Source organism: Kitasatospora nipponensis, from assembly GCF_039528135.1.
GTDB classification, from domain to species: Bacteria; Actinomycetota; Actinomycetes; order Streptomycetales; family Streptomycetaceae; genus Kitasatospora; species Kitasatospora nipponensis.
On record NZ_BAAALF010000007.1, the window covers coordinates 1 to 57,671 of the forward strand.

At 72.9% G+C, this 57,671-nt stretch carries 50 protein-coding genes (1 of these 50 running past the window's edge); 12 read left to right on the top strand and 38 right to left on the bottom strand.

Going from position 1 to position 57,671, the window contains the following annotated elements; all coding sequences use genetic code 11:
• Positions 1-70 precede the first annotated feature (70 nt).
• Positions 71-2,743: a bifunctional FO biosynthesis protein CofGH gene (locus ABD323_RS03655; protein ID WP_344439030.1), complete on the bottom strand. Its 2,673-nt coding sequence runs from the start codon at positions 2,741-2,743 to the stop codon at positions 71-73.
• Between the two features lie 177 nt (positions 2,744-2,920).
• On the opposite strand from ABD323_RS03655, the gene ABD323_RS03660 reads away from it, so the two are divergent.
• Genes ABD323_RS03660 through ABD323_RS03670 form a run of 3 tightly spaced genes read left to right on the top strand, consistent with a single transcriptional unit; the run spans position 2,921 to position 6,187 of the window.
• A complete protein-coding gene (locus ABD323_RS03660; RefSeq protein ID WP_344439033.1) occupies positions 2,921-4,201 on the top strand; it encodes a LolA family protein in 1,281 nt (426 codons plus the stop codon).
• Positions 4,202-4,215: 14 nt separating this feature from the next.
• A complete protein-coding gene (locus ABD323_RS03665; protein WP_425555852.1) occupies positions 4,216-5,262 on the top strand; it encodes an ABC transporter ATP-binding protein in 1,047 nt (348 codons plus the stop codon).
• On the top strand, positions 5,249-6,187 hold the full coding sequence (locus ABD323_RS03670; protein ID WP_344439035.1) for an ABC transporter permease: 939 nt from the start codon (positions 5,249-5,251) through the stop codon (positions 6,185-6,187). Before ABD323_RS03665 ends, ABD323_RS03670 begins: the two co-directional genes overlap by 14 nt.
• Before the next feature lie 40 nt (positions 6,188-6,227).
• Here ABD323_RS03670 and ABD323_RS03675 read toward each other — a convergent pair whose 3' ends face one another.
• The 21 genes from ABD323_RS03675 to ABD323_RS03775 form a co-directional block, all read right to left on the bottom strand.
• On the bottom strand, positions 6,228-7,460 hold the full coding sequence (locus tag ABD323_RS03675) for a hypothetical protein (protein ID WP_344439037.1): 1,233 nt from the start codon (positions 7,458-7,460) through the stop codon (positions 6,228-6,230).
• Between the two features lie 125 nt (positions 7,461-7,585).
• Entirely contained in the window at positions 7,586-8,599 is a 1,014-nt protein-coding gene (gene rarD, locus ABD323_RS03680; protein ID WP_344439040.1) for an EamA family transporter RarD, read from the bottom strand.
• A gap of 86 nt (positions 8,600-8,685) precedes the next feature.
• On the bottom strand, positions 8,686-9,582 hold the full coding sequence (locus ABD323_RS03685; protein WP_344439043.1) for an RNA polymerase sigma-70 factor: 897 nt from the start codon (positions 9,580-9,582) through the stop codon (positions 8,686-8,688).
• A 133-nt stretch (positions 9,583-9,715) separates the two neighbouring features.
• On the bottom strand, positions 9,716-10,762 hold the full coding sequence (locus tag ABD323_RS03690; protein ID WP_344439046.1) for a 2-oxoacid:ferredoxin oxidoreductase subunit beta: 1,047 nt from the start codon (positions 10,760-10,762) through the stop codon (positions 9,716-9,718).
• Positions 10,759-12,708, bottom strand: coding sequence for a 2-oxoacid:acceptor oxidoreductase subunit alpha (locus tag ABD323_RS03695; RefSeq protein ID WP_425555848.1), 1,950 nt, complete (start codon positions 12,706-12,708; stop codon positions 10,759-10,761). Before ABD323_RS03695 ends, ABD323_RS03690 begins: the two co-directional genes overlap by 4 nt.
• 246 nt (positions 12,709-12,954) lie before the next feature.
• Positions 12,955-13,614 carry a response regulator gene (locus ABD323_RS03700; RefSeq protein ID WP_344439241.1) on the bottom strand — a complete coding sequence of 220 codons (660 nt, stop codon included), beginning with the start codon at positions 13,612-13,614 and terminating at the stop codon, positions 12,955-12,957.
• Positions 13,615-13,662: 48 nt separating this feature from the next.
• On the bottom strand, positions 13,663-14,673 hold the full coding sequence (locus ABD323_RS03705; protein ID WP_344439049.1) for a polyprenyl synthetase family protein: 1,011 nt from the start codon (positions 14,671-14,673) through the stop codon (positions 13,663-13,665).
• A 184-nt stretch (positions 14,674-14,857) separates the two neighbouring features.
• Positions 14,858-16,477 carry an NADH-quinone oxidoreductase subunit NuoN gene (gene nuoN / locus ABD323_RS03710; RefSeq protein WP_344439242.1) on the bottom strand — a complete coding sequence of 540 codons (1,620 nt, stop codon included), beginning with the start codon at positions 16,475-16,477 and terminating at the stop codon, positions 14,858-14,860.
• 20 nt (positions 16,478-16,497) lie between these two features.
• Entirely contained in the window at positions 16,498-18,135 is a 1,638-nt protein-coding gene (locus ABD323_RS03715; protein WP_344439052.1) for an NADH-quinone oxidoreductase subunit M, read from the bottom strand.
• A gap of 31 nt (positions 18,136-18,166) precedes the next feature.
• Complete coding sequence (gene nuoL / locus ABD323_RS03720) at positions 18,167-20,062, bottom strand: NADH-quinone oxidoreductase subunit L (RefSeq protein ID WP_344439055.1); 1,896 nt, start codon at positions 20,060-20,062, stop codon at positions 18,167-18,169.
• A 9-nt stretch (positions 20,063-20,071) separates the two neighbouring features.
• The gene (gene nuoK, locus ABD323_RS03725; RefSeq protein WP_043915678.1) at positions 20,072-20,371 is read right to left on the bottom strand and encodes an NADH-quinone oxidoreductase subunit NuoK; all 300 of its coding nucleotides are present in this window, start codon (positions 20,369-20,371) and stop codon (positions 20,072-20,074) included.
• Complete coding sequence (locus ABD323_RS03730; RefSeq protein ID WP_344439060.1) at positions 20,368-21,222, bottom strand: NADH-quinone oxidoreductase subunit J; 855 nt, start codon at positions 21,220-21,222, stop codon at positions 20,368-20,370. The genes nuoK and ABD323_RS03730 overlap by 4 nt, the downstream gene beginning before the upstream one ends.
• Positions 21,219-21,806, bottom strand: coding sequence for an NADH-quinone oxidoreductase subunit NuoI (gene nuoI, locus ABD323_RS03735; RefSeq protein WP_344439063.1), 588 nt, complete (start codon positions 21,804-21,806; stop codon positions 21,219-21,221). The genes ABD323_RS03730 and nuoI overlap by 4 nt, the downstream gene beginning before the upstream one ends.
• Positions 21,807-21,812: 6 nt before the next feature.
• Positions 21,813-23,192, bottom strand: a complete 1,380-nt coding sequence (gene nuoH, locus ABD323_RS03740) for an NADH-quinone oxidoreductase subunit NuoH (protein WP_344439066.1) — start codon at positions 23,190-23,192, stop codon at positions 21,813-21,815.
• 5 nt (positions 23,193-23,197) lie between these two features.
• A complete protein-coding gene (locus ABD323_RS03745; RefSeq protein ID WP_344439068.1) occupies positions 23,198-25,660 on the bottom strand; it encodes an NADH-quinone oxidoreductase subunit G in 2,463 nt (820 codons plus the stop codon).
• A complete protein-coding gene (gene nuoF, locus ABD323_RS03750; RefSeq protein WP_344439070.1) occupies positions 25,657-27,021 on the bottom strand; it encodes an NADH-quinone oxidoreductase subunit NuoF in 1,365 nt (454 codons plus the stop codon). The genes ABD323_RS03745 and nuoF overlap by 4 nt, the downstream gene beginning before the upstream one ends.
• Positions 27,021-27,776 (bottom strand): NADH-quinone oxidoreductase subunit NuoE, encoded by a 756-nt coding sequence (gene nuoE / locus ABD323_RS03755; RefSeq protein WP_344439073.1) that lies wholly within the window; start codon positions 27,774-27,776, stop codon positions 27,021-27,023. Before nuoE ends, nuoF begins: the two co-directional genes overlap by 1 nt.
• Complete coding sequence (locus ABD323_RS03760) at positions 27,773-29,101, bottom strand: NADH-quinone oxidoreductase subunit D (protein WP_344439077.1); 1,329 nt, start codon at positions 29,099-29,101, stop codon at positions 27,773-27,775. The genes nuoE and ABD323_RS03760 overlap by 4 nt, the downstream gene beginning before the upstream one ends.
• Complete coding sequence (locus ABD323_RS03765) at positions 29,101-29,805, bottom strand: NADH-quinone oxidoreductase subunit C (protein ID WP_344439080.1); 705 nt, start codon at positions 29,803-29,805, stop codon at positions 29,101-29,103. Before ABD323_RS03765 ends, ABD323_RS03760 begins: the two co-directional genes overlap by 1 nt.
• Entirely contained in the window at positions 29,802-30,356 is a 555-nt protein-coding gene (locus tag ABD323_RS03770) for a NuoB/complex I 20 kDa subunit family protein (RefSeq protein ID WP_344439082.1), read from the bottom strand. The genes ABD323_RS03765 and ABD323_RS03770 overlap by 4 nt, the downstream gene beginning before the upstream one ends.
• Positions 30,357-30,427: 71 nt before the next feature.
• On the bottom strand, positions 30,428-30,787 hold the full coding sequence (locus ABD323_RS03775; protein ID WP_014137597.1) for an NADH-quinone oxidoreductase subunit A: 360 nt from the start codon (positions 30,785-30,787) through the stop codon (positions 30,428-30,430).
• A 500-nt stretch (positions 30,788-31,287) separates the two neighbouring features.
• Here ABD323_RS03775 and ABD323_RS03780 point away from each other — a divergent pair, with 500 nt between their 5' ends.
• A complete protein-coding gene (locus ABD323_RS03780) occupies positions 31,288-31,521 on the top strand; it encodes a type II toxin-antitoxin system VapB family antitoxin (RefSeq protein WP_344439084.1) in 234 nt (77 codons plus the stop codon).
• Complete coding sequence (locus tag ABD323_RS03785) at positions 31,518-31,925, top strand: PIN domain-containing protein (RefSeq protein WP_344439086.1); 408 nt, start codon at positions 31,518-31,520, stop codon at positions 31,923-31,925. The genes ABD323_RS03780 and ABD323_RS03785 overlap by 4 nt, the downstream gene beginning before the upstream one ends.
• Here the strand turns inward: ABD323_RS03785 and ABD323_RS03790 are convergent.
• Together ABD323_RS03790 and ABD323_RS03795 are read right to left on the bottom strand one after the other, a co-directional pair.
• The gene (locus tag ABD323_RS03790; RefSeq protein WP_344439090.1) at positions 31,891-32,919 is read right to left on the bottom strand and encodes a DMT family transporter; all 1,029 of its coding nucleotides are present in this window, start codon (positions 32,917-32,919) and stop codon (positions 31,891-31,893) included. The two genes, ABD323_RS03785 and ABD323_RS03790, sit on opposite strands and share 35 nt — an antisense overlap.
• A 110-nt stretch (positions 32,920-33,029) precedes the next feature.
• On the bottom strand, positions 33,030-34,352 hold the full coding sequence (locus ABD323_RS03795; protein WP_344439093.1) for an MFS transporter: 1,323 nt from the start codon (positions 34,350-34,352) through the stop codon (positions 33,030-33,032).
• Between the two features lie 125 nt (positions 34,353-34,477).
• Between ABD323_RS03795 and ABD323_RS03800 the strand changes: the two genes are divergently transcribed.
• The gene (locus tag ABD323_RS03800; protein ID WP_344439095.1) at positions 34,478-35,173 is read left to right on the top strand and encodes a peptidylprolyl isomerase; all 696 of its coding nucleotides are present in this window, start codon (positions 34,478-34,480) and stop codon (positions 35,171-35,173) included.
• A gap of 169 nt (positions 35,174-35,342) precedes the next feature.
• Here ABD323_RS03800 and ABD323_RS03805 read toward each other — a convergent pair whose 3' ends face one another.
• Positions 35,343-35,717 carry an aggregation-promoting factor C-terminal-like domain-containing protein gene (locus tag ABD323_RS03805; RefSeq protein WP_344439098.1) on the bottom strand — a complete coding sequence of 125 codons (375 nt, stop codon included), beginning with the start codon at positions 35,715-35,717 and terminating at the stop codon, positions 35,343-35,345.
• A 550-nt stretch (positions 35,718-36,267) separates the two neighbouring features.
• Here ABD323_RS03805 and ABD323_RS03810 point away from each other — a divergent pair.
• The gene (locus tag ABD323_RS03810) at positions 36,268-37,092 is read left to right on the top strand and encodes an SAM-dependent methyltransferase (protein WP_425555853.1); all 825 of its coding nucleotides are present in this window, start codon (positions 36,268-36,270) and stop codon (positions 37,090-37,092) included.
• A 43-nt stretch (positions 37,093-37,135) separates the two neighbouring features.
• Here the strand turns inward: ABD323_RS03810 and ABD323_RS03815 are convergent, their stop codons facing one another.
• From ABD323_RS03815 to ABD323_RS03840, 6 genes are all read right to left on the bottom strand, one after another.
• Entirely contained in the window at positions 37,136-38,419 is a 1,284-nt protein-coding gene (locus ABD323_RS03815) for a geranylgeranyl reductase family protein (protein ID WP_344439103.1), read from the bottom strand.
• Between the two features lie 103 nt (positions 38,420-38,522).
• Positions 38,523-39,248 carry a demethylmenaquinone methyltransferase gene (locus tag ABD323_RS03820; RefSeq protein WP_344439106.1) on the bottom strand — a complete coding sequence of 242 codons (726 nt, stop codon included), beginning with the start codon at positions 39,246-39,248 and terminating at the stop codon, positions 38,523-38,525.
• 81 nt (positions 39,249-39,329) lie between these two features.
• Positions 39,330-39,902 (bottom strand): hypothetical protein, encoded by a 573-nt coding sequence (locus ABD323_RS03825; protein ID WP_344439109.1) that lies wholly within the window; start codon positions 39,900-39,902, stop codon positions 39,330-39,332.
• Between the two features lie 214 nt (positions 39,903-40,116).
• Positions 40,117-40,710, bottom strand: coding sequence for an imidazolonepropionase-like domain-containing protein (locus ABD323_RS03830; protein ID WP_344439112.1), 594 nt, complete (start codon positions 40,708-40,710; stop codon positions 40,117-40,119).
• A 34-nt stretch (positions 40,711-40,744) separates the two neighbouring features.
• On the bottom strand, positions 40,745-41,965 hold the full coding sequence (gene mqnC / locus ABD323_RS03835; protein WP_344439115.1) for a cyclic dehypoxanthinyl futalosine synthase: 1,221 nt from the start codon (positions 41,963-41,965) through the stop codon (positions 40,745-40,747).
• 239 nt (positions 41,966-42,204) lie between these two features.
• The gene (locus ABD323_RS03840; protein ID WP_344439243.1) at positions 42,205-43,065 is read right to left on the bottom strand and encodes a menaquinone biosynthetic enzyme MqnA/MqnD family protein; all 861 of its coding nucleotides are present in this window, start codon (positions 43,063-43,065) and stop codon (positions 42,205-42,207) included.
• A gap of 425 nt (positions 43,066-43,490) precedes the next feature.
• Here ABD323_RS03840 and ABD323_RS03845 point away from each other — a divergent pair, with 425 nt between their 5' ends.
• Complete coding sequence (locus tag ABD323_RS03845; protein ID WP_030235313.1) at positions 43,491-43,694, top strand: cold-shock protein; 204 nt, start codon at positions 43,491-43,493, stop codon at positions 43,692-43,694.
• A gap of 471 nt (positions 43,695-44,165) precedes the next feature.
• Positions 44,166-45,383: an MFS transporter gene (locus tag ABD323_RS03850; RefSeq protein WP_344439120.1), complete on the top strand. Its 1,218-nt coding sequence runs from the start codon at positions 44,166-44,168 to the stop codon at positions 45,381-45,383.
• Positions 45,384-45,471: 88 nt separating this feature from the next.
• Here the strand turns inward: ABD323_RS03850 and ABD323_RS03855 are convergent, their stop codons facing one another.
• The 6 genes from ABD323_RS03855 to ABD323_RS03880 all read right to left on the bottom strand — a co-directional run bounded on the left by ABD323_RS03855 (position 45,472) and on the right by ABD323_RS03880 (position 53,720).
• Positions 45,472-48,897 (bottom strand): SdrD B-like domain-containing protein, encoded by a 3,426-nt coding sequence (locus tag ABD323_RS03855; RefSeq protein WP_344439122.1) that lies wholly within the window; start codon positions 48,895-48,897, stop codon positions 45,472-45,474.
• A 150-nt stretch (positions 48,898-49,047) separates the two neighbouring features.
• A complete protein-coding gene (locus ABD323_RS03860) occupies positions 49,048-50,076 on the bottom strand; it encodes a LacI family DNA-binding transcriptional regulator (RefSeq protein ID WP_344439125.1) in 1,029 nt (342 codons plus the stop codon).
• A gap of 23 nt (positions 50,077-50,099) precedes the next feature.
• Positions 50,100-50,420 (bottom strand): DUF4229 domain-containing protein, encoded by a 321-nt coding sequence (locus ABD323_RS03865; protein WP_344439128.1) that lies wholly within the window; start codon positions 50,418-50,420, stop codon positions 50,100-50,102.
• Between the two features lie 99 nt (positions 50,421-50,519).
• Complete coding sequence (locus ABD323_RS03870; RefSeq protein WP_344439131.1) at positions 50,520-51,053, bottom strand: GNAT family N-acetyltransferase; 534 nt, start codon at positions 51,051-51,053, stop codon at positions 50,520-50,522.
• Positions 51,054-51,063: 10 nt separating this feature from the next.
• Complete coding sequence (locus tag ABD323_RS03875) at positions 51,064-52,383, bottom strand: MFS transporter (RefSeq protein ID WP_425555849.1); 1,320 nt, start codon at positions 52,381-52,383, stop codon at positions 51,064-51,066.
• Positions 52,380-53,720 (bottom strand): MFS transporter, encoded by a 1,341-nt coding sequence (locus ABD323_RS03880; RefSeq protein ID WP_344439134.1) that lies wholly within the window; start codon positions 53,718-53,720, stop codon positions 52,380-52,382. The genes ABD323_RS03875 and ABD323_RS03880 overlap by 4 nt, the downstream gene beginning before the upstream one ends.
• Positions 53,721-53,781: 61 nt before the next feature.
• On the opposite strand from ABD323_RS03880, the gene ABD323_RS03885 reads away from it, so the two are divergent.
• A complete protein-coding gene (locus ABD323_RS03885) occupies positions 53,782-54,828 on the top strand; it encodes a GlxA family transcriptional regulator (RefSeq protein WP_344439137.1) in 1,047 nt (348 codons plus the stop codon).
• A gap of 319 nt (positions 54,829-55,147) precedes the next feature.
• Here ABD323_RS03885 and ABD323_RS03890 read toward each other — a convergent pair whose 3' ends face one another.
• Entirely contained in the window at positions 55,148-55,582 is a 435-nt protein-coding gene (locus tag ABD323_RS03890) for an ATP-binding protein (RefSeq protein WP_344439140.1), read from the bottom strand.
• 356 nt (positions 55,583-55,938) lie between these two features.
• Here ABD323_RS03890 and ABD323_RS03895 point away from each other — a divergent pair, with 356 nt between their 5' ends.
• Together ABD323_RS03895 and ABD323_RS03900 are read left to right on the top strand one after the other, a co-directional pair.
• Complete coding sequence (locus tag ABD323_RS03895) at positions 55,939-56,454, top strand: sigma-70 family RNA polymerase sigma factor (RefSeq protein ID WP_344439143.1); 516 nt, start codon at positions 55,939-55,941, stop codon at positions 56,452-56,454.
• Positions 56,451-57,671: the 5' portion of a zf-HC2 domain-containing protein gene (locus ABD323_RS03900; RefSeq protein ID WP_344439146.1), read on the top strand. It continues 69 nt past the right edge of the window; only the first 1,221 of its 1,290 coding nucleotides appear in the window; it begins with the start codon at positions 56,451-56,453; the stop codon falls past the right edge of the window. Before ABD323_RS03895 ends, ABD323_RS03900 begins: the two co-directional genes overlap by 4 nt.

The window sequence follows — 57,671 nt, forward strand, 5'->3', positions numbered from 1 at the left end:
GCGTAGTTGGCAGGGCTTTGAACGGAACGGGAGTATTTCTTTAACAGCGGAGGCGTGAACGCGGAGCGGGCTACTCCAACACCGGGAGCAGTTCCGGGAGGTGGCCGTCGGAGGCCAGTGCCGCGGCGCGGCGTTCCTCGCTGACCTCGCCGTAGGTCGTGGTGCGCTGGCGGGCGGGGCGGCCCACCGACTCGGCGATGGCCTCCAGGTCCTTCACCGACTTGTAGCTGCCGTACGCCGAGCCCGCCATCCGGGAGATGGTCTCCTCCATCAGCGTGCCGCCCAGGTCGTTCGCGCCGCTGCGCAGCATCCGGGCCGCGCCCTCGGCGCCCAGCTTCACCCAACTGGTCTGGATGTTGGGGATGTGGGTGTGCAGCAGCAGTCGGGCCATCGCGATCACCGCGCGGTTGTCGCGGGCCGTGGGGCCCGGGCGGGCGATCCCGGCCAGGTAGACCGGCGCGTTGGTGTGGATGAACGGCAGCGTGACGAACTCCGTGAAGCCGCCGGTGCGTTGCTGGATCTCGGCGAGCAGGCGCAGGTGCGCCAGCCAGTGCGCCGGGTTGTCCACGTGGCCGTACATCATGGTGGACGAGGAGCGGATGCCCAGCTCGTGGGCCGTGCTGACCACCTCGACCCAGGTGTCGGCCGGCAGCTTGCCCTTGGTGAGCACCCAGCGGACCTCGTCGTCCAGGATCTCGGCGGCCGTGCCGGGGATGGTGTCCAGGCCCGCCTCCTTGGCCGCCGTCAGCCACTCGCGGATCGACAGGCCGGTGCGGGTGGCGCCGTTGACCACCTCCATCGGCGAGAAGGCGTGCACGTGGATGCCCGGGACCCGTTCCTTCACCGCTCGCGCGATGTCGAAGTAGGCGGTGCCGGGCAGGTCGGGGTGGATGCCGCCCTGCATGCAGACCTCGGTGGCGCCGACATCCCAGGCCTGGGCGGCCCGGTCGGCGACCTGGCCGAGCGAGAGGGTGTAGGCGTCGGCGTCGGTGCGGCGCTGGGCGAAGGCGCAGAAGCGGCAGCCGGTGTAGCAGACGTTGGTGAAGTTGATGTTCCGGGTGACGCAGTAGGTGACGGTGTCCCCCACCGCGTCGCGGCGGACGTCGTCGGCGATGGCGCAGAGCGCGTCCAGGGCCGGGCCGTCCGCGTGGAAGAGGGCGAGGGCCTGCTCGTCCGTCAGTCGGGTGGGGTCGTTCGCGGCGACCGACAGTGCTTGACGGATATCAGATGACAGAATCTGAAATCTGTCATCTGACAGCGCGCTGACCGACATCGCCCCCGCCTGCTCCCGCAGCGCCTCCCAGTCCCCGTACACCTCCTCGAAGTCCGCCCGCCGGTCCCCCGTGCGCCCCTCGGTGTCGATGGTGCGGTGCAGATCGGTGCGGCCCCCCGCCGCCGGCAGGTCCTCCGGCTCCTGCCAGGGCCGGCCCACCAGCGGCGCGTCCTCGCGGGCCATCCCCGTCACCGGATCAGCCAGCGCGTTGACGTGCGGCAGCAGCCGCGGGTCCAGCCACGGCTCGCCGCGCAGCAGGAACTCCGGATAGACCGTCAGCCGCTCCCGCAGCTCGAACCCGGCCGCCGCACTCTGCGCCGCCAGCTCCTCGATCTGCGGCCACGGCCGCTCCGGGTTGACGTGGTCGGCGGTCAGCGGGGAGACCCCGCCCCAGTCGTCGATCCCCGCCTCGATCATCATCCGGTACTGCCGGTCCACCAGGTTCGGCGGCGCCTGCAGCCGCGCGGCGGGCCCGAACACCACCCGCGCCACGGCGATGGTGGCCGCCAGGTCCGCGAGCTCCGCGTCCGGCCGCGACTGCATCACGGTGTCCGGCTTGGCCCGGAAGTTCTGGATGATCACTTCCTGGATGCCCTGGTAGCGCCGGGCCACCGCGCGGATCGCGAAGAGCGACTCGGCCCGCTCCTCGAAGGTCTCGCCGATGCCGATCAGCAGCCCGGTGGTGAACGGGACGGCGCTGCGCCCGGCGTCCTCCAGCGCCCGCAGCCGCACCGCCGGGTCCTTGTCGGGCGAGCCGTGGTGCGGGCCGCCGGGCTCGGACCACAGGCGGGTGGCGGTGGTCTCCAGCATCATCCCCATGGAGGGGGAGACCGGCTTCATCCGCTGGAACTCGGTCCAGGTCATCACCCCCGGGTTCACGTGCGGCAGCAGCCCGGTCTCCTCCAGCACCCGGATCGACATCGCCCGCAGGTAGGCGATGGTGTCGTCGTAGCCGTGCGCGTCCAGCCACTCGCGGGCCTCGGGCCAGCGGTCCTCGGGCCGGTCGCCGAGCGTGAAGAGCACCTCCTTGCAGCCCATCGCCGCGCCCTGGCGGGCGATCGCCAGCACCTGGTCGGGCGTCATGAACATCTCGTGCCCGGCCCGCCGGAGCTTGCCGGGGACGGTGACGAAGGTGCAGTAGTGGCAGCGGTCGCGGCAGAGCCGGGTGAGCGGCACGAACACCTTGCGGGAGTACGTGACGACCCCGGTGCGCCCGACCGCGGCGAGCCCGGCGTCGCGGATCCGGGCCGCCGTCGCGCACAGGTCCCGCAGGTCCTCGCCACGCGCCTGGAGCAGCACGGCGGCCTCGGCGGTGTCCAACGCCACGCCCTCGCGGGCCCGGTGCAGGGCACGACGCATGGCGTTGGCGGTCGGCGGTTGGTCCGCACGGGCGGGGGGCACGACGGCGGCGGGCGCGGCGGCGGCCGGCGCGGGGGCGGCGGTCGGCGCTGGGGGTCGCGTGGCGTCCATGCGCCGACCCTACGCCAGCAGGACGACCGGTCGCCCCGGGAACCCTGAGGCCGTATCAGGGTCGTCTGCATCGAGAGATGTACGAGGTTTTGGCCCTGCCGGGCGATGCCCCACCAGGGCACGCGGGGCTCTAATGGATGCCACGAGCCGGTAATCCACGGAGGGGCTGAGCGGGCGATGACACAGTACGCAGGGTTCGACGACGAGCAGGACGGCCAGGTCTACCGAGCGGGGCGCCGCACGGCCGCACGGGTGCTGGTTCCGGTGGCGATCGCCGCCGTCGCCGCGCTGGGCGTGGGCCTGGTGCCGGCGCTGGCCAACGACGGCACGGCGCCCGAGCTGCCGCAGCTGACGGCCCAGCAGCTGGTCGCCAAGGCGCTCGGCACCACCACCCAGACGCTCAGCGGCACCGTCCAGGTCTCCACCGACCTCGGCGTCCCCGCGCAGCTGCTGGACCTGGCGGGGCGCGGCGGCGGGGCCGCCGGGGTGGCGGGCAGCGCGGGCCAGGCCGGCGGCAGCGGGCAGGCCAGGCAGCAGGGCTCGGCCTCGGCCGACCCGCAGGCCAAGCTCGCCCAGCTGCTGGCCGGCGACCACACCCTGCGCGTCTCGGCGGACGGGCCGGAGCACCAGCGGATCGCGCTGGTCGAGCCGTTGGCCGAGTACGACCTCATCCACAACGGCGACCAGCTCTGGGCCTGGGACAGCGCCAGCAACCAGGCCGTGCACCTGACGGCCCCGCAGGGCGGCTCCCGCGCCCAGCAGCCGAAGCACCCGCTGACCGACCTGCCGACCACCCCCGAGGAGGCCGCGCAGCGGTTCCTGACCGCCAGTGCGGGCACCTCGCAGGTCACGGTGGCCGGCACCACCACGGTCGCCGGACGCAGCGCCTACCAGCTGAGCGTCAAGCCCGCCCGGTCCGGCTCGACGATCGGCGAGGTGCGGATCGCGATCGACTCCGCCACCGGCACCCCGCTGGCCGTGGTGGCCACCGCGACCGGCGGCTCGACCGTGCTGGACGTCCACTTCAGCTCCGTCTCGTTCGCCAAGCCGGACGCCAAGACCTTCGACTTCACCGCGCCCAAGGGCGCGAAGGTGGTCGAGCAGAGCGCCAAGGACCAGCCGGGCGACGCGGAGAAGCAGCAGGGGCAGCAGGGCCAGCAGCACCCGCAGGGGCAGGACGCCCCGCAGGTCATCGGCTCGGACTGGAACACCGTGCTCTCCTTCCGGTTGCCCGCCGACTCCGGCGCCACCGCGTCGGGGAACACCGCCCAGGGCCAGAAGGGCCGCCACCAGGGCATGCCCAGCGCCTCGGCCCTGGTCAAGTCGCTCGGCAAGCCGGTGGCCGGCGGCACGCTGATCAGCACCAAGGTGCTGAACGTGCTGGTCACCGACGACGGCCGGGTCTTCGCCGGCGCGGTCACCCTGCCGGTGCTGCAGAGTGCGGCCGGGGTGAAGTAGTGGCTCAGTCTCCCCTGCTGGAGACCGTCGCGGGGGGTCGGGACGCCACGGCGGACCCGGCCCCCGTCGGCGCCCCTCCGGTGATCCGCACCAAGGGCCTGACCAAGCGCTTCGCCGGCGGCCAGCTGGCCGTGGACGGGCTGGACCTGACCGTCCCGCGCGGCAGCGTCTTCGGCTTCCTGGGCCCCAACGGCTCCGGCAAGACCACCACCATCCGGATGCTGATGGGCCTGATCGCCCCCACCTCGGGGGTGGCCACCGTGCTGGGCGCCCCGATGCCGCAGTCGGTGGGCAGCGTGCTGCCCCGGGTCGGCGCGCTGATCGAGGGCCCGGCGCTGTACGGGTTCCTCTCCGGACGCGACAACCTGGTCCGCTACGACGCGGCCGACCCCACCTCCGACCCCCGCACCCGGGCGAGCCGGGTGGCGCAGGCGCTGGACCGGGTCGGGCTGAGCGCGGCGGCCGGCAAGAAGGCGCGGGCGTACTCGCTGGGCATGAAGCAGCGCCTGGGCCTGGCCTCGGCCCTGCTCCAGCCGCGCGAGCTGCTCGTGCTGGACGAGCCCACCAACGGGCTGGACCCGCAGGGCATGCGGGAGATCCGGGCGCTGGTGCGCGCGGTGGCCGCCGAGGGCACCACCGTCTTCCTCTCCTCCCACCTGCTGGACGAGATCGAGCAGGTCTGCACGCACGCGGCCGTGATGTCCAAGGGCCGGCTGGTGGTGCAGGGCACGGTCGCCGAGCTGGCCGCCCGGGCCCAGGGCCGGCTGGTGGTCCGCACGCCGGACACCGCCGAGGCGGCCGCCGTGCTGGCCGGGCACCGGGTGACGGACCTGCGGATCGCCGAGGGCCGGGTGGACGGCGAGCTCGCCGCCGCCGACGGTGCCCCCGAGGGATCCGCGGCGGCCGGTGCGGCCGGCGGCTGGGACGAGGAACGGCTGCCCCGGCTCTGCGCCGCGCTGGTCGAGGCGGGCGTGCGGGTGCGCGGGTTCGGCGTGGAGCGCGGCACATTGGAGGACGCCTTCGTGGCGCTGACCGGGGAGGGATTCGATGTCGCAGGTTGAGGCCCCCGCGGCCGCGGTGGGGGGCGTGGGCACACCGGGCTCGGCCGCCTCGGCGGTACCGGTGCCGGTGCCGGTCTCCGGACCGCGGCAGGCCGGCGTCGCCGGGTACCTGGCGCTGTTCGTCAGCGAGCTGGTGCTGACCTTCCGCCGGATGCGCACGCTGGCGCTGCTGGGCGTGCTGGCCGCCGTGCCGGTGCTGATCGGCGTGGTGGTGAAGATCGAGACCGGCGGCCTGCACGGCGGCGGGGACGGCGGCCCGGCGTTCCTCGCGCAGGTGACCCAGAACGGCGTCTTCCTGACCTTCACCGCGTTGGCCGCCTCGCTGCCGGTCTTCCTGCCGATGACGGTGGGCGTGGTGGCCGGTGACTCGGTGGCCGGCGAGGCCGCCACCGGGACGCTGCGCTACCTGCTGGTCGCCCCGGCCGGACGCAGCCGGCTGCTGGCCGCCAAGTTCGCGGCGGCGATGGCCTTCTGCCTGGCCGCGACGCTGGCGGTGTCGCTGTCGGCGCTGATCGCCGGGTCGATCCTCTTCCCGGTGGGCGACGTGACGCTGCTCTCCGGCGACACCATCGGCCTGGGCTCGGCGCTGCTGCGCGTGCTGCTGATCTCCGGGGTGGTGGCGCTCTCGCTCTCCGGGCTGGTCGCGATCGGCCTGTTCATCTCCACCCTGACCGGCAGCGGCATCGCCGCGATGGCGAGCACGGTCGGCCTGGTGATCATCGTCCAGGTGCTGGACAGCTTCCCGCAGCTGCACAGCATCCAGCCCTACCTCTTCACCCACCACTGGCTGACCTTCGCCGACCTGCTGCGCCAGCCGATGTACTGGGACGGGGTCTGGCAGAACCTGGGCCTGCAGGCGCTCTACGTGGCGATCTTCGGCTCGGCCGCCTGGGCCCGGTTCACCAGCCGGGACATCACCGCCTAGGGGCCCTGAGGCCGGCCGCGTCGCTCAGTCGTCGGCCGGCTCAGTCGTCGGCCGGCCGCAGCCGCAGGGTCCACGGCTCGTCCATCTCCAGGCCCTCCAGGACCAGCAGGCCCGGGCGCGGGACCGCGAGCACCTCCAGGGCCTCGCCGTACCCGTGGACCGACCTCGCCACCCACGGCGCGCCCGGGCCGGCGCAGGCGCAGTCCTCGGCCTGCCAGCAGCCGCAGACGAAGTGGAGGCTCCAGGAGCCGCCGCTGGCGTGCACGGCCACCTCCCGGGGGCCCGCGGGCCGGACGGCCAGGACGATGCCCCCCAGACCGTCGCGCTCGTCCAGCAACTCGTCGAGGTCCGAGGGACCGAGCAGCCGCACCGACCACCGGCTGTCGCCGCCGTGCGCCTCCACCTTGAGGTGGGTCATGTCCCGGGTCAGCACGCCCAGCCCGCGGACGACCTGGTCGCCGGACCAGACGGACAGCAGCCGCGCGTGGGTCTGGACCCGGCTGCGGGTGCGGGTCATCGGGATGATGGTCAGATGGGAGTCCGACGTCTGGGCCATGGCCAGGGCCACCGCGACCGCGCCCGGCTCGGGCCACTCGATCGGGAACTCCTCGGTCTGTTCGCCCTGGTAGGCGGCCGCGAAGTGGAAGCGCTCGTCGGGGCCCGGGACCGGCACCGCACCGACCGCGTCGTTCGGGCCGGTGGGCGGCAGCAGCCGGGGCAGGTCGTCAGCGGTGCCGGACAGCGCCCCCGAGAGCGCCGCCGACAGAGCCGGCGAGCGGGCCGGGACCGGGACGGCGGCCGTGGGCTTCAGCAGGGCGACGGGGGCCGGTGCGGCGGCCCGGCTGCGCTCCAGCTCGCGCAGGGCCGAGTGGAGCGAGGCGAAGAGCACGGCCCGCTCGCGGGTGCCCGCCGGCACGGCGAGCGCGGCGGGCCTGGCTGGCGGGGCGTCCTGCGGCACCGGCTTCGGCTTCGACTTCGGTTGCGCGACCGGCTTCGGTTGCGCGACCGGCTTCGCCTTGGCGGCCGGCTTCGGCTTCGGAGCGGGCCGCGGTCGCGCGGTCGGCTTCGGGCTCTCCGCGGGCGACGCCACCGGGGCGCCGCCGCGCGAGCGCAGCTGCGCGAGGAGTTCGGCCATCTCGCCGACCGCCCGCTCCACCCGCGCGGCCGAGGCCGCCGCCTGCCGGACGGTCGCGGCGTGCTGGCGCTGCATGACCAGCACCGTGACCAGGGCGGCGCTCACCGCGCCGAGCAGGAAGGCGACGACGGTCAGCACGGTTCCCCCAGGCGGCTCGACGGTGGCGTCCGGCCGAGCCTACGCCGCCGCACTGACCGGGCATCAGCCCCCGGACGGCACCGGTTCCCGGCCGGCGAGCGGACGAGCCGCGGCGGCGGCGCCCGTCAGCGGCTGGCGGTGGCGGCCGGCGGCGGGGTCGGCGTCACGGGCGGGGTCGGTTCCGGGATCGGTTCCGGGATCGGTCCCGGGATCGGTCCCGGTGCCTCGGTGAGCGGGCCGGCGGCGCGGTCGGCGCGCAGCCGGCGCAGCGCGTCCCAGCTGAGGGCCAGCAGGGCGCACCAGACCAGCGCGAACCCCGCCCAGCGCGCCGGCGGCATCGACTCGTGGAAGTAGACGATGCCGATCAGGAACTGGAAGACCGGCGCCAGGTACTGCATCAGGCCGATGGTGGAGAGCGGCAGCCGGATCGCCGAGGCGCCGAAGCAGAGCAGCGGGATCGCGGTGATCGGCCCGGTGAGCACCAGCAGCCCGGCGTGCCCGCCGCCGTGGTTCAGGAAGGTGGACTGCCCGGTGGCGGCGAGGTAGACCAGGTAGCCGAGTGCGAAGGGGAAGAGGAACGCCGCCTCGAGCGCGAAGCTCTCCAGCCCGCCGAGCGCGACCTTCTTCTTCAGCAGGCCGTAGACGGCGAAGCTGAAGGCCAGCGTGAGCGCGATCCAGGGCAGCCGGCCGTAGCCGACGGTCAGCACCACCACGGCCAGCGCGCCGATGCCCACCGCCGCCCACTGCGCGGTGCGCAGCCGCTCGCCCAGCAGCAGCACGCCGAAGGCGATGGTGACCAGCGGGTTGATGAAGTAGCCGAGGCTGGTCTCGACCACGTGGCCGGAGTTCACGCCCCAGATGTAGACGCCCCAGTTGATCGCCACCACGAACCCGGCCAGCCCGCTCAGCGCGACCCGGCGCGGCTGGCGCAGCAGCGGCCGCAGCCAGGACCAGTGGCGCCGCACGCCCAGGATCGCCACCGCCGCCACCAGCGACCAGAGCATGCGGTTGGCCAGGATCTCGGTGGCGGCGCTGGGTTCCAGCAGCGGCCAGAAGAGCGGGAACAGGCCCCACATCCCGTAGGCGGCCAGTCCGTACCAGAGTCCTCGTCCGGCCTCGCTGCGGGTTTCTCTCGGCATGAGGGCCCTCTCCTCCGGCTGCCACGCGGTCGAGCTGACCGTAGCGGGCCGAGGAGGGAGCTGTCATCTCCGTAACCGTCGTTAGCTCATGACACGGGCGCGCCGGGGCGTACGCCGGCCAGCTTGTGCGGGTTGAGCTGGGCGCGCAGGGCCTGGATCCGGCCCTCGCGCACCTCCAGGCAGAGCACCCCGAGCGTGGTGTCGCCGACCGTGAACAGCAGGCTCTGCTCCCCGTTGATCCACTCGAAGCTCGCCGTCATCCCCTGCGCGTCCGGCTTGGCCAGCACGCCCAGCAGCCAGCGCGCCACGTGGTCGGGCCCGTACAGCGGGCGCCGCGCGGCCCGGACCACGCCGCCGCCGTCCGACCAGGCGATCACCTCGGGCGCGAGCAGCTCCATCACGGCGCGGGCCTCGCCGGTGGCGCAGGCCGCCAGGAACCGCTCGGTGACCTGCCGCCGCTGCGCCGGGTCGGCGTCGAAGCGCGGCCGGCGGGCCTGCACGTGGGCCTTGGCGCGGTGCGCGGTCTGCCGGATCGAGGCCTCGCTGCGCTCCAGCGTCCCGGCGATCTCGGCGTGCGAGTAGCCGAAGACCTCGCGCAGCACGAAGACCGCCCGCTCCAGCGGGCTGAGCGTCTCCAGCACCACCAGCATCGCCATCGAGACCGAGTCGGTCAGCTCCGCGCGCTCGGCCGCGTCCGGCTCGGTGAGCACCGGCTCCGGCAGCCAGGGGCCGACGTAGGACTCGCGGCGGGCCTGCGCGGAGGTGAGGCGGTTGAGCGCCAGGTTGGTGACCACCCGCACCAGGTACGCCTTGGGCTGCTGCACCGCGCCCTGGTCGACCGCGGCCCACTTGAGCCAGGCGTCCTGCAGCACGTCCTCGGTGTCGGCGACGCTGCCCAGCATCCGGTAGGCGGCGGCGAAGAGCAGCCGGCGGTGGGTGAGGAACGGGTCGGCCTGGTCCTGGGCGTCCGCGGTGGTGATCACCTCTCCAGGCTGCCAGCCGCCCCCGGCCCGGGCAACCACCCGCACGGCGGCGACGGATCACCCGGACGGCGGCCGGTGGAACACCTGGGCGGCCGATCCCCCGGCCCCGAGGGACCGACCGCCCAGGTGGGATCTAGGCGACCGTCCAGGTGTCCCGGCCGGCCAGCAGGGCGGCCAGGTCGCCCTCGCCGCCCTGGTCCACCGCGGCGGCCAGCTGCTCGGCCATCAGGGTGTCGTAGACGGGCCGGCGCACGCTGCGCAGCACGCCGATCGGCGTGTGGTGCAGGGTGTCGGCGTCGGCGAGGCGGGAGAGCGCGAAGGCGGTCACCGGGCTCGGCGCGTGCGCGTCGTGCACCAGCAGCCGTGCCTCGTTGGCCGCCGTCACCTCGGCGCAGGTCAGCTCGCCGTCCGGGCCGCGGAAGACGCCCTGGTCGGCGAAGCGGATCGGCTGCCCGTGCTCGAGCCGGATCAGCGCGCGCTCGGCGGAGGCCGCGTCCTTGAGGATCTCGAAGGCACCGTCGTTGAAGATGTTGCAGTTCTGGTAGATCTCCACCAGCGCGGTGCCCTCGTGCTCGGCGGCCGCGCGCAGCACCGACTGCAGGTGCTTGCGGTCCGAGTCGATGGTGCGGGCCACGAAGGTGGCCTCGGCGCCCAGGGCCAGCGAGAGCGGGTTGAACGGTGCGTCCAGCGAGCCCATCGGCGTCGACTTGGTGATCTTCCCGCGCTCCGAGGTGGGCGAGTACTGACCCTTGGTCAGGCCGTAGATCCGGTTGTTGAAGAGCAGGATCTTGAGGTTGACGTTGCGGCGCAGCGCGTGGATCAGGTGGTTGCCGCCGATCGAGAGCGCGTCGCCGTCCCCGGTGACCACCCAGACGCTCAGGTCCTGCCGGGAGGCGGCGAGTCCGGTGGCGATGGCCGGGGCGCGCCCGTGGATCGAGTGCATGCCGTAGGTGTTCATGTAGTACGGGAAGCGCGAGGAGCAGCCGATGCCGGAGACGAAGACGGTGTTCTCGCGGCGGATGCCGAGTTCGGGCATGAAGGCCTGCACCGCGGCCAGGATCGCGTAGTCACCGCAGCCCGGGCACCAGCGCACCTCCTGGTCGGTCTTGAAGTCCTTGGCGCTCTGGGGCGCTTCGGCCTTGGGGACCAGGTTCAGTGAGGGGAAGCGCTGCTCGTTCATCGTTCCTCGCTCCCGTCCAGCGTGCCGATCGCCGCCCACAGTACATCGGCCAACTGCGCTGCCTTGAAGGGCAGTCCGCGGACCTGGTTGTAGGACTGGGCGTCGATGAGGTACTTGCCGCGCAACAGTAGGGCGAGCTGTCCGAGGTTCATCTCGGGCACGATCACCTTGTCATAACTCGCCAGCACCGCGCCGAGGTTGGCGGGGAACGGGTTGAGGTTGCGCAGGTGCGCCTGGGCCACCCGGCCGCCGTCGGCGCGCACCCGGCGCACCGCGGCGGTGATCGGCCCGTAGGTCGAGCCCCAGCCGATCACCAGCACCCCGGCCCTGTCGCCGGCCTCGATCCCCGGGTCGTCCACCACCAGGGGCGGTACCGCGACGCCGTCCACCTTGGCCTGCCGGGTGCGCACCATCAGGTCGTGGTTGGCCGGGTCGTAGGAGATGTTGCCGGTGCCGTCCTGCTTCTCGATGCCGCCGATCCGGTGTTCGAGGCCGGGGGTGCCGGGCAGCGCCCAGGGACGGGCCAGCGTGTGCGGATCGCGCTTGTACGGCCAGAACTCCCCCTCCTCGGTGTTCGGGCCGGTGGCGAAGTCCGGTTTGATCTCGGGCAGTTCGTCGATCTCCGGGATCCGCCAGGGCTCCGAGCCGTTGGCCAGGTAGCCGTCCGACAGGAGCAGCACCGGGGTGCGGTAGGTGACCGCGATCCGGGCCGCCTCCAGCGCCGCGTCGAAGCACTCGGCCGGGGTGGCCGGCGCCACGATCGGCACCGGCGCCTCGCCGTTGCGGCCGAACATCGCCTGCAGCAGGTCGGCCTGCTCGGTCTTGGTGGGCAGCCCGGTGGAGGGGCCGCCGCGCTGGATGTCCACGACCAGCAGCGGCAGTTCGAGCGAGACGGCCAGCCCGATGGTCTCCGACTTGAGCGCCACGCCCGGCCCGGAGGTGGTGGTCACGCCGAGCGCGCCGCCGAAGGCCGCGCCGAGCGCGGCCCCGATGCCGGCGATCTCGTCCTCGGCCTGGAAGGTCCGCACGCCGAAGTTCTTGTGCCGGGAGAGCTCGTGCAGGATGTCGGAGGCCGGGGTGATCGGGTAGGAGCCGAGGAAGATCGGCAGCCCCGAGCGCTGCCCGGCCGCGATCAGACCGTAGGACAGGGCCAGGTTGCCGGAGATGTTGCGGTAGCGGCCCGCGGGCAGCTTGGCCGGCGGGACCTCGTAGGAGACCGCGAAGTCCTCGGTGGTCTCGCCGAAGTTCCAGCCGGCCTTGAAGGCGGTGATGTTGGCTTCCGCGATGGCCGGCTTCTTGGCGAACTTGGTACGCAGGAAGGACTCGGTGCCCAGGGTCGGCCGGTGGTACATCCAGGAGAGCAGCCCGAGCGCGAACATGTTCTTGGCCCGCTCGGCGTCCTTGCGGGCCAGCCCGCTGTCCTTGAGCGCCTCGAGGGTGAGCGTGGTCAGCGGGACCTTGTGCAGGTGGAAGGCGCCGAGCGAGCCGTCGGCCAGCGGGTCGGCGCCGTAGCCCACCTTGGCCAGCGCGCGCTTGGTGAACTCGTCCGCGTCCACGATGATCTCCGCGCCGCGCGGCAGGTCGGGCAGGTTGGCCTTGAGGGCGGCCGGGTTCATCGCCACCAGGACGTTCGGCGCGTCCCCCGGGGTGAGGATGTCGTGGTCGGCGAAGTGCAGCTGGAAACTGGAGACGCCCGGCAGGGTGCCGGCGGGCGCCCGGATCTCGGCCGGGAAGTTCGGCAGCGTGGACAGGTCGTTCCCGAAGGAGGCCGTCTCGGAGGTGAACCGGTCCCCCGTGAGCTGCATACCGTCGCCGGAGTCCCCCGCGAAGCGAATGATCACCCGGTCCAGCCGCCGGACCGGCTTGGAGCGCCGCGGCGCACCCGGGCCCGATCGGCCCTCCGGGCCGTCGCCCACTGCTTCTGCCTGATCGACCTCGCTGGTCACTGCCGCGGACCTCCCTCAGGGGTACCAGCCGCGGGCGTGAGCCGTGTGCCCCGTCCGCCTGGTGCACCGATCGCATCCTATGCGGGTGGCGAATCGCTGGGCTGTAACTAGAGCAAGCCGACGGGCCCGGCTATTTCCTTCCGTCCCATTGGCCGAACAGGAGTCCCGCCGGCCGGGCACCGGACACCACGGCAGGCGGGGCGGGAGCGGGGCGGGCGGGATCCCGGAGATCGAGGGGCGGGCGGCTCAGGAGTTCAGGTAGGTGAGCACCGCGAGCACCCGACGGTGGTCCTCGGAGCTCTGGCTCAGGCCCAGCTTCAGGAAGATGTTGCTCACGTGCTTCTCCACCGCGCCGTCCGAGACCACCAGCTGCTTGGCCACCGCGGCGTTGGTGCGGCCCTCGGCCATCAGGGCGAGCACGGTGCGCTCGCGCGGGGTCAGCCCGGCCAGCACGTCGCCCTTGCGGCTGCGGCTGAGCAGCTGCTGGACCACCTCGGGGTCCAGCGCGGTGCCGCCGCCGGCCACCCGGACCACCGCGTCGACGAACTCGCGCACCTCGGCCACCCGGTCCTTGAGCAGGTAGCCCACCCCGCGGGTCGAGCCGGCCAGCAGCTCGGAGGCGTACTGCTGCTCGACGAACTGCGAGAGCACCAGCACGCCGAGCTGCGGGTAGCTCGCCCGCAGCTCCACGCAGGCCCGCACGCCCTCGTCGGTGTGGGTCGGTGGCATCCGCACGTCGGAGACCACCACGTCGGGCAGCGCGTCGGCGGCCGCCAGGTCGTGGACGGCCTTGATCAGCGCCGCCCCGTCGCCGACGCCGGCCACCACCTCCAGACCGCGGTCGGTGAGCAGCCGGGTCAGGCCCTCCCGGAGCAGGACCGAGTCCTCGGCGATGACGACGCGCAGCATGTCCGTACCCTTCCCCCCTGCCACCCCGGTCGGGCGGCAAGCCCCTCACATGGTACGGATCGCCACCGCGTCGCACAGACCCTGCAGGGCCGCCTTGGCCGGTCCCTCCGGCAGCGGGGTCAGCAGCGCGCGGGCCTCCTCGGCGTAGCGCAGCGTCTCGCGGCGCGCGCGCTCCAGCGCGGGGTGACGGCGCAGCAGGCGCAGGGCCTCGGCGTGCAGCTGATCGTCCGTCAGGTCCAGCTCCAGCAGCTCGCGCAGCCGGGCGTCCTCGGGGTCGGTGGGGTCCACCGGCATCGACCGGAGCAGCAGCACCGGCAGCGTGGGCACGCCCTCGCGCAGGTCGGTGCCCGGGGTCTTGCCGGACTCGTGGCTGTCGCTGGCGATGTCCAGGACGTCGTCGGCGAGCTGGAAGGCGGTGCCCATCTTCTCGCCGTACTGGGTGAGGATGTCCACCACCCAGGGCTCGGCGCCGGCCATCAGCGCGCCGAACCGCCCGGAGACGGCGATCAGCGAGCCGGTCTTGCCGGCGATCACGTCCAGGTAGTGGTTGAGCGGGTCGTCGCCCGGGCGCGGGCCGGCCGTCTCCAGGATCTGGCCGGTGACCAGGCGCTCGAAGGCGTCGGCCTGGATGCGCACCGCTTCGGGGCCGAGGTCGGCCAGCACCTGGGAGGCCCGCGAGAAGAGGAAGTCGCCGGTCAGGATGGCCACCGAGTTGTCCCAGCGGGCGTTGGCGGTCGCCGCGCCGCGGCGCACCGGCGCCTCGTCCATGACGTCGTCGTGGTACAGGGTGGCCATGTGGGTCAGCTCCACCACCACGGCCGCCGGCACCACGCCGGGCGCGTACGGGTCGCCGAACTGGGCGCCGAGCATCACCAGCAGCGGACGGAAGCGCTTGCCGCCGGCCTCCAGCAGGTGGCTGGCGGTGATGGTGATGAACGGGACGTCGCTCTTCACGGTCTCCACCAGGGCGACCTCCACTGCGTCCATCCCGGCCTGGACGTCACGGGTCAGATCGCGGTCCTGCACGCTGAGCCCGAAGGGTCCCACGACGGTCACGAAGACCACTCCTGTCGCCGGTCGATCATGCGGTCCGGTCCCTGATGCCCGCCGCTGCCATGTCCCAGCAGCGTATCCGGTCGCCAGTGGATCACTGTACGGGCGTGCGGGTCACAGTCCCAGCGAGCTGAGAACGCTGCGGGTCCGGGGCGCGAGGCCCCGGACCCGGTCGGCGAGTTCCTCGTCACCGCACGAAGATCGCGGCCTTGGACGCGAGGTCCAGGAAGTACTGCGGGAGCACGCCCAGGCCCACCGTGACCAGCACGCCCAGCGTGATGGCGCTCGCCGTGAAGGCGCTCGGCACCGCGACGGCCGGGCCGTTCGGCTGCGGGTCGGAGAAGAACATCAGCACGATGACGCGGATGTAGAAGAAGGCCGCCACCGCCGAGCTGAGCACACCGACGATCACCAGCGGGGTCGCGCCGCCGGCCGCGGCCGCCTGGAAGACCGCGAACTTCCCCGTGAACCCGCTGGTCAGCGGGATGCCGGCGAAGGCCAGCAGGAAGAGCGCGAAGACCGCCGCGAGCAGCGGCGAGCGCCGGCCCAGGCCCGCCCAGCTGGAGAGGTGGGTGGCCTCCCCCTTGGAGTCGCGCACCAGGGTGACCACCGCGAAGGCGCCCAGCGTGACGAAGGAGTAGGAGAGCAGGTAGAAGAGCACCGCGCCCAGGCCCTGCCGGTTGGTGGCGATCACGCCGGTGAGGATGAAGCCGGCGTGCGCGATCGAGGAGTAGGCCAGCAGCCGCTTCACGTCCTGCTGGGTGACGGCCAGGATCGCGCCGACCACCATGGTGAGGATCGCCACACCCCACATCACCGGCCGCCAGTCCCAGCGCAGGCCGGGGAAGGCGACGTAGAACAGGCGCAGCAGCGCGCCGAACGCGGCAACCTTGGTGGCGGCGGCCATGAAGCCGGTGACCGGGGTCGGCGCGCCCTGGTAGACGTCCGGGGTCCAGGAGTGGAACGGCACCGCGCCGACCTTGAAGAGCAGGCCGACCCCGAGCATCGCCAGGCCGATCAGCAGCAGCGCGTCGTTGCCGGTGGTCTGCGCCAGCGCCGGGGTGGTGGGGGCGACGCCCGAGACCACGTCGGCGATCTCCGGCAGCCGGAAGGTGCCGGCGTAGCCGTACAGCAGCGCGCTGCCGAAGAGGAAGAACGCCGAGGCGAAGGAGCCCAGCAGGAAGTACTTGACCGCCGCCTCCTGCGAGAGCAGGCGCCGGCGCCGGGCCAGCGCGCAGAGCAGGTAGAGCGGCAGCGAGAAGACCTCCAGCGCCACGAACATGGTCAGCAGGTCGTTGGCGGCCGGGAAGAGCAGCATGCCGCCGACCGCGAAGAGCGTCAGCGGGTAGACCTCGGTGGTGGCGAAGCCGGCCCTGGTGGCCTGCCGCTCCTGCTCGCCGCCGGGGGTGGCGGCGCCCTGCGCGGTGAAGGCGTCGATCGGGCCGGCCTCGGTGCGCGGGTCGAGCCGGCGCTCGGCGTAGAGCAGCACCGAGACCACGGCGGCCAGCAGGATCACGCCCTGCAGGAAGAGCGCGGGGCCGTCCAGGGCCACCGAGCCCATCGCGATCAGGCCGCTCTTGGTGCTGCCGTAGCCCTGCGCGGCCAGCACCACCACGGCGACGAACGCGCCGCCGAGGCCGGCCAGCGCCAGCGTCACCTGGGTGGCGTAGCGGGCGCGGCGGGGCAGGAAGGCCTCGGCCAGGATGCCGGCCACGGCCGCGCCGAAGACGATCAGCATCGGGGACAGCTGGCCGTACTCGATGTGCGGCGCCGGAATGCTGGGCGTGTTGCCGCCGGGCGCCGCCATCCACAGGCTGTGGACAGTGCTCACTTGCTCGCACCTCCCGTTGGGATGCTGGAGTCGGCCGCCGGGTGGGCGGGCGCGGGGTCGGTGCGGTGCACCTGCACCAGGGTGTCGGCCACCGCCGGGTTCACCAGGTCGGTGAGCGGCTTGGGGTAGACGCCCAGCGCGATGGTCAGCGCGATCAGCGGGGTGGCGACCAGCAGCTCGCGCACCCGCAGGTCGGGCATGCCGTGCACGGACTCCTTGACCGGGCCGGTCATGGTGCGCTGGTAGAGCACCAGTACGTAGAGCGCGGCGAGCACGATGCCGAAGGTGGCGATGACGCCGAGCACCGGATAACGGGTGAAGGTGCCGACCAGGACCAGGAACTCGCTGACGAACGGGGCCAGCCCCGGCAGCGAGAGGGTGGCCAGTCCACCGACCAGGAAGGTGCCGGCCAGCACCGGCGCCACCTTCTGCACCCCGCCGAAGTCGGCGATCAGGCGCGAGCCGCGCCGCGAGATGAGGAAGCCGGCCACCAGCATCAGCAGCGCGGTGGAGATGCCGTGGTTGACCATGTAGAGGGTGGCGCCGCTCTGGCCCTGGCTGGTCATCGCGAAGATGCCCATGATGATGAAGCCGAAGTGCGAGATGGAGGCGTAGGCCACCAGCCGCTTGATGTCCTTCTGGCCCACCGCCAGCAGCGCGCCGTAGATGATCCCGACCACCGCCAGCACCAGGATCGCGGGGGCGAAGAACTTCGAGGCGTCCGGGAACAGGCCCAGGCAGAAGCGGAGCATCGCGAAGGTGCCGACCTTGTCGACCACCGCGGTGATCAGCACGGCCGTTCCGGCGGTCGACTCCCCCATCGCGTTCGGCAGCCAGGTGTGCAGCGGCCAGAGCGGCGCCTTGACGGCGAAGGCGAAGAAGAAGCCGAGGAAGAGCGCGCGCTCGGCGTTCGGGTTGATGACCAGCTTGCCGTCCGCGATCGCGGAGGTCAGCGTCTGCAGGTCGAAGGTGCCCTGGCCCTGCTGCTGGGCGATCACGTAGAGACCGATCACCGCGGCCAGCATGACCAGGCCGCCGAGCAGGTTGTAGAGCAGGAACTTGACGGCCGCGTAGCTGCGCTGGCGGGCCGACTCGGCGCCGCCCGCCCGGTCCCCGAAGCCACCGATCAGGAAGTACATCGGGATCAGCATGGCTTCGAAGAAGACGTAGAAGAGGAAGACGTCGGTGGCCAGGAAGGAGACGATCACCATCGCCTCGACGGCCAGGATCAGCGCGAAGAAGCCCTGGGTGCGCCGGCGGCTCTCGAAGGTGCCACCCTCGGAGCCCTCGGGGATCGGCGTGGGGTCGGCGTCGTGCCAGGAGGCCAGCATCACCAGCGGCACCAGCACCGCGGTGAGCAGCACCAGCACCGCGCCGATGCCGTCCACGCCCAGCGAGAAGCTGATCCCGAACGAGCGGATCCAGCTGTAGGACTCGGTCAGCTGGTAGCGCGCGCCGCCGCTGTCGAACCGCGCGGCCACCACGGCGCTCAGCGCCAGGGTGAGCACCGAGACGCCGACCGCGACGGCCTTGGTGGTGCGCCGGCGCCGTTCGCTGGTGCCGGCCGGCAGCGCCGCGGTCAGGATCGCCCCGGCGGCCGGGACGGCACAGGTGGCGGTCAGTAGGTAGCTCATGGCCTCTCCTTCCGACTGGTCATCACATTCATCAGACGGACCTCATGAGGAGAGTGGTGGCGACCAGCACCAGCGTGCCGCCGAACATGGAGAGGGCGTACGAGCGGACGTAGCCGTTCTGCACCCGGCGCAGCCGGCTGGAGACGCCCCCGATGGTGGCGGCCAGGCCGTTGACGAAGCCGTCCAGGCCCTTGCTGTCGAAGAAGACCAGCGCGGCGGTCAGCGCGGAGCCGGGGCGCACCAGGACGGCGTGGTTGAAGTCGTCCTGGAGCAGGTCGCGGCGCGCGGCGCGGGTGAGCGCCGAGCCGACGGGCGCGGTGACCGGCACCGGGCTGCGGCCGTACACCAGGTAGGCCAGGCCCACGCCGGCCAGCATGCAGGCGGAGGTGAGCACGGTGACCACGATCGGGGCGAGCGGCGAGTCGCCCTCGCTGTACCCGGTGACCGGCTCCAGCCAGTGCAGGAAGTTGCTGTTGAAGGCGAACAGGCCGCCCGCGAAGACCGAGCCGAAGGCGAGCACGACCATCGGCGCGGTCATGATCGCCGGCGACTCGTGCGGGTGCGGCTCGTTGCCCTCGGCGTCCGGCTGCCAGCGCTTCTCGCCGAAGAAGGTCATCAGCATCACCCGGGTCATGTAGAACGCGGTGACCGCGGCGCCGACCAGGGTGACCGCGCCGAGGATCCAGCCCTCGGTGCCGCCCTTGGCGAACGCCGCCTCGATGATCTTGTCCTTGGAGAAGAAGCCGGACAGCCCCGGGAACCCGATGATCGCCAGGTAGCCCAGGCCGAAGGTGGCGAAGGTGATCGGCATGTACTTGCGCAGGCCGCCGTAGTGACGCATGTTCACCTCGTCGTCCATGCCGTGCATGACCGACCCGGCGCCGAGGAAGAGCCCGGCCTTGAAGAAGCCGTGGGTGACCAGGTGCATGATCGCGAAGACGTAGCCGATCGGGCCCAGGCCGGCGGCCAGGATCATGTAGCCGATCTGCGACATGGTCGAGCCGGCCAGCGCCTTCTTGATGTCGTCCTTGGCGCAACCGACGATCGCACCGAAGATCAGCGTCACCGCGCCCACGCAGACCACCGCGGTCTGCGCGTCCGGCGCGAGGTTGAAGATCGCGCTCGAGCGGGTGATCAGGTAGACGCCGGCGGTCACCATGGTGGCCGCGTGGATCAGGGCCGAGACCGGGGTCGGGCCCTCCATCGCGTCGCCGAGCCAGCTCTGCAGCGGCACCTGGGCCGACTTGCCGCAGGCCGCGAGCAGCAGCATCAGGCCGATCGCGGTGAGCTTGCCCTCGCTCGCCTGCGGCGCGGTGGCGAAGACCGGGCCGAAGGTGAAGGTGCCGAACTGGGTGAACATCAGCATGATGGCGATCGACAGGCCCACGTCGCCGACCCGGTTGACCAGGAAGGCCTTCTTGGCGGCCGTCGCGGCGCTGGGCTTGTGCTGCCAGAAGCCGATCAGCAGGTACGAGGCGAGCCCGACACCCTCCCACCCGACGTAGAGCAGAAGGTAGTTGTCGGCCAGCACCAGCAGCAGCATGGCGGCCAGGAAGAGGTTCAGGTAGCCGAAGAACCGCCGGCGGCGCTCGTCGTGCGCCATGTAGCCCACCGAGTAGAGGTGGATCAGGGTGCCGACGCCGGTGATCAGCAGCACGAAGGTGACGGAGAGCTGGTCGAGCTGGAAGGAGGCGTCGGCCTGGAAGCCGCCCACCGAGATCCAGCTGAACAGGCGCTCGTGGACGGCCCGTTGGTCGGTGCTGCGACCGAGCATCTGGAAGAAGAGGACCAGCCCGAAGACGAACGAGAGGGCGGCGGCGCAGGTGCCCAGCCAGTGGCCGAAGCGGTCCAGCAGGCGGCCGCCGAGCAGCAGCAGGGCAGCGCCGGCCAGCGGAGCCGCCACGAGCAGCGGAATAAGAGAGTTCACCCTGGGCCCCTACAGCTTCATCAGGTTGCTGTCGTCGACCGAAGCCGAGTGCCTGGTCCGGAAGATGCTCACGATGATCGCCAGGCCCACCACGACCTCGGCCGCCGCGACCACCATGGTGAAGAAGGCCAGGATCTGGCCGTCCAGGTTGCCGTGCAGCCGGGAGAAGGTGACCAGCGCCAGGTTCGAGGCGTTGAGCATCAGCTCCACGCACATGAAGAGCACGATGGCGTTGCGCCGGATCAGCACCCCGCTCGCCCCGATGGTGAACAACAGGGCGGCGAGATACAGGTAGTTGACGGGGTTCACTCCGCTCCCTCCTCGGCGGTGGCCGCCGGCAGCTCGGTGCCGCGCCGCGGTGCGGCCACCGGCACCGGCCGGCCGGAGTGCGCCCGGCCGAGCCAGTCGGCGGTGGTGTCCTCCAGCTCGGCCATCCGCCGCAGCATGTCCTGGCTGACGTCGCGGATCTGGCCGCGCTCGCGCAGGGTGGCCATCACCGAGTCCTCGGCGACGGTGCCGTCCGGCAGCAGGCCGGCGATGTCGACCGCGTTGTGCCGGGCGTAGACGCCGGGCGCCGGCAGCGGCGGCACCTGCACGTTGTCCCTGATCCGCTGGGCGGCCAGCTCGCGCTGGGTGGCCGGCGCCTTCACGTGCTCGCGGTGGGTGAGCACCATGGCGCCGATCGCGGCGGTGATCAGCAGCGCGCCGGTCACCTCGAAGGCCCACACGTACTTGGTGAAGATCAGCCGGGCCAGGCCCTGCACGTTGCCCTCGGCGTTGGCCTCGGTCAGGCCGGTGAAGTGCGAGAGCTTGGCGTTGGCGATGCCCGCGATCAGCAGCGTCCCGAAGCCCAGCCCGCACAGGACCGCGGCCGCCCGCTGGCCCTTGAGCTGCTCGGTGAGCGAGTCCTCCGTGGTGACGCCCACCAGCATCACCACGAAGAGGAAGAGCATCATGATCGCGCCGGTGTAGACCACGATCTGCACCACGCCCAGGAAGACCGCGCCCTGGGCCAGGTAGCAGATCGCCAGTGCGATCATGGTGGCCGCCAGGCAGAGCGCGCTGTGCACGGCCTTGCGCATCGTCAGCATGCCGAGCGCGCCGCCCACCGCGATGACCGCGAGCACCCAGAACTGGACCGCTTCGCCGGTGGAGGTCACGAGCCCACCTCCTCGTCGTGCCGGCGCGCGGTGGGCTCCTGGCGCTCGGTGCCGGGCGCCGCCTGGGTGACCTCGCCCCGGTAGTAGGCGCCCTCGTCGGCGCCGGGGTACATCGCGTGCGGCGCCTCGACCATGCCCTCGGTCAGCCCGGAGAGCAGCTGCTCCTTGGTGAAGATCAGGTCGGCCCGCGAGGAGTCGGCCAGCTCGTACTCGTTGGTCATGGTCAGCGCGCGGGTCGGGCAGGCCTCGATGCACAGCCCGCACAGGATGCAGCGGGCGTAGTTGATCTGGTAGACCGCGCCGTAGCGCTCACCCGGGGAGTAGCGCTCCTCCTCGGTGTTGTCGGCGCCCTCCACGTAGATCGCGTCGGCCGGGCAGGCCCAGGCGCAGAGCTCGCAGCCGACGCACTTCTCCAGGCCGTCCGGGTGCCGGTTGAGCTGGTGGCGTCCGTGGAAGCGCGGTGCGGTGGGCTTCTTCTGTTCCGGGTACTGCTCGGTCAGCCGCTTCTTGAACATGGCCTTGAAGGTCACGCCGAAGCCTGCGGCCGGTCCCAGCAGCGACGGCTTGTCGTCGGGTTCTGGCATCTCGGTTCAGCTCCCTTCGGAATGGTTGGCGCCGTGCAGCGCGTCCTGCAGTGCTTGCGGGTCCTGCTCCTGGGGCAGCTGCGCCTGCGGGACGCGGCTACGCCGGCGCGGCACCGCGGGCAGCACCTGACCGGGCAGCGGCGGGACCGGGTAGCCGCTGGCCATCGGGTCGAACTCGACGGCTTCGGCCTGCTGTTCGGGTTCCTTCTGCTTGGTGCGGAAGGTGTCCCAGAGCAGCGAGAGCAGCAGCAGCGCACCGACCGGCGCGGCCACGTAGAGCACCACCTGGCCGAAGCCGTGGCCCTCGTTGCGCAGCGCCCGCACGCTGGCCACCATCACCAGCCAGACCAGCGAGACCGGGATCAGCACCTTCCAGCCGAGCTTCATGAACTGGTCGTAGCGCAGCCGGGGCAGCGTTCCGCGCAGCCAGATGAAGAAGAAGAGCAGCAGCTGGATCTTGAGGGTGATCCAGAGCAGCGGCCACCAGCCGTGGTTGGCGCCGGCCCAGAGCGAGAGCGGGTACGGGGCCCGCCAGCCGCCCAGGAAGAGCGTGCTGGCGACCGCCGAGACGGTCACCATGTTGACGTACTCGGCCAGCATGAACATCGCGAACTTCAGCGAGCTGTACTCGGTGTTGAAGCCGCCGACCAACTCGCCCTCGGCCTCCGGCAGGTCGAACGGCGCCCGGTTGGTCTCGCCCACCATCGCGATGATGTAGACGATGAAGGAGACCGGCAACAGGGCCGCGAACCACGTCGGTTGCTGCGAGGAGACGATCTGCGAGGTGGACATCGAGCCGGAGTAGATGAAGACCGCGGCGAACGACAGGCCCATCGCGATCTCGTAGGAGATCATCTGGGCCGACGAGCGCAGGCCGCCCAGCAGCGGGTAGGTCGAGCCCGAGGACCAGCCGGCCAGCACGATGCCGTAGATCCCGATCGAGGCGGTGGCCAGGATGTAGAGCAGGGCCACCGGCAGGTCGGTGAGCTGCATCGGGGTGCGGGTGCCGAAGATGGAGATCTCGTTGTCGGCCGGGCCGAAGGGGATCACCGCGATCGCCATGAAGGCCGGGATCGCGCAGACGATCGGCGCCAGGATGTAGACCGCCTTGTCGGCGCCCGAGACGACCAGGTCCTCCTTGAGCGCCAGCTTCACCCCGTCCGCCAGGGACTGCAACAGGCCCCAGGGGCCGTGCCGGTTGGGGCCGATCCGCAGCTGCATCCAGGCGACGACCTTGCGCTCCCAGACGATCGAGACCAGCACGGTGATCAGCAGGAAGGCGAAGCAGAACACCGCCTTGATCAGGACCAGCCACCAGGGGTCGCGGCCGAAGAACACCAGGGTGTCGGCGGCGGCGGCGAGCTTGAGGGCGGGCGTCGCGTCCATGGGCGTCACTGCTCCTCCCCTGCCGGGGCGATGGTCACCAGGTGACCGACCGTGGTGCCCAGGACGCGGTAGGCGCTGCCCTGGGCCGAGTTGAGCGCCGGCGAGTTCAGCGGCAGCCAGACCGTACGGTCCGGCAGCTCCGCGGTGATCTCCAACGGCAGGACCAGCGAGCCGGCCGGACCGGTGACGCGCAGCGTGTCGCTCGCGCCGATCTCGGCGGCGGTGGTCGGCGAGAGCCGGGCGACGGCGGGGTGCCGGGTGCCGGCCAGGTGCTCGTCGCCCTGCTGGAGCACACCCTGGTCCAGCAGCAGGCGCCAACCGGCCAGCACCGCCTGGCCGGTGGCCGGACGGGGCAACGCGCTGGGGTGGCCGGCCGGGGCCGCGGGACGGTCGCCGGTCCACGGCTGCAGCCGGTCCACCGCGGCTCGGGCCGCCCGTACGTCGGGCAGCTCCAGACGGTGCCCCATGGCCTCGGCCAGCATGTTCAGCACCCGGACGTCCGAGTGCAGGTGCCGGCCCATCAGCTGGTCGGGGCGGATCGCCGTGTCGAACATCCGCACCCGGCCCTCCCAGTCCAGGAAGGTGCCGGCCTTCTCGGCGACGGCGGCCACCGGCAGCACCACGTCGGCGTGCGCGGTCACCGCCGAGGGCCGCAGCTCCAGCGAGACCACGAAGCCCACCCGGCTCAGCGCCTCCTCGGCGAGCTGCGGGTCCGGCAGGTCGTCCAGCTCGACGCCGCCGACCAGCAGTGCGTCCAGGTCGCCGTGCGCGGCCGCGGCCAGGATCTGGCCGGTGTCGCGGCCCAGCCGGGCCGGCAGGTCCGCCACGCCCCAGGCGGCGGCCACCTCGGCGCGCGCGGCGGGCACGGTGACCGGTCGGCCGCCGGGCAGCAGCCCGGGCAGCGCGCCGACCTCGAGGGCGCCGCGCTCACCGGCCCGGCGCGGGATCCAGGCGAGCTGCGCCCCGGTGGCGTGCGACAGCCGCAGCGCGGCGGTCAGCGCCCCGGGGACCGCGGCCAGCCGCTCGCCCACCACGATCACCGCGCCGGACTCGCGCAGCAGGCGCGCGGCGCGGCCGGCGGCGTCGCTCAGCTGGTCCTCGGCCGCCAGCGCACCCAGCCACTCGGGCTCGGTGCCGGGCGCCGCCGGCAGCAGGGTCCCCGCCAGCTTCGTAAGGCCGCGCGAGGAGTGCGAGGCGATCGAGAAGACCTCCAGGCCGGTGCGCTGCGCCTTGCGCAGCCGCAGGAAGACGATCGGCGACTCCTCCTCGGGCTCGAAGCCCGCGAGCAGCACCACCGGCGCCTGCTCCAGGCTCCGGTAGCTGACCCCCTGCTCGTCCAGGTCGACGCCGCGCCCGGCGACCGCGACGGCCAGGAAGTCGGCCTCCTCGGCGCTGTGCGGGCGGGCGCGGAAGTCCACGTCGTTGGTGCCGAGCACCACGCGGGCGAACTTGGCGTAGCCGTAGGCGTCCTCGACGGTCACCCGGCCGCCGGACAGCACCGCGCCGCGCGAGCCGGCCAGGCCCTGGGCGGCGGCGGCCAGCGCCTGCGGCCAGGAGGCCTTGACCAGCTCACCGGTGGCCGCGTCGCGCACCAGCGGGCCGCTGAACCGGTCGCGCTGCTGGGCGTAGCGGAAGGCGAACCGCCCCTTGTCGCAGCTCCACTCCTCGTTGACCTCGGGTGCGTCGCCGGCCAGCCGGCGCAGCACCTTGCCACGCCGGTGGTCGGTGCGCAGCGAGCAGCCCGCCGAGCAGTGCTCGCAGACGCTGGGCGAGGAGACCAGGTCGAAGGGGCGCGAGCGGAACCGGTAGGCGGCCGAGGTGAGCGCGCCGACCGGGCAGATCTGGATGGTGTTGCCGGAGAAGTACGAGGCGAAGTCGTCGCCCTCGCCGGTGCCGACCTGCTGGAGCGCGCCGCGCTCGACCAGGTCGATGAACGGGTCACCGGCGATCTGCTGGGAGAAGCGGGTGCAGCGGGCGCAGAGCACGCAGCGCTCGCGGTCGAGCAGCACCTGGGTGCTGATCGGCACCGGCTTCTGGTAGGTCCGCTTCATGCCCTCGAAGCGCGAGTCCGCCTGGCCGCTGGACATCGCCTGGTTCTGCAGCGGGCACTCGCCGCCCTTGTCGCAGACCGGGCAGTCCAGCGGGTGGTTGATCAGCAGCAGCTCCATGACGCCCCGCTGGGCCTTCTCGGCCACCGGGGAGCTGAGCTGGGTGCGGACCACCATGCCCTCGGCCACCGGGATCGTGCAGGAGGCGACCGGCTTGCGCTGGCCCTCGATCTCCACGATGCACTGGCGGCAGGCGCCGGCCGGGTCGAGCAGCGGGTGGTCGCAGAACCGGGGCACCTGGGTGCCGATCTGCTCGGCCGCGCGGATCACCAGGGTGCCCTTGGGGACCTGGACTTCGACGCCGTCGATGGTGAGCGTGACGAGGTCGGTGGCGGTCCTGGGCGGATCGGTGATCGTCATGCGTGCACCTCCCTCTCGGTGGCGGGCTGGGGGGCCTTGGCACGGTGGCTGTCGGCCCAGACGGTGGCGGCGGCCGGGTCGAACGGGCAGCGGCGCTCGGCCAGGTGCTGCTCGTACTCGGCGCGGAAGTGCTGGAGCGAGGAGACGATCGGGCTGGCGGCGCCGTCGCCCAGCGCGCAGAAGGACTTGCCGTTGATGTTGTCGGCGATGTCGAGGAGCTTCTCCAGGTCTCCCTCGACGCCCTCGCCCGCCTCGATCCGCTGGAGCAACTGGACCAGCCAGTAGGTGCCTTCGCGGCACGGCGTGCACTTGCCACAGGACTCGTGGGCGTAGAACTCGGTCCACCGGGTGACCGCGCGCACCACGCAGGTCGTCTCGTCGAAGACCTGCAGCGCCTTGGTGCCGAGCATCGAGCCGGCCGCGCCCACCCCCTCGTAGTCGAGCGGGACGTCGAGGTGCTCGTCGGTGAACATCGGGGTGGAACTGCCGCCCGGGGTCCAGAACTTGAGCTGGTGACCGGCCCGCACCCCACCGCTGATGTCGAGCAGCTGGCGCAGCGTCACGCCCAGCGGCGCCTCGTACTGACCGGGGTTGGTGACGTGCCCGGAGAGCGAGTAGAGCGTGAAGCCCGGGGACTTCTCGGTGCCCAGCGAGGTGAACCACTCCTTGCCGCGGACCAGGATCGGCGGCACCGAGGCGATCGACTCGACGTTGTTGACCACCGTCGGGCAGGCGTACAGGCCGGCGATGGCCGGGAACGGCGGGCGCAGCCGGGGCTGGCCGCGCCGGCCCTCCAGCGAGTCCAGCAGCGCGGTCTCCTCGCCGCAGATGTACGCGCCGGCGCCGGCGTGCACGGTGATGTCCAGGTCGATCCCGGAGCCCAGGATGTCCTTGCCGAGGAAGCCGGCCGCGTACGCCTCGGCGACCGCGGCGTGCAGCCTGCGCAGCACCGGCACCGTCTCGCCGCGCAGGTAGATGAAGGCGTGGTCGCAGCGGATCGCGTAGGAGGCGATCACCATGCCCTCGATCAGCGCGTGCGGGTTGGCGAAGAGCAGCGGGATGTCCTTGCAGGTGCCCGGCTCGGACTCGTCGGCGTTGACCACCAGGTAGTGCGGCTTGCCGTCGTTCTGCGGGATGAACTGCCACTTCATCCCGGTCGGGAAGCCGGCGCCGCCGCGCCCGCGCAGGCCGGACTCCTTGACCAGCGCGATCAGCGCGTCGGGCTCCATCTCCAGGGCGTTGCGCAGGCCCTGGTAGCCGTCGTGGCGCCGGTAGGTCTCCAGGCTCCACGGCCGGTGGTCGTCCCAGGAGGCGGAGAGCACGGGGCTGAGCAGCTTCTCGGCCGGCTCGGTGGCGGTCATCACGCTTCCGTCCCTTCGCCCCGCGGGGCCACCACTCGGGCGCCCGGCGTGCCGGGCAGTGACTCGCCCTTGGCCAGCCGCAGGCCGGCCAGCGAGGGGGCGCCACCGGCGCCGGACTCGTCCACCGCGCCCTCGCGCCCGTCCGGGAAGCCGGCCAGGATCCGCGCGGTCTCCTTGAACGAGCAGAGCTTGGCGCCGCGGGTGGGCCGCACCTCGCCGCCGGCCCGCAGGTCGTCCACCAACTGCCGGGCGCTCTGCGGCGTCTGGTTGTCGAAGAACTCCCAGTTGACCATCACCACGGGGGCGTAGTCGCAGGCGGCGTTGCACTCGATGTGCTCGAGCGAGATCTCGCCGTCCTCGGTGGTCTCGTTGTTCGCGATGCCCAGGTGTTCCTTGAGCTCGGCGAAGATCTGGTCGCCACCGAGCACCGCGCAGAGCGTGTTGGTGCACACCCCCACGTGGTACTGACCGGCGGGCTTGCGGCGGTACATCGTGTAGAAGGTCGCCACCGCCGTGACCTCGGCCGTGGTGAGCGCCAACTGCTCGGCGCAGAACCGGATCCCGGTGGCGCTGACGAAGCCCTCCTCGGCCTGCACCAGGTGCAGCAGCGGCAGCAGGGCCGAGCGCGCCTGCGGGTAGCGCCCGATCAGCTCCGCGGCGTCCCGCGCCAGGCGCTCGTGGACCTCCGGCGGGTAAGGCTTGGCCGGCAGCGCCGGCAGGCCGAGCTCGACGCTCGCCCGAGAATTGCCCGTCACCGGTCCACTCCTCCCATCACCGGGTCGATCCCGGCCACCGCCACGATCACGTCGGCCATCTGGCCGCCCTCGCACATCGCTGCCATCGACTGCAGGTTGGTGAACGACGGGTCCCGGAAGTGCACCCGGTAGGGGCGGGTCCCGCCGTCGCTCACCACGTGCACGCCGAGCTCGCCCTTGGGCGACTCGACGGCTGTGTACGCCTGGCCGACCGGGACCCGGAAGCCCTCGGTGACCAGCTTGAAGTGGTGGATCAGGGCCTCCATGGAGGTGCCCATGATCTGCCGGATGTGGTCCAGCGAGTTGCCCATGCCATCGGGTCCGATGGCGAGTTGGGCCGGCCAGGCGATCTTCTTGTCGGCCACCATGACCGGTCCCGGGCGCAGCCGGTCCAGGCACTGCTCGACGATCCGCAGCGACTGCTTCATCTCCTCCAGGCGGATCAGGAACCGCCCGAAGGAGTCCGCGGTGTCGGCCACCGCGACCTCGAAGTCGTAGTCCTGGTACCCGCAGTAGGGATCGCTCTTGCGCAGGTCGTGCGGCAGTCCGGTGGCCCGCAGGATCGGGCCGGTGGCGCCGAGCGCCAGGCAGCCGGCCAGGTCGAGGAAGCCGACGTCGACCAGGCGCGCCTTGAACACCGGGTTGCCGGTGGCGAGTTTGTCGTACTCGTGCATCCGCGAGCGGAACAGCTTGACCGCCTCGCGGATCTGGTCCACCGCGCCGGGCGGCAGGTCCTGGGCCAGCCCGCCGGGGCGCACGTACGCGTGGTTCATCCGCAGACCGGTGACCAACTCGAAGATGTCCAGGATGAGTTCACGGTCCCGGAAGCCGTAGATCATCAGCGTGGTGGAGCCGATCTCCATGCCGCCGGTGGCCAGGCACACCAGGTGCGAGGAGATCCGGTTGAGCTCCATCATCAGCACCCGGATGACGCTGGCCCGGTCCGGGATCTGGTCGGTGATCCCGAGCAGCTTCTCGACCGCCAGGCAGTAGGCGGTCTCGTTGAACAGCGGCGTGAGGTAGTCCATCCGGGTCACGAAGGTGGTGCCCTGGACCCAGGAGCGGTACTCCATGTTCTTCTCGATGCCGGTGTGCAGGTAGCCGATCCCGCACCGGGCCTCGGTCACCGTCTCGCCGTCGATCTCCAGGATCAGGCGCAGCACGCCGTGCGTGGAGGGGTGCTGCGGGCCCATGTTGACGATGATGCGCTCGTCGTCGGCCCGGGCGACGGCCTCCACCACCTCGCCCCAGTCGCCACCGGTGACGGTGAAGACCCGGCCCTCGGTGGTCTCGCGCGCGCCTGCCTCTTCGAAGTGAGTGGTCATCAGGAGTACGACCTCCGCTGGTCGGGCGCCGGGATCTGGGCGCCCTTGTACTCGACGGGAATGCCGCCGAGCGGGTAGTCCTTGCGCTGCGGGTGGCCCAGCCAGTCGTCCGGCATCATGATCCGGGTGAGCGCCGGGTGGCCCTCGAAGACGAGACCGAAGAAGTCGTACGCCTCTCGCTCGTGCCAGTCGTTGGTCGGGTAGACGCTGACCACGGACGGGATCCGCGGGTCGTCGTCCGGCGCGGTGACCTCCAGCCGGATCAGCCGGCCGTGGGTGATCGAGCGCAGCGGGTAGACCGCGTGCAGCTCCCGCCCGACCTCCGCCGGGTAGTGCACCCCGTTGACGCCCAGGCACAGTTCGAAGCGCAGCGCCGGGTCGTCGCGCAGCGTGCGGACGGTGGCGAGCAGGTGCTCGCGGGCGATCTGGAAGGTCAGCTCGCCGCGGTCGACCACGGTCTTCTCGATCACCGCGGACGGGTTGAGCCCCTGCTCCTCCAGTGCCCCCTCGAGCTCGTCGGCGACCTCGTCGAACCAACCCCCGTAGGGGCGTTCGGCCGGCGCCGGCAGCACGATGGCGGCGGCCAGGCCGCCGAAGCCGGAGGTGTCGCCGGTGCCCTGGGCACCGAACATGCCCTGCCGCCTGCCGACCACCTCGACCGGAAGCTCGCGGCGGTTCTGGGGAACGACCGGTTCGTCGCTCATCGCAGCAGCCCCCGCATCTCGCTGGTCGGGGTGGCCTCCAGGGCCAGTTCCTCGGCCAGGTCCTCGGCGCGGCGCCGGTTCACCCCGAGCGGCTCGTGCTGGATCTTCTCGTGCAGCTTGATGATCGCGTCCATCAGCATCTCCGGGCGGGGCGGGCACCCCGGCAGGTAGATGTCCACGGGGACGATGTGGTCGACGCCCTGGACGATCGCGTAGTTGTTGAACATGCCGCCCGAGGACGCGCAGACGCCCATCGAGATGACCCACTTCGGGTTGGCCATCTGGTCGTAGACCTGGCGGAGCACCGGTGCCATCTTCTGGCTCACCCGGCCGGCCACGATCATCAGGTCGGCCTGCCGCGGCGAACCGCGGAAGACCTCCATGCCGAACCGGGCCAGGTCGTAGCGGCCCGCCCCGGTGGTCATCATCTCGATGGCGCAGCAGGCCAGCCCGAAGGTGGCCGGGAAGAGCGAGGCTTTTCTCACCCACCCCGCGGCGCTCTCCACCGTGGTGAGCAGAAAGCCGCTCGGCAGCTTCTCCTCGATTCCCATCTACCCATCCCTCTCAGTGGCCTCAGATCCGGCTGATCGCACGGCGGTCGTCCTTGCTCCGCCGCTGCGCCCTAGTCCCACTCCAGGCCGCCGCGCCGCCAGACGTAGGCGTACGCGACGAAGACCGTGGCGATGAACAGGAGCATCTCGACCAGCCCGAAGATCCCCAGGGCGTCGAAGCTGACCGCCCACGGGTAGAGGAAGACGATCTCGATGTCGAAGACGATGAAGAGCATCGCCGTCAGGTAGTACTTGATCGGGAACCGCCCGCCGCCCACCGGCTGCGGGGTCGGTTCGATGCCGCACTCGTACGCCTCCAACTTGGCCCGGTTGTAGCGCTTCGGGCCGGTCAGCGAGGCCATCACGACGGAGCCGACCGCGAACGCCGCCGCGATGGCACCGAGTACGAGGATCGGCGCGTAGGCATTCATATGCCGCCGCTCCCTCCGTCCAGTCGTCCTTGACTGCAGATCGGAACCACCGGGTCACTGTGGGGTGATCCGGTGATCCGGCCCCTGAGATCCACCTCATGTGAGGCAGTTCACAAAGCCCGGATCGAGCGCATCCTATGCCTGTCGGCTTGTGATCTGCGACACGCAGTCCAAGGCGATCTTTGTGATCTACGCCACCTTGCAGACCCGTTGTCATGCTGACAAGTAGCGAGATATGAACGCAATGCGCTCAGATGGTCGCAAACTGTCATATTCATCGGCGAAGTTACTGGTCAGAGCCCTGCGCCTATATCAACTATGCGTCGCCCAGAGCAAATTTAGAGGCTTCATGTTGACGTGATAACCGCCCTCACTCTCCCGGGTGGCACCCTCTGGGCGAGCGCTTGACCCTTCGTTCACAAGCTCCGGAGAGCCGTGATGTTGGCGATGTACAATAGATGGCAACATCACCAACATCGCAGCCCCCGTGGAGGCCTCCGGTGACCGTCACCCAGATCGACATCGACGACGAGGCGCTCGCGGCCGCCATGCGGTTGATGGGAGCCACCACCAAGAAGGAGACGGTGAACACCGCGCTGCGGGAGTACGCCGAGCGGATCACCCGGCTGGAGGCCGCCGAGGACCTCGCCGCCCGCGGCGCCCGCGGCGAGTTCGACGCCGCGCCCGCCGCTCATGCCGCTGCCAAGCGGGCCCGCAGGGAGCAGTTGGGGTGATCGGCTACCTGGTCGACGCCTCCGCCCTGTGGCACCTCTTCCGGGAGCCGGGCGCGCTCGGCCCCTGGGAAGGGTCCATCGCCGCCGGCGCCTTCCACCTGTGCGAACCGACCCGCGTCGAGTTCCTGTACTCCGCGACCGGCCCGGCCCACCGCGACGAACTCGCCGCGCGGATCGACGCGTTGTGCCGCCCGGCCGCGGTGCCGAAGCAGGGGTGGCGCTGGGTCGACACCGCACAGTACAAGCTCACGCAGAAGGGTCAGCACCGGTCCGCGGGGGCCATCGACCTGCTGCTCTGCGCGACGGCGGTGCACCACGACCTCACCGTGCTGCACGTCGACGACGACTTCGCCACGGTGGCGAGTGTGCTCACCGAGCTGCGCGAGCGCGATCTTCGGCGCTAGGGTCGGGCACCCCGGCGCCCTGGAGGGCCGCCGGGGCGACGCCCGCGGGCTCCGGGGTCGCGGGCTCGGGCCGCACGGGCGCGGGCGGCGGGAGGACCGCGCGGCGGCCGGCCTCGGTGCCCAGCAGCACCAGCAGGCCGCCCAGCAGGGCCGGGGCGCTCAGCCGGTCACCGCCCAGCGCGATGCCGAAGACGGCGGCCCAGAGCGGCTCGGTGCCCAGCAGCAGGCTCACCCGGGAGGGCGAGGTGGCCCGCACGGCCCGCATCTGCACGAAGAACGCGAAGAGCGTGCAGAACAGCGCGAGGTAGAGCAGCAGGCCCCACTGGGCGGGCGACCAGGACGCCGCCAGCCGCCACGGCGCGGGCCCGGCGAACGGGCTGGCCACCGCGAAGACCACGCTCGCCGAGGCCAGTTGGACCCAGGTCAGGGCCAGCGAGTCGACCCCGCGCAGGGCCCGGCTGCGGGACATCGCCAGCACGTGCACGGTGCGCAGCACCGCGGCGCCGAGCACCAGCAGGTCGCCCGTCGAGGGGGTGCGCAGTCCCGAGCCCTCGGTGAGCAGGCCCACCCCGAGCAGCGAGGCGCCGGCGGCGGCCAGGAAGGCCCGCGGGATCGCGGTGCGACTCAGGGCGCTCTCGGCGAGCGGGGTGAGGATCATGGTCAGGCTGATGATCAGGCCGGCGTTGGTGGCCGAGGTGTGCACGACGCCGTAGCTCTCCAGCAGGAAGATCCCGCCGAGGATCACACCCAGCAGCGCCGCCCCCCGCCACTGCGCCCACCCCAGGGTGCGCAGCGGTCGCCGCGCGAGCAGGGCCAGCGGCGGCAGCACCGCGAGGAAGCGCAGCACCAGCATCGGCACGACGGTGTCGGGCGTGGTGAGGTGCTTGACCGCGAGGAAGCTGGAGCCCCAGACCACGGCGACCAGCAGCAGCGGCAGGTCGGCGAGCAGACCGCGCCGGGCGGCGGGGGCGGCGGCTTGTGAAGCGGTTCGCATGGCGGGTCCGTTCGGCGGGTGGGCGGGCGGCACAGGGCGGGGTGGGGCCGGGGCGACGGCGATGGCGGGTGCTCCGCGGACGGTACGTGAACCCGCGACCTGACGCCCCGTCAGTCCAGCTGCGCGGCCTGGTCCGCCGGCGCAGCCTGGTCCGCCGCCGCGACCGGCGCGACCGGCGCCCGCAGCGCGAGCAGCGAGTACCCGGCGCCGACCACCACCAGCAGCGCAGCCCCGCCCAGGATGGTGTCGATCCGCCCCAACGGCAGGCCGCCGACCTGTCCGTGGAAGCCCCGCAGCACGCTGCTCGCCAGCCACCCCGCCAGGCCCATGCCGATCACGCTGGCCACCTGCTGGACCGGGTTGATCACCGAGAAGACCCGGCCGAGGTACTGCTGCGGCACCGCACCGAGCAGCAGCGGCGCGACCGCCGCGTTGAGCGCCGAGAGTCCCGGGCCGATCAGCGCGATCAGCACCAGGGCGGGCCAGAACGAGGTCATCCGGGAGTACCCGAGCAGCAGCACGCCCATCACCAGCAGGCCGAACGAGAAGGTCCGCTCGTTGCCGAACCGGCCGAGCAGTCGGGCCGCGCACGCGGCGCCGACCAGCAGCCCGATCCCCAAGGCCATGTCCAGCGTGCCGAACCACCGCACGTCGACGTGCAGGTTGTCGGTCACGAAGAAGACGTTGACGGTGTTCAGCGCGCCGATGCCGACGCTGATCAGCGCGATCACCAGCAGCAGCACCCGGACCACCGGGTTGCGCCACGACGTCCGCAGCCCGTCCACGAATTCGGCGCGGAAGTCGGGCGCCGCGGCGGTCTCGGGTCGCTCGTGCGGGGGTATGTCGACCGCCCTGACCAGGACGAAGGAGACCAGGTAGGAGAGCGCGTTGACCGCCAGTGCCCACTGCACGCCCGCCGCGTACAGCAGCGGGGCGGCCAGCGGCGGGCCCAGGATGCTGGCGATCGCCTGGGTGGACTGCCCGATCGCGGCGGCCCGGCCGCGCTCCTCGGCGCCCACCACGTCGTTGATGATCGCGAACCGCGCGGGGGTGAAGAACTGCGAGACCGCGGAGTTGGCGAAGACCGCCGCGTAGACGACGACCATCTGCACGCCGGTGGGCACCGTCCCGCCCGGCAGGAAGGCCATCGCCGCGACCGCGCCGATCAGCGCCGCCCGGATCAGGTCGGTGCCGAGCATGGTGCGCCGGTAGTCCCAGCGGTCGACGTAGACCCCCGCCAGGGGTGCGACCAGCAGGGTGGCGACGGCCACCGTGATCAGCAGGCCGGAGACGGCAGCCGGTGCGTTCGCACTGCCCGCCAGCAACTGGGTTCCCACCCACAGGGTCAGGGTGGTGTCGAAGACGAAGTCACCGGTCTGCGAGACGGCTTGACCGCTCCAGAGCAGGGTGAAGTTACGGTTGATGAGCGCCACGGACCTCATCCTGACACGAACGTTCGTTCGCTGAGGGGGTATCACCAGGAATGACGGGCGGGACAGTTGGGCATGACGGTGTGCACATGACACAGCGTTGTCCGACGCCTACGAAGGGATCCGCCATGGCCCGCCCCCGTCTCGCCGCCGCGGCAGCCGCCGCCACCCTGGTGCTCTGCGCCGCCAGCGCGGCCTCCGCCGCCACCGTCTCCCCCGACGCCCGGCCCGCACCGGCCGCCGCCGCCCCGAGCACGGGCACCCCGAACTGCGGTTTCACGGCCGCCGTCCCCGCGGACAACTTCCAGGGCATCCCGGTCTTCGACGCCAGGAAGGCCGCCAAGCCGTACCACGCCACCCTGCGCACCAGCCAGGGCGCGATCACCTTCCAGGCGCTGACCGACGCGGCCCCCTGCACCACCTTCTCGTTCCACTTCCTCGCCGACCACGGCTACTTCGACGACACCCACTGTCACCGGCTGACCACCCAGCGCCTGTGGGTCCTGCAGTGCGGCGACCCCACCGGCACCGGCAGCGGCGGCCCCGGGTACTCCTTCAATGACGAGAACCTGACCGGCGCCACCTACCCGGCCGGCACCGTGGCGATGGCCAACGCCGGCCCGAACACCAACGGCAGCCAGTTCTTCCTGGTCTGGAAGGACACCAAGCTCTCCCCCGCCTACACCCCCTTCGGCAAGGTCACCGCCGGCATGGACGTGCTGCAGAAGATCGCCGCCGGCGGCGAGGACGACCAGAACGGTCCCGGCGACGGCTTCCCGACCCTGCCGGTGAACATCCGCGGCGTGAAGCTCACCAACCACTGACGAGCAGCCGGGCACCCCACCCCCGCCCCGCCCGGACCCGGAAACGGGTCGAGGGGCCCCGGCGCGAGATACGCGCCGGGGCCCCTCGTTCGCCCCGGGAGCCCCTGTCCGACGCCCGGGGCGCCGCAGGAGTGGCTTGGAATCGAAAGGGTCGGGGAGAACTGGTGGCTTAGTACCAGTGGTGGTTCTGCCAGAACGCCCAGGCGGCGTTCGGGCTGCCGTAGCGGGTGTTCATGTAGTTGTAGGCCCACTTGATCTGGGTCTTCGGGTTGGTCTTCCAGTCGGCACCGGCCGAGGCCATCTTCGAGGCCGGCAGCGCCTGGCCCAGGCCGTAGGCGCCGGAGGAGGCGTTGGTGGCCGACACGTTCCAGCTGGACTCGTGCGAAATGATCTGGCTGAAGGAGGCCAGCTGGTTGGCGGGCACGATCTGCGCCGCGATGGCCTGCGGGGACGGGGTCGCCGCGGAGGCGGTGGCGGGCATCAGGCCGGCGCCCAGCGCGGTCAGACCGGCGGCCGAGGCAAGAACGGCGGAAGCAGTACGCATACGAAGCTTGAAAGCGGGCATGAAGACTAAGACCTCAATCGGGGTTGGGCCGGCTCCCGCCCGTTCGACCGAGGCCGGACAGGGGCTCGCATGGTGTGCGGGCGGGAGGCGGCGAGAGCTGCACCGGCGGGACAGGTGCCGGTGCGGCTGACGACTGAGCCATTGTTAGCGGGCCGTCGACCGGCGGCCAAGACCCCCCTGTTACGACCCCCCGTCGTAGCTGCGGTGCGGATTCGCCCCGTTTTGCGGTGGTACGCCCAGGTCAGCCATCTGCTATCCACCGTCGTACTCCCGCCACCCGTGTGAGCACCCTCACCGCCACGGCACGACAGGCGGTCACGGGCCGCCCTGACCTGGGCACAGCGCGTACCGGCGATCAAGAGTCGAACGAGGCCCGGGTCACACGGGGATCAGAGCGTTCGATGCCCGAAGAGTTCGCCCGGCCGTCGACCGGGCGCTCTCCTGTCACGCGCGGTGAGCGCCTAGGATGCGCTGGGGCAGTGTCAGAGGCATGACCGGGAGGGGACCCGTGACCAGAGCGGCGCAGTGGATGCAGAACCCGGACCGCGAGGTCCGTCCGCCCACCGACCTGCAGGCCGACCGCCCGCACCCGGCCCGGATGTACGACTACTTCTTGGGCGGCAAGGACAACTTCCCGGCCGACCGGGAGGCCGCCGAGCGGGCCGCCGCGGGCTGGCCCAACGTCCGCAAGGCCACCCTGGAGAACCGCCGCTTCCTGGGCCGCGCGGTGCGCTACCTGGCCGAGGAGGCCGGGATCCGACAGTTCCTGGACATCGGCACCGGCATACCGACGGCCAACAACACCCACGAGGTCGCCCAGGACGTCGACCCGCGCAGCCGGGTGGTGTACGTGGACAACGACCCGATCGTGCTGGCCCACGCCCGCGCCCTGCTGGTCAGCGCACCGGACGGGATGACCACCTACATCGACGCGGACCTGCGCGAGCCCGACCGCATCCTGGAGCACCCCGAGCTGAGCCGGGTGCTGGACCTGGAGCAGCCGGTCGCGCTGATGCTGATCGCGATCCTGCACTTCGTGCCGGACGAGCAGGACCCGTACGGCATCGTGCGCAAGCTGGTCGGGGCCCTGCCCAGCGGCAGCTACGTCGCGCTGACCCAGCTCACCGGGGACTTCGACCCCTACGAGACCGGCCGCCTGGTCCGCAGCTACCGCGACTCCGGGGTGCCGCTGCAGGCCCGCAGCCGCGCCGAGGTGGCCCCCTTCTTCGAGGGGCTGGAGCTGGTCGAGCCGGGCATCGAGGTCGTCTCGCGCTGGCGGCCGGACCCGGCGGCGCCGAGCCCGTTCACCCGCGAGGAGGTCTCGGTCTACGGCGCGATCGCCAAGGTCCGCTAGGGCGCGCCGCCCGACCGGGCGGCACGGCCCCTGCGGTGGATCCCTAGGCGTTCGGCGCGACCTTGGCCAGGCCGTTGATCAGGCGGTCCATCGCGTCGCCGCCCTGCGGGTCGGTGAGGTTGGCGAGCAGCTTCAGGGTGAAGCGCATCAGCATCGGGTGGGTGAGCCCGCGCTGGGTGGCGATCTGCATCACCCGGGGGTTGCCGATCATCTTCACGAAGGCCCGGCCGAGCGTGTAGTAGCCGCCGTAGGTGTCCTTGAGCACGGCCGGGTACGCCTGCAGCGCCCTCTCCCGCCCGCCCGGGGTGACCCGGGCGTGCGCCTGCACGATCGTGCGGGCGGCGATCTGCCCGGACTCCATCGCGTACGCGATGCCCTCGCCGTTGAACGGGTTCACCATCCCGCCCGCGTCGCCGACCAGCAGCAGGCCGCGGGTGTAGTGCGGCTGGCGGTTGAAGGCCATCGGCAGCGCGGCGCCGCGGATCGGGTCGGTCATGTTCTCCGGCGTGTAGCCCCACTCCGCGGGCATGTTGGCGCACCAGGCCTTCAGCACCTCGCGCCAGTCCAGCTCGCCGAAGGCGGGCGAGGAGTTGAGGATGCCCAGGCCCACGTTGGAGGTGCCGTCGCCCATCCCGAAGACCCAGCCGTAGCCCGGCAGCAGCTTCTTGCCGCCGTCCCGGGTGTCCCACAGCTCCAGCCAGGACTCCAGGTAGTCGTCCTCGTGCCGGGGCGAGGTGAAGTAGGTCCGGTAGGCCACGCCCATCGGCCGGTCCTCGCGCCGGTGCAGGCCCATGGCGAGCGAGAGCCGGGTGGAGTTGCCGTCGGCCGCGACCACCAGCGGCGCCCGGAAGGTGACCTCCCGCTTGTCGGCGCCGAGCCGGGCGCTCACCCCGGTGATCCGCCCGGTCCGCTCGTCCAGCACCGGCCCGCTGACGTTGCAGTGCTCGTACAGCCGGGCGCCGGCCTTCTCGGCCTGACGGGCCAGCAACTCGTCGAAGTCGGCCCGCTTGCGCACCAGTCCGTAGTCCGGGAAGGCGGAGAGCTCGGGCCAGTCCAGCTCCAGGCGCACCCCGCCGCCGATGATCCGCAGACCCTTGTTGTGCAGCCAGCCGTTCGCGGTGGAGACGTCGATCCCCATGTCCACCAGCTGCTTGGTCGCGCGCGGGGTCAGCCCGTCGCCGCAGACCTTCTCCCGCGGGAACTCGGTCTTCTCCAGCAGCAGGACGTCCAGCCCGGCCTGCGCCAGGTAGTACGCGGTGGTCGAGCCCGCCGGCCCGGCTCCCACCACGATGACGTCAGCGGTGCTCTCGACGGCGGTCTCGGTCACGGGGGCACACTCCTGAGCACTGCGGGCGGGACACGGTCTGCGACGGTCCCGAGCAGTCTACGGCGTGACCCCGCGGCGGCTGCGGACGCCCGCTGACCGCCACTCAGTCGAGCGCCGCGCCACTGTCCCGGGTGTCGTCCTCCTTCGTCCCGCGGTGCAGCGCGACGATGCCGCCGGTCAGGTTGCGCCAGGCCACCCTGCTCCAGCCGGCCTGCTGGAGCAGGGCGGCGAGCGCCGGCTGGTCGGGCCAGGCGCGGATCGACTCGGCGAGGTAGACGTACGCGTCGGGGTTGCTGCTGACCCGGGTGGCGACGGGGGGCAGCGCCCGCATCAGGTACTCGGTGTAGACGGTGCGCAGCGGGGTCCAGGTGGGCGTGGAGAACTCGCAGATCACCACCCGTCCGCCGGGCTTGGTCACCCGGTACAGCTCGCTCAGCGCGAGGCCGGTGTCGTGCACGTTGCGCAGCGCGAAGGAGATGGTGACGGCGTCGAAGGAGGCGTCCGCGAACGGCAGCCGGGTGGCGTCGCCGGCGGTCAGCGGGAGCTCGGGGTGGCGGCGCTTGCCCTCGGTCAGCATGCCGACTGAGAAGTCGCAGGGCACGACGTTCGCCCCGGCCTCGCGGAACGGCAGGGAGGAGGTGCCCGTGCCGGCGCCGAGGTCGAGCACCAGGTCGCCGGGGCCCGCGGCGACCGCCTCGGCCACCGCGCGGCGCCAGGCACGGGCCTGGCCGAGTGAGAGCACGTCGTTGGTCAGGTCGTACTTGGCCGCGACGTCGTCGAACATGGCGGCGACTTCGTGGGGCTGCTTGTCCAGGGAGGCTCGGGTCACGCACCCATTGTTCACCCTGGCGCGGCCGCCGCGGTGCCGGGGCTCGACAGCCGGACACCCCGGTCACCGGCCGTCGGCCGGTCAGCGCAGCGCGCGGCGCCCGCCCTTGCGGCGGCGGCGCGAGCGCTTGCCCTGGGTGATGGCCGGCATGCCCTCGGCCAGCGCCTCGGTGGCCAGGGCCACCGTGGTGCGCAGCCGGGCCCGTTCGGCGCGCGCGGCCGGGCCGCGCCGGTGGCGCAGGATCCGCGCCACGCAGATCGCGCAGATCAACAGGGCCACCGGCACGCTGATCTGGGCCAGTCGCACCCCGGCGGCCTGCGGGTAGACCTGGTCGCAGACCCGGACCGCGCCGGCGTCCTCGGCCGCGTGCTCCAGGCAGATCGGGTCGCCGACCCGGGCGTGGTCCGGCAGCCGCAGGTCGGCGGCGCTGTGCTGCTGCCCGTCGGCACGGTAGCTGACCGCGCTGTAGGTGGCGCTGCCGCCCGGCAGCTGGGTGATGGTGCCCTCGACCCGCACGGGGTGCGCGCCGATCTTGTCCGCGAGGTCGGCCTGCCGCCAGCCCAGCAGGCACATGCCGAGGGCCAGCACGGCGCTGAGCACCGCCGTGAGGTACCAACCTCGGCCGATCCGGGGGACGACGGACGGGGATCGCATGGGCGTGCGGTGACCTGGCTTCCCGTGGGAATGGGTGAGGGCGGCCCCGCGAACCGGGGACGGGCGCGCAGGGCTGAGCGGGATCGTAACTGCTGGCGGGCCCTCAGGTCACGGCGAGGGGGTATCAGGACGTCGACCGGAGAGCTGAGTTCGAATACCGACGACCTCCGCCGGGTGCGCCCCGGGCGCACCCGGATGAGAGATTGACGACAGCTCAACGGGCGCGGTGCAGCAGCCGCCCGCCCAGCACGGTGGCCAGGCACCGCCCGTCCGCCACGGCCAGCACCGCGAGGTCCGCCCGCCCCTCGGCGGCGAGGGCGCCGCCGGGCAGCGCGGCGAAGGTCCCGTCGAAGGGCGGCGCGGCGGGCGGGGCGGCGAGGACCAGCAGGCCCGAGCGGCTCACCGCGGTCCGCACCGCCGGGTGCTCGAAGGGCCCGGCCAGCGCCGTCGTGCCGTGCGCGAGCATCCGCTGCAGCCCGCGCCGGGCGCTGCCGCCCCGGCCGCCGTAGTGCGCCTCGTCCACCCCGGCGGGCGGGAGCGCCAGCGGGAGTTCGCCGAGCTCCTCGCGCGGGTCCGGGTGGTAGCGGCCCTCCAGCAGCAGGTGCCCGTAGGGCTGGACCAGGCCCGGCACGAGCCGGCCCGCCCCCCAGTCGCGCACCCGCGCGGTGGGGTGCGCGGCCGCCAGTTCGGCGAACGGCCCCAGGGCGGCCACCCGGTCACCGCGCACCAGCACCGCCCCCTCGGCGAGCGGCGGGGCGGTGGCGGCGGGGTCGGCCTGCAGCAGCGCGGCCCGGTGGAGCGTCAGCACGGCCGGCGCGCCGGGCGGGGCGGCGGGAGGGTCATCAGGTGGTGGAGAGGATCTTCAGCTCCGGGTGCGCGGTGCCGCCCTCGATCGCGGTGGAGGCGATGTGCGAGGCCACCCGCGGGTCGACCGGGTCGTTCGCCGGGTCGTCCAGCACCCGCAGGTGCTGGTAGGTGGTGGAGCGCTGGGCGGGCACCCGGCCGGCGGTGCGGATCAGGTGGATCAGCTCGGTCAGGTTGGAGCGGTGCTTGGCGCCGGCCGCCGAGACCACGTTCTCCTCCAGCATGACCGAGCCCAGGTCGTCGGCGCCGTAGTGCAGCGACAGCTGGCCGGCCTCCTTGCCGGTGGTCAGCCAGGAGCCCTGGATGTGCGCCACGTTGTCGAGGAAGAGCCGGGAGATCGCGATCATCCGCAGGTACTCGAAGACGGTGGCCTGGGTGGAGCCCTTGAGGTGGTTGTTCTGCGGCTGGTAGGTGTAGGGGATGAAGGCGCGGAAGCCGCCGGTGCGGTCCTGCACCTCGCGGATCATCCGCAGGTGCTCGATCCGCTCGGCGTTGGTCTCGCCGGTGCCCATCAGCATGGTGGAGGTGGACTCCACTCCCAGGCCGTGGGCGATCTCCATGATCTCCAGCCAGCGCTCGCCGGACTCCTTGAGCGGGGCGATCGCCTTGCGCGGCCGCTCCGGCAGCAGCTCGGCGCCGGCGCCGGCGAAGGAGTCCAGGCCGGCGGCGTGGATGCGGCTGATCGCCTCCTCGACGGAGACCTTCGAGATCCGCGCCATGTGGTCGACCTCGGAGGCGCCGAGCGAGTGGATCACCAGCTGCGGGAAGTCCGCCTTGATGGCCGCGAAGGCCCGCTCGTAGTACTCCACCCCGTAGTCCGGGTGGTGGCCGCCCTGGAACATGATCTGGGTGCCGCCGAGCTCGACGGTCTCCGCGCAGCGGCGCAGGATCTCCTCGAGGTCGCGGGACCAGCCCTTGTCGCTCTTGGGCGGCACGTAGAACGCGCAGAACTTGCACGCCGTCACGCAGACGTTGGTGTAGTTGATGTTGCGTTCGATGATGTACGTGGCGATGTGCTCGGTGCCGGCGTAGCGGCGCCGGCGCACCGCGTCGGCGGCCGCGCCGAGCGCGTGCAGCGGCGCCGAGCGGTAGAGCTCCAGCGCCTCCTCGGCGGAGATCCGCCCACCGGCCGCGGCCCGGTCGAGGACGGCCTGCAGGTCGGTGCTGGGCGCATCGGCTGTCGCTGCGAGCTCGGACACCTGGCGGCCTTCTTTCTGTCCGGAGTACTGTCCAGGGTCGCCGGGGTCCGACGGTGCCGGGAGCGGCTGACCAGCCGGTCCGGCGCCGGGGCTCCGGCGGCATGACCGAACCAGCCTACGCCAGCACCCGGCGCCCGACGGCGAGGCCCCGGGCGGGCCCCGGCGCCCTCAGCGGCACGTCGCCGCGACCCTCCGGCAAGCCGGTCGCCGGGTCCGCCGCGCGCCGGCGCGGCGGACCGTCAGCCCGCGACCGCGGGGGCCAGCAGACGGATCGTCACGTCCGGGGCGAAGCCGCTGTCGTGCCCCACCCGGCGGGCGAACTCGGCGATGCCGGCCAGCTGCCGCTCGCCCAGCGAGAAGTCGAGCGCCTGGCTGAAGTAGCGCTCCAGCACCGGCGCGTCGAAGGCCTCCCAGCGCGCCGCGTGCTCGGCCACCCGGCCGGCCTCGGCCAGCGAGAGGTCACGGGACTCCAGGAAGGCCCGGTGCACCGCCGCCACCAGCTCCGGCCGCCGCTCGACGAACTCGCGCCGGGCGGCCCAGACGGCGAAGACGAACGGCAGCCCCGTCCACTCCTTCCACATCTCGCCCAGGTCGTGCACCAGGTAGCCGCTGTCCGGCCGGGCCTCCAGGGTGGCGCGCAGGGCCGGGTCGCCGATCAGGACGGCGGCGTCGGCGCGCGCCAGCATCGCGTCCAGGTCGGGCGGGCAGCTGAAGTACTCGGGCCGCACCCCGTGCCGCTCCTCCAGCAGCAGCTGGGCCAGCCGCACCGAGGTCCGGCTGGTCGAGCCCAGCGCGACCGGCCGGCCGGTCAGCTCGTCCAGCGGCAGCTTGCTGACGATCACGCAGGACATCACCGGGCCGTCGCTGCCGACCGCGATGTCCGGCAGCACCACCAGCTCGTCCGCGTGCCGCAGGTACTCCACGCAGGTGATCGGCCCGATGTCGAGCGAGCCGTCCACCAGCAGGTCGCTGAGCTTCTCGGGGGTGTCCTTGGTGAGGTCGAGGTCGAGCAGGCTGCCGGTGCGGGCCAGGCCCCAGTAGAGGGGCAGACAGTTCAGGAACTGAATGTGGCCCACCCTCGGCCGTACCTCCCGTCCCAGGGGTGTCTCCAGCACCCCGGCAGCCCCCTGCCCTTGCCCCTCGCCGCCGGTTGCCGGCGCACCCTCCAGCAGATCAGCCACCGCGTGCTCCCTTGCCCGTTCGTCCTGTCTTCGCAGGGTATGCCCGGCGCTTCGGCGGCTCGGAGCGGCCCCGGTCCGACACGCCCCCGACACACCACTCCGGTGGCTCAAGAGACCCCTGGTCGAGGCCGCGCCTGCGTGCTACCGTTCCATCCAGTTGCAGTTTGATTCCCCTTGCAGTACTTGAAGCCTGCGGAGCATGTAACCGCGGGCTTTTTGTAGTTTTTCAGCATTGCAGCATTGTGCGAAAAACTCCGGACCCATTCCGGAGGCGGGGCGATCAGCGCAGCGGACCGGATGCCACACGGTGTGGTGTCCGCCACGTCCCTCGCAAGGAGAACGGCATGGCCACGGGAACCGTCAAGTGGTTCAACGCTGAGAAGGGCTTCGGCTTCATCGCCCAGGAGGGTGGCGGCCCCGACGTCTTCGTCCACTACTCCGCCATCAACGCGAACGGTTTCCGCTCGCTTGAGGAGAACCAGGCGGTGTCGTTCGACGTCACCCAGGGCCCGAAGGGCCCGCAGGCGGAGAACGTCACCGCCATCTGATTCATCCTCTGATGAACTGATCGCTCAGGACCCGGCCTCGCGCGGGGTCCGCCGGCGGCCCACCCCGGGCCGTGGAGCATGACTCGCAGTACCAAGGGGGCCCACCGCGTCAGCCGACCGGGACGGGCCCCCTGCCGCTTGTCGGCGCGCCTTTCCCGAGAGCCCTTTTCGGCCAATGCCGGGTGCCTTTCCGGACACCCGATGCTCCGCACCCGACCTGTCCGCCCGAACGCACGGCGGAACACGCGACGGAACGCGTCGAGCGCGCACCCCGGCGACGCGGCGGGAATGGCCTCCAGTCGTCCTGCGGTCACCCTCCGGTCGCACCCCAGCAGCTCCCCACCAGCTCCCCACCAGCTCCCCGGTGATCCTGTGGCGCCAGGCCCAGGGTAGGGACGAACGGACGTTTGACCGGTCACTGGTTATACGTATAACTTCGAACCGTCCCCCACCCCTGCCTGGGAGTCCCCCGTGGGCTATGTCGCCCTGCTCCGCGCCCCGCACGTCACCCGCCTGCTCCTGGGCACCCTGCTCGGCCGGCTGCCGGCCGGGATGACCGCGCTGGTCGTCGCCCTCGCCCTGCGCGAGGCGGGCGCCCCCTACAGCCGGGTCGGCGTGGCCACCGCCGCGTACGCGATCGCCGCCGCGGTCGGCGGCCCGGTGCTCGGCCGGATCGTGGACCGCACCGGCCAGCCCCGGGTGCTGCTCTGCGCCGCCGTGGTGGCCGGGGCCGGCTACGCGCTGCTCGCGCTCGCCCCCGGCAGCCCGGTCGCGGCCGTCACCGGGGCGGCGGTCGCCGGTCTCGCGATGCCACCGCTCGAACCGTGCCTGCGCTCGCTGTGGCCCGAGGTGGTCGACGAGGAGCAGTTGGACACCGCCTACGCCTTCGACTCCGCCTCGCAGCAGATCCTGTACGTCGCCGGACCGCTCGCGGTGGCCGGCATCGCCGCCGCCGCCGGCCCCGTCACCGCGCTGTGGACGGCCGCCGGACTCGGCCTGGCCGGTGCCCTGGTGGTGGCCACCGCCGCGCCCGCCCGCCGCTGGCAGGCCCCGCCGCGCGGCCACGGCGCCGGTCTGCTGGGACCGCTGCGCTCCCCGGGCCTGGTGCTGCTGCTGGTCGGTCTGGCCGGCGCGGGGTGGACGGTCGGCGCGCAGAACGTGCTCTTCATCGCCTACGCCGAGCGGCAGCACGGCCACGGCAGCGGTCTGCCCGGCGGCGCCGGCCTGCTGCTGGCGCTGGCCGCGCTCGGCGGGCTGCTCGGCGCGCTGGGCTACGGAGCGGTGCGCTGGCGCAGCAGCACCGGCACCCGCACCTGGGTGCTGGCGCTCGCGATGGCGCTCAGCTACCTCCCGTTGCTGCTGCTCCCCGGGCCCTGGCCGATGGCGGCCCTCGCCCTGCTCTCCGGGATCGGCCTGGCGCCGCTGCTGGCGGCCGCGTTCGTGCTGGTCGCCGAGCTGGCGCCGGCCGGGACGGTCACCGAGGCCTTCGCCTGGCTGGTCACCCTCTTCGCGACCGGCAACGCGCTGGGGTACGCGGTCTCGGGCTCGCTCGCCGCGGGCTCGCTGACCGCGGTGGCCTGGTGCGCGGTGGGCGGGATCGCGCTGGGCGGGCTGCTGCTGTTCGCCGTGCGCGGGCGGCTGGGCGCCGGCCCGGCGCCGGCGGCGGTGCGGGCGGTGCGGGCGGTGTAGCGGGGGCGACGAACGGCCGGGGCCCGCAGGCGGTGTGCGCCTGTCCCCCGTGCGCGGGCGGCTGGCCCCCGGCCGTTCGTCAGCGGGGTCAGCTGTGGCGGCCCCGGCGGGTGTAGGCGGTGGCGGCCAGGATCAGGCCACCGAGGACCAGGATGCCCGCGAGGGTGGCGAGCATCGGGCCGGGGACCTCGGCCCCGGTGTCCGGCAGCGGGCTACCGGTCGCGGTGGGGGTCGGGGTCGGTACGGGCGGGTGCGTGTGGGAGTGCGTCGGGCTGGGGGTCGGGGTCGGCCGGTGCGTGTGCGAGTGCGTCGGGCTCGGCGTCGGCCAGGTCGTCGGGGTGGGCGTGGGAGTCGGCGTCGGCCAGGTCGTCGGAGTCGGCGTCGGCGTCGGCGTGGGGCACGGCGGCGGGGTCGGCGTCGGGCACGGCGTGGGAGTCGGGCTCGGCGTCGGGGTGGGAGTCGGCGTCGGGGTCGGCGTCGGGCAGAGCACCAGGCCCAGGTCCAGGTCGAGGTCCCTGCTCCCGCCGCGCAGCGTCACGCTCTGGGTGAGCCCGGTCGCCGGATCGGCGTCCGAGTCCAGCGCCCGGTCGTCGCCCGCCGCCCGCTGGGTGACGGTGGCCTCCTTGGGCAGCGTGGTCAGGTCGAAGCGGACCGCGTAGGTGCCGTCCGGCAGCTTGTCGAAGAGGTAGCGGCCCTGCGCGTCGGTGACCGTGGTGACCGGGTTGCCCTGGCGGTCGCGGACCGGCTGCCCGGCACCGTCGACCAGCGCGACCCGCACCCCCGGCACCCCGGGCTCGTCGGGCTGCTGGATCCCGTCACCGTTCCGGTCGTTCCAGACGAGGTCCCCGAGCGCGTTGTTCGGCGGGACGGGCTGGCGCACCCCGACCCCGACCTTGGCCGGCTCGGCGGGCAGCAGCTGGTCGCCGTTCACGTCCTTGGCGGTGTACGCGAAGCTGTTCCACGCGTACTCGCCGTCGGCCGCGTCCACCGAGGCGGTCATCGGCCAGGTCAGCGTGAACTGCGCGTCGGGGGCCAGCGAACCGGGCCGGTGGATCCGGAACCAGGTCGCCAGGCCCGGACCGGGGAAGGTCGTGCTCCAGGTCGCGGTGGCATCGCAGCCGGTGCTCGCGGCCGGGTCGCGCAGCTCGGCGGCGACGCACGGCTCCTTGGCCGTCGTGTACTCGATCACCACGGTCGGGTCGCTGCTGGTGATCGGCTGGGTCAGCGACGGCGCCCAGACGCTGCCGCGCCCGGTGGCGGGGCGCAGCACGTAGCCGTCGCCGGGGGTGGGCAGCCGGTCGTAGGCGGTGAAGTCGGTGACCGGGTCCGGCGAGTCGTTGCGCACCGTCATCCGGTAGGAGATCACCCCGCCGGGGGTGGCGGTGCCGGTGGCGCCGTAGCCGGCGTCGAGGTCGCCCTTGACCTCCTTGTACGAGCGCAGCACGGCCGGCACCTGCACCTCGACCTGCGCGCTGGCGTGGCAGAGCGTCTCGGTGGTGTCGCCGTTGCCGTTGACGTCCCGGGTGTCCGGCACCCCGCTGTCCCCGCCGAAGCTCTTGCAGGTCACCGGGGTGGTGGGCCGGTCGGCACCGACGTAGACGTCGTTGACGAAGGTGCCGGCCGTGGCGCTGCCGGCGACCTGGGCCTCGAAGAGCATCCGGTAGGCGAGCGCGTCGTGCAGGTAGGTCATGTCCGGGGCACCGGCCGGCCAGGTCATCCGGATCAGCTGGCGGCCGTCCGGGCCGGGCAGCACGGTGATCTCCTGCGGGGCCCGGGCGTCGGCGTAGGCCGGGTCGGGCCGGGCCGAGCCGTCGACGTAGACCAGGCCGGCGGGCAGCAGGTCGAACAGGACCAGCGGCCGGTCCAGCGGGTAGCCGCTCCGGTTGTAGGGGGTGACCTGGAAGGTGGCGGTCGCCCCGGGGGCGAGCACCGCGCCGGAGACGGTGGTCTTGGCGGCGCCCAGGTTGGTGCCCGCGGTGACCGTGGTGTCCGCGCACGCGTTCGCGGCGGTGGTGTCGGTCCCGTTGGTGGCGGTCACGTCGAGGCAGTTGTGCAGCGGGGTGGGGGCGGCGGCGCCGGAGTGGCCGGTGGCCAGCACCTGGGCCAGCACCTGCACCGAGTTGCCGGGGCTCCAGCCGCTGGGGATCGGGCCGTTCCAGCTGAAGCGCAGGCCGGCCAGCCAGCGACCGGCCGGGACGCCGATCACGTCGTTGGCCCGATCGGCGGCGGTGGCGAAGGTCACCCGGCGGTTGGTGGCGCCGTTGAAGGCCGTGGTGGGGGTGAAGGTCGTCCAGCCGGTGTCACCGTTGAGCCGGTACTCCAGGGTGAGCGCGATGCTGGTCGGGTTCCAGGCGTCGAGCTGGATGGCCTGCGGGGCGAGCCAGTCGTAGAGCCCGGCGGTGGTCCCGGCGCCCGGGTCGGTGAGCACCATGCTGCTGACCGGGCCGGCCAGGTTGGTCGCGAAGAGGCTGAAGGAGTTGATGTCGCCGGAGGCGACCGTGGCGCCCCAGTTCTTGCTCGCCTGGACCTGGATGCCGGTGATCGGCGGCCGGAAGGTCGGGGTGGCGGCGCTGGCGTTGTCCAGGTCCCGCTCGCGGTCGGCGCCCAGCGGGTCGCCCAGCAGGGTGACGTCGTTCTTCGAGGTGGTGCCGCTGGGGAAGGTGGGGTCCGGGTAGGAGACCACCAGCACGCCCGGGTTGCGGCAGCCGGCCTGGCCGTTGCCGGCCCGGAAGGCGCCGATGTCGTAGCCCCAGGTGTTGGGCCCGGGGGCGACCTGGGTCCAGCCCGGCGAGCGGCTGGTGTCGACCACCGCGCCGGGCGCCAGGGTGTCGAGGAGCCGGCTGGAGTCGAGGTCGACGTTGGGCACGCCGCTCGAGGAGCAGGCGCTGAACTGGTAGGTGACCAGCCGGCCGTCCTGGCTGGAGGTCTGCACGCCCTTGGTGACCTTGTAGCTCGGCTGCACCACGGCGGTGGTGTCGGCGCTGGAGGTCTGGGGGGCCTCGTTGGCGGCCGTCATGGTCGCCGTGTTGGTGGTCCTGGTGCCGTTGGCGGTGCTGAAGTTGGGGAACTTGAGCACCACCTTGACGGTGGCGGTGGTGCCGGGGGTGAGGTCGTGCAGCTTGATGTCCAGCTCACCGCCGACGCTGCCGGCGGCCGGCACCGTCGAGCCCGCCACGTCCACCGTGGTCGAGTCCGGGGTCCAGCCGACGAACTGCATGCCGGGTGGCAGCCGGTCGGTGATCTTCCCGCCGGTGCAGTCGGTGATCGAACAGGTGTAGCTGAGGGTGTAGGTGACGTTCTCCCCCGGGGCCACCCTGGCCTTGTCCACCGTCTTGGTGAACGAGACCGCCGCCTGCGCCGGAGAGGCCAGCACACCACTGCCGAAGAGCGAGCCGGCCAGCAGGGACAGCGCGGCGGTGAGCCGAACCGCCGTGCGCCGGGGACCGGGGCGAGGCCCGGATCGAGCCGCAGCCAGAGGCCGGGGCAGCTTGAGCCTTCCGAGGGGAGTCCGCATGGTGAGCAGTTCATCCGACCGCGCGGTCCGACCTGCGACGACGCGGATGGGACGGGCGAATAATCACCCACTAGGCCCTGTGCGGGTACGGTTTTCCGACCTGCCGACGGACGGACCACCGACTTGACGGATCGTCACACGGACGGATCGTCAGGCCGGTGCGGTCGAGGAGCGGACGACCAGCGAGGTGGCCAGCGGCTCGACGGGCGCGACGGGCTCGCCGCCCAGCAGGCCGGCCAGGGCGGCCACCCCGGCCCGGCCCAGCCGCTCGCCCGGCAGGTCGACGGTGGTCAGCGGTGGGGTGAGCAGGGCGGCCACCGCGATGTTGTCGATCCCGACCACCGAGACGTCGCCCGGGATGCGCAGGCCCAGGTCGGCGGCGGCCTGGTAGAGGCCCGAGGCCACCACGTCGTCGTCGCAGACCACGGCGTGCGGCCGGTCCGGGCGGGTGAGCAGTTCGGTGGCGGCCGCGCGGATGCCCGACTCGCCGCGGTTGAGGCTCACCCCGAGCTCCAGCACCTCCAGGCCGCGGGCGGCCCGCTCGAAGGCGGCCTGCCGGACCCGGAAGGTGTACGCGCTGTGGGTGGAGCGCAGCCGGCCCAGCCGCCGGTGGCCCAGGGCCGTCAGGTGGGCGACGACCGCGGCCATCGCGCCGGCCAGGTCCAGCTCGACGGTCGGGGCGCCGCCGGCCGCGGCCGGGTCGGCGTCCAGGAAGACCGCGGGGGTGCCGGAGGGCAGCTCGCCGAGCTGACCGTCGTCCGGCGAGCAGATCAGCAGACCGTCGAAGCGGCTGGTGGTGGCCGCCTCCGCCAGCATGGCGGCGCTCCAGCCGGAGCTGACCACCACCGCCAGACCGTGCCGCGCGGCCTCCTCGTGCACCCCGGCCAGCACCCGGCCGAAGAAGGGGCCCTGCAGGTTGGGCACCGCGAGCAGGGCCATCCCGCTGCGGCCCAGGCGCAGTTGCCGGCCGGCCGCCTGCGGGCGGTAGCCCAGGCCGCGGGCGGCCTCGAGCACCCGCTGCCGGGTCCCCTCGGAGACCCGGTGGCCCGCCTCGGCGCCGGAGAAGACCAGGGAGACGGTGGCCTGCGAGACGCCGGCCAGCTGCGCCACGTCGCGGCCGGTGGGCCGGCGCGGCGGTGGGCCGCCGGGGCCGGGGCCCGCCGGGTCGCTGCCGGTCATGTCGCCGCCGTCCGCTGCCGGGCCTACGACTGGGCCCGCGCGGCCTCGTCGGCCGCGTCCTCCTCGGCGTTCTGCGCCGCGATCCGCTGCGCGGTGCGCGAGCGCAGCCCGGAGACCTTGCCGACGATCTGCTCGGACATCTCGTCCCGCTGCCGGCTGAGCACCACGTAGCTGATCGGCGCCGAGACCAGGCCGGCCAGCAGCACCAGGAAGATCGCACCCGTGGCGCCGACCACCGGGATGATCCCGAAGTGTCCGAGCAGCGTGGCGACCAGCAGGCAGGCGAGGAAGATGCTGGCCCGCAGGGAGGTGTAACGGAGCGTGGCGTGCGACTTGCTGCTCACGGGGTGGCTTCCTTCTTCACGGGTACGGCAGATCCAGCGGGTGGGACAGGTCATCCAGTGAAGCATGCCGGGCGCGCCGACCCCGGTCGGGGCCGGGCCTCAGCGCAGCTCCAGCCAGAAGGTGATGTCGTCGCGGTCGTCGCCCGGTGCCACCCGGATCGCGCCGGGCACCCGGCCCACCTCGCGGTAGCCGCAGCGGGCGTAGAAGGCCTCCAGGCCCATCCCGCCGCGCGCGGTGAGCCGCAGCCCGGACAGTCCCCAGGTCCGGGCGATCCGCTCGGCCTCCGCCAGCAGCCGCACGCCGTACCCGCGCCCCTGGCAGGCGGGCGCGACCATCACGCGCTTGAGCAGCCGCCAGTGGTCCATCAGCCCGAAGCGCATGTTCTCGAAGAAGAGCACCGCGACCAGCCGGCCGCCCTCCCCCTCGCGCGCCACCAGCAGCCGGTCGCGCTCGGGGTCGTCCGCCGCCAGGCCGGCGAACTGCTTGAGCGCGGTGGGCAGCACGTCCTCCTCGGTGACCGGCGGCACGAAGCCCACCGCGCCGCCGGCGTTGCTGGCGTCCGTCCACAGCGCGACGATCTCGGCGCACAGCGCGGGGGTCGGCTCGGGGTCGAGGGTGAAGCGCAGGGTCATGATCGCGATCCTACTGAGCGGGCGCGAGGGCTTGTCCCCTCCTGCCCAGCGCCAGGCAGAGCACCACGGCGATCGCGCACAGGCCGCCGGCCGCGTACCAGGCCAGGTCGTAGTCGCCGAAGTGGTCGCGGGCCAGGCCCGCCAGGGTGGCCACCACCGAGGCGCCGATCTGGTGGCAGGCCAGCACCCAGCCGAAGACGATCGGCGCGTCCGCCCCGAAGTGCCGGCGGCACAGCGCGATGGTGGGCGGCACGGTGGCCACCCAGTCCAGCCCGTAGAAGATCACGAAGGCGAGCACCGGCGGCTTGACCGAACCTGCCAGCAGCTGCGGCAGGAAGAGCAGCGACAGCCCGCGCAGCGCGTAGTAGGTGACCAGCAGCCGGCGCGAGTCGAAGCGGTCGGTGAACCAGCCGCTGGCGATGGTGCCGACCACGTCGAAGACGCCGATCAGCGCCAGCAGGCTCGCGGCGGTGGTCTCCGGCATGCCGTGGTCGTGCGCGGCGGGGATGAAGTGCGTGCCGACCAGGCCCACCGTGGTCGCCCCGCAGATCGCGAAGGATCCGGCCAGCAGCCAGAACGGCCGGGTCCGGGCCGCCGAGCGCAGCACCCGCAGGGTCCGCGCGACGGCCCGCCCGCTGTCCGCCGGCGGCAGCGGGTCGCCCTCGGTGGCGCCGTACGGCCGCAGGCCCAGGTCGGCCGGGCGCTCGCGCATCAGCAGCAGCACCGGGACGGAGACCGCGGTGGCGCAGAGCGAGACCACCATGACGGCCGACTTCCAGCCCTCGGACTGCACCAGCCAGGAGAGCACCGGCAGGAAGATCAGGTTGCCGGTGGCGCCGGCCGCCGTCAGCACCCCGGTGACCAGGCCCTGCCGGGAGTGGAACCAGCGCCCGCTGACGGTGGTGGCGAAGGCGCCGGCCATGCTGCCGCTGCCCAGGCCCACCAGCACGCCCCAGCAGAGCACCAGCTGCCAGGGCCGGGTCATCAGGACGGTCAGGCCCGAGCCGACCGAGATGGTCAGCAGCGCGCAGACCGTCACCAGCCGCACCCCGAAGCGGTCCATCAGCGCGGCCGCGAACGGCGCGGTCAGCCCGTAGAGGGTCAGGTTCACCGACACCGCGCCGCCCACCAGGGCGTGCGACCAACCGAACTGGCTGTTCCAGGCGTCCATCATCAGGCCGGGCGCCGAGCGGAAGCCGGCCGAGCCGACCAGCACCAGCAGCGAGACGCCGGCCACGATCCAGGCGTAGTGGACGCGCGGGGGACGGGGGGCGGGGGCGCCCTGCTCGGGGCGGGTGGCGGCGGGGCCGGAATCGGTCAGCTTGGTCACACCGGTGAGTCTTGCGACCGCTCGTCCTCCACACGAGTGGCCTGACTGCCATCTTCCGCAAGGATCGGGCCAGTGGCCGCGCCCACCGGGCCAGTGGCCGCGCGGTCGGGCACCCGGCGCAGCCCGCGGATCGAGGGGGTGAGCAGCAGCGCCGCCACCACGCCGAGGCCGACCACCGCGCCGAAGGCCAGCACCGGGCGCGCGCCGTAGGCCGCGGCGGCCGGCCCGGCCAGCGCGCTGCCCAGCGGGACCATGCAGACCGAGCCGGCCACCTCGTAGGCGTGGATCCGGTTGAGCACCGCGCCGGGCACCTGGGTCTGCACGCTGGTGGCCCACATGACGCCCCAGAAGGTGTAGCCGGCCCCGGCGATCAGCAGGCAGCCGGCCAGCGCCGGTACCGGCAGGCCCAGCGCGATGCCCAGCGGCTGGAGCGGCACGACCAGCATCGCCAGGCTGCCGGCGGCCAGCGGGCGGCCCGGCTTGAAGCGGATCGCCAGCAGGCCGCCGGCCACGGTCCCCACCCCGTACACCGCGTTGAGCAGCCCGTAGAGGGCCGAGCCGTGCGCCGGCACCAGCACGCCGGCCGCCAGCGGGATCACCGGCCCGGTGGCGAGCACGCTGTAGACCATCCAGATCAGGATCACGCCCCACATCCAGCCGCGGGAGCGGAACTCGTGCCAGCCCTCGGCGAGGTTGCGCCAGAAGCTGTCACCCGGCGGCGGGGCCGGCACCGGGCCCAGCCGCAGGGTCAGCAGGCACACCGCGCTGATCCCGAAGGTGACGGCGGCGATCACCATCACCCAGCCGGAGGCCGCGGCGCCGACCAGCGCGCCGGCCAGCGCGGGACCGGCCAGCGCGGTGATCGCCTCGGCCGTGCGCAGCACCCCGTTGGCACCCTGGACGTCGCGGGCCACCAGCGGGACGGTGCTGGCCGCGCCCGGCTGGAACATCGCGCCGGCGGCGCCGGCCAGCGCGAGCAGGGCGTAGAGCTGCCAGGTCTGGTCGATGCCGCGGAAGAAGAGCACCGCGAGCAGGATCCGGGTGACCAGGTTGGTGAGGTCGGCGCCGATCATCATCCGGCGGGCGGTGAAGCGGTCGGCGAGCACCCCGCCGAAGAGGATCAGCCCGGCGAACGGGCCCAGCCACCAGGCCAGCGCGTAGCCGACGGTGCTGACGCCGTGTCCGGAGCCGATCAGTCCGGCCGAGACGGCGACCGGGAGCATGGCGTCCCCCAGCAGGCCGGAGCTGCGGGCGGTGAAGTAGAGCCGGAACGAGGTGGACCAGATGGCGGGGCCGGTGGGGTGGACGGTGCGCGGGAGCACGGCGTGGTCGTTCACAGGGAGCAATCTGGTATAGACCACTGGGGTTTTCCAGCGGTTTACGGGTCACAATGTGGTCATGACGGCTCCCCAGGAAGTCCCGGCGGACCACGCCGCCACCGCGCCGCCGACCGCCCCGACCACCCCGGCCGCGCCGCACCTGGTCGCGGTGCTGGCCCTCGACCGGGTGATCGCCTTCGAACTGGGCATCCCCTCACGGATCTTCGAGTCGGCCCGCGGCCCGGGCGGCGAGGCGCTCTACCGGGTCGCCACCTGCACCCTGGACGGCCGCCCCGCGGCCACCAGCAGCGACTTCCGGATCGCGGTGGACCACGGACCCGACCTGCTGGAGCACGCCGACACCGTGGTGGTGCCGGCCGCCCGGGACCTGGGGCCGCGCTACCTGGACGGCGAGCTGGACCCGGAACTGGCCGCGGCGCTGGCCCGGATCAGGCCCGGCACCCGGGTGCTCTCGATCTGCACCGGCGCCTTCGTGCTGGCCGCCGCCGGCCTGCTGGACGGCCGACCCGCCACCACGCACTGGGCCTACACCGAGCGCTTCGCCGAGCTCTTCCCCCGCGTGCGGCTCGACCCGGACGTGCTCTACACCGACGACGGCGACCTGCTCACCTCCGGCGGGGTGGCCGCCGGGGTGGACCTGTGCCTGCACGTGGTGCGCCGCGACCACGGCAGCGCGGTGGCCAACCAGGTGGCCCGCACCTGCCTGGTACCGCCCTGGCGCGAGGGCGGGCAGCGGCAGTACGTCGAGCTGCACGTGCCGGCGGCGTCCGGGCCGGCCAGCAGCACGCCGGCCGCCCGGTCCTGGGCGCTGGAGCACCTGGACCGGCCGCTGACGCTGCGGGAGCTGGCGGAGCGGGCGCAGATGAGCGTGCGGACCTTCACCCGGCGCTTCCGCGAGGAGACCGGCAGCAGCCCGGGCCAGTGGCTCACCGTGCAGCGCACCGCGCGGGCCCGGGAGCTGCTGGAGCGGACCGAGTTGAGCATCGACCAGGTGGCCCGGCAGTCCGGGTTCGGCACCGCGGCCTCGCTGCGGCTGCAGTTGCGCGGGCGCCTGGACGTGGCGCCGAGCGCCTACCGGCGCACCTTCCGGGCCGTCAGCGGCTGACGCGCCGGCGGCGGGCCGGGCGGCAGGGTGAGCGAGCGGCCGCGCCGGGCACCCCGTACCCGGGCGGCCGCCGGCGCGGGGCCTGAAACCCGCGCTGCGACCCTCCGCACTCGCCAAGGAGCGGGCGGCCGATCGGCCAGGGCCCCGATCCCCCAGGCCGCGCGTCCCTTGGCGTCCCCTCGCGACGAAGAGAGCTGACCCAAGAGTGATCAGCCGGATACGTCACGTCAATGGCCAGTCCGAAATTCGGAACGGTTGCGCCGTCTTTCGGCCGGACCGACGACGTGGTTCGGCCACCCGGGGGCCGGGGCCCGCGGCTTCAGGCCGTGAGCACCTCGGCGTCACGGCCCGCGCAGGTCGGCTCCTCGCGGGCGATCTCGCACCAGACCGACTTGCCCGAGCCCTCCGGGTACCAGCCCCACCGCTCGCAGAGCAGCTCCACCAGCTCGAGCCCGCGCCCGTTGGTGGCGTCCCCGTTCGCGTGCCGTGGCGCGGGCGCGCTGCCGCTGGCGTCCGCCACCTCGATCCGCAGCGGGGCCCGGTCCTGCGGCCAGCTCAGCCGCAGCACGGCCGGGCGACCGGTGTGCACCACCGCGTTGGTCACCAGCTCGGAGACCACCAACACCAGCGTCTGGGCGAACGGCGCGTCGGCGTCGGCCCCGAGGGCGAGCAACCGGGTCCGCACCCATCGCCGGGCCCGACCCACCTCGGCCGGGTCGGCGGCCACCGCCAGCTGTACCTGAAGCACCTGCACCGTTGCACCACCTGCATGACGAGCTACCGGGAGGACTGTCCATGACATCGGCACGAATACGGCCCAGGATGATTCGGGGAGGTCGGGCCAGCAAGCGCTTCCGGCATATTCCAGCATTCGGGGGACACCACGCCGCATACTGTGCCGCTCGCCCTGCCGAGCATCGCAACAGCCTTCGTACGGGCGTCACGAACCTACCGCTCCGGCCCCGCCGACCAGCGGCGGCCACGCGGCGGAACCACCCGTGCGACGTGTGTCCAACCGCATTCGAACGACCCCCCTCGTTCTTCCGATGAACTGCCTGATCTTCCGGTGAATCGCCCCCAACCAAACGCCCCCGGGGATACCGTGGTGCCATGACCGCCCCGGACTGGGACCAGCAGATGCGGTCGCGGTTGGCCCGCGGCGAGGAGAGCGCCCTCGGCGAGCTCTACGACCGGCTCTCACCGTTGGTGCACGGGCTGGCCGGGCAGATCCTGGCCGACGAGCAGGCCGCAGCGCAGCTCACCCGCGAGGTCTTCGGCCATCTCTGGGAGCACCCCGAGGAGTTCGACCCCGCCGAGCGCTCGCTGCGGTCCTGGGTCGGCGAACTCACCCACCGGGGCGCCGTCGAGCGGCTGCGCCGGGCCGCACTGAGCCCACGCGAGATCCGGGAGCGGGTCGCCGCCGCGCAGGTGCAGTTCGTGGTGGCCGCACTGCCGCCCGCGCTGCGCGAGCCGCTGGAGACCACCTGGTTCGACCGCCGGACCTACCAGGAGACGGCCCGTCAGCTCGGCATCAGCGAGCAGGCCGCCCGCCACCGGCTGCGGCTGGGCCTGCAACTCCTGGCCTCCGAACTGGAGTACGCCCCGGACCGTGGAGCCGGCGGATGACCGGACCGCAGATCGGACCCGAGGACGAGCCTGTGGACCAGCCCGTGGACGGACGCCTGGACGGACCCGTCGACGGGTCGGAGCACGGCGCGGCGCGCGGACCGGCGGACGAGCCGTCGCACGAGACCCTGCGCGGCCTGCTCGGCGCCTGGGCGCTGCGGGCCTGCCCGCCGGCGGAGGCCGCCGAGCTGGAACGGCACCTGGCCCGCTGCCGGGAGTGCGCCGAGGAGGGCGACCGGCTGCGCCGCGCCGCCGCCCGGCTCACCGCCGACGACCCGCTGGACCGGCCCGACGGGCTGCGCCAGCAGGTCCTGGACTTCTGCCTGACCCGGCGCGCCGCCCGGCGCCCGCTGGCCCCCTGGGCGCAGCCGTACGCGGCGGAGACCGCCAAGCTGGACGCGCTGCTGCGCGACCTGGGCCGGGCCGAGTGGCAGGAGGTGGCCGAACTGCCCTGGCACGGCGGGGTGCTGCGGCTGCGGCCGGCCGAGGTGCTGTGCCACCTGGCGGCCGTGGACGGCCTGCTCGCCGTCGCGCTCGGGCTGCCCGACCCCCTCGAGCCGGCCCCGGCCCGGGTGCCTCGGCAGGCCGACGGCCCGGGCGGCGGCGACCGCGGCGCGAACGGGGCGGCGGCCGCGCCGTGGGCCGGTCTGCTGGCGCGCGGTGAGCGGCTGGCCGAGCAGTACGCCGACCGGCCGCCGGAGGCGGTGCGCGCCCGCTGGCGCCGCCAGAGCCTGGACCTGCTGCGGACCGTCGAGCCGACCAGCGCCGCCGACGTGGACTACGGCCCGGTCGCCGTCCCGCTCCAGGACGCCTTCGTCGACCGCGCCTTCGAGTGCTGGATCCACGGCGAGGACGTGGCCCGCGCGGTCGACTACCCGTACGCCGCGCCCGCGCCGGCCCACCTGCGGCAGATGGTCGACCTGGCGGCCCGGATGCTGCCCGCCGCGCTGGCCGGACGGCGGCAGGCGGCCTACGCGGGCGACACCGGCCGGCGACGGGCGCCGCGGGTGCTGCGGCTGGTGATCGAGGGCAGCGCGGCCGGCGAGTGGCTGATCCCCCTGGACGGCGCGGTGGACGGGCCGCCGGGCGCGGCCGGCCCGGGCTCGGGCCGCGGGGCCGATCAGCGGCCGGTCGACCCGGTGGCCGAGCTGGTGATGGACGGGGTCGAGTTCTGCCAGCTCGCGGCCGCGCACCGCAGCCCCGACCGGCTGCCGGTG

Coding starts and splice junctions, on each gene's coding strand:
- ABD323_RS03770 (WP_344439082.1), bottom strand. CDS start 30,356: ATGGGAATCGAGGAGAAGCTGCCGAGCGGCTTTCTGCTCACCACGGTG.
- nuoN (WP_344439242.1), bottom strand. CDS start 16,477: ATGGCGGCGCCCGGCGGCAACACGCCCAGCATTCCGGCGCCGCACATC.
- ABD323_RS03745 (WP_344439068.1), bottom strand. CDS start 25,660: ATGACGATCACCGATCCGCCCAGGACCGCCACCGACCTCGTCACGCTC.
- ABD323_RS03800 (WP_344439095.1), top strand. CDS start 34,478: ATGGCCCGCCCCCGTCTCGCCGCCGCGGCAGCCGCCGCCACCCTGGTG.
- rarD (WP_344439040.1), bottom strand. CDS start 8,599: ATGCCGAGAGAAACCCGCAGCGAGGCCGGACGAGGACTCTGGTACGGA.
- ABD323_RS03810 (WP_425555853.1), top strand. CDS start 36,268: ATGCAGAACCCGGACCGCGAGGTCCGTCCGCCCACCGACCTGCAGGCC.
- ABD323_RS03860 (WP_344439125.1), bottom strand. CDS start 50,076: ATGACCGGCAGCGACCCGGCGGGCCCCGGCCCCGGCGGCCCACCGCCG.
- ABD323_RS03805 (WP_344439098.1), bottom strand. CDS start 35,717: ATGCGTACTGCTTCCGCCGTTCTTGCCTCGGCCGCCGGTCTGACCGCG.
- ABD323_RS03655 (WP_344439030.1), bottom strand. CDS start 2,743: ATGGACGCCACGCGACCCCCAGCGCCGACCGCCGCCCCCGCGCCGGCC.
- ABD323_RS03870 (WP_344439131.1), bottom strand. CDS start 51,053: ATGACCCTGCGCTTCACCCTCGACCCCGAGCCGACCCCCGCGCTGTGC.
- ABD323_RS03895 (WP_344439143.1), top strand. CDS start 55,939: ATGACCGCCCCGGACTGGGACCAGCAGATGCGGTCGCGGTTGGCCCGC.
- ABD323_RS03775 (WP_014137597.1), bottom strand. CDS start 30,787: ATGAATGCCTACGCGCCGATCCTCGTACTCGGTGCCATCGCGGCGGCG.
- nuoF (WP_344439070.1), bottom strand. CDS start 27,021: ATGACCGCCACCGAGCCGGCCGAGAAGCTGCTCAGCCCCGTGCTCTCC.
- ABD323_RS03760 (WP_344439077.1), bottom strand. CDS start 29,101: ATGACCACTCACTTCGAAGAGGCAGGCGCGCGCGAGACCACCGAGGGC.
- ABD323_RS03670 (WP_344439035.1), top strand. CDS start 5,249: ATGTCGCAGGTTGAGGCCCCCGCGGCCGCGGTGGGGGGCGTGGGCACA.
- ABD323_RS03855 (WP_344439122.1), bottom strand. CDS start 48,897: ATGCGGACTCCCCTCGGAAGGCTCAAGCTGCCCCGGCCTCTGGCTGCG.
- ABD323_RS03765 (WP_344439080.1), bottom strand. CDS start 29,805: ATGAGCGACGAACCGGTCGTTCCCCAGAACCGCCGCGAGCTTCCGGTC.
- ABD323_RS03885 (WP_344439137.1), top strand. CDS start 53,782: ATGACGGCTCCCCAGGAAGTCCCGGCGGACCACGCCGCCACCGCGCCG.
- ABD323_RS03825 (WP_344439109.1), bottom strand. CDS start 39,902: ATGCGATCCCCGTCCGTCGTCCCCCGGATCGGCCGAGGTTGGTACCTC.
- ABD323_RS03660 (WP_344439033.1), top strand. CDS start 2,921: ATGACACAGTACGCAGGGTTCGACGACGAGCAGGACGGCCAGGTCTAC.
- ABD323_RS03845 (WP_030235313.1), top strand. CDS start 43,491: ATGGCCACGGGAACCGTCAAGTGGTTCAACGCTGAGAAGGGCTTCGGC.
- nuoH (WP_344439066.1), bottom strand. CDS start 23,192: ATGGACGCGACGCCCGCCCTCAAGCTCGCCGCCGCCGCCGACACCCTG.
- ABD323_RS03715 (WP_344439052.1), bottom strand. CDS start 18,135: ATGAGCTACCTACTGACCGCCACCTGTGCCGTCCCGGCCGCCGGGGCG.
- nuoI (WP_344439063.1), bottom strand. CDS start 21,806: ATGCCAGAACCCGACGACAAGCCGTCGCTGCTGGGACCGGCCGCAGGC.
- ABD323_RS03790 (WP_344439090.1), bottom strand. CDS start 32,919: ATGCGAACCGCTTCACAAGCCGCCGCCCCCGCCGCCCGGCGCGGTCTG.
- ABD323_RS03690 (WP_344439046.1), bottom strand. CDS start 10,762: ATGAACGAGCAGCGCTTCCCCTCACTGAACCTGGTCCCCAAGGCCGAA.